The organism is Mesorhizobium sp. WSM4806, assembly GCF_055811635.1.
In genome coordinates this window covers 202,544-258,875 of sequence record NZ_JBVVQZ010000004.1, presented here as the reverse complement: position 1 = coordinate 258,875, position 56,332 = coordinate 202,544, and the positions used below count along the sequence as shown (strand labels likewise).

The window sequence follows — 56,332 nt, the reverse complement described above, 5'->3', positions numbered from 1 at the left end:
GTTACCTCCGTTGATGGTGTTGCACGGAGATAGATAGTTGTGTTTCGCCTATTTTATATTTTGGGCAAAAAATATGGTGCCATCATCTGCCCCCGATCGCGTCGGCGATCTTGCCCGCGATGGCGTCAGCCGCCGCCCTCACCGGATCGACATGCAGGTGCGCGTAGCGTTGAGTGGTGCCTGCGTCCGCGTGGCCCAGCAGCTTTCCAATGATCGGTAGCGACATGCCGTCGCCAGCGCCGACCGAGGCGAACGTGTGGCGCAGGTCGTGTAGATGAACATCGGCTAAGCCAGCGCGGGCAGCAATGGCGGCCCAAGGTTTTTTCAGATCAGCGCGAGGCGCCTCATTTTCGGTAGCGGCAGAGTGTCCTGCGATCACAAACTTGCCGACGCGCGGCAATCCATCGAGCACGGCTTGTGCTGCCGCGGACAGCACCACGGTCTTGCGACCGGTCTTCGAATCCGGCAGCAGTAGCAGGCCGCGCTTGCCATCGTATTCGGCCCACCGCAAGTTCAGGATCTCCCGCAGCCGGCAACCTGTAAGCATCAGCAATCGGATGGCTCCCGTCACGTGCGGGCCGTACACGGTGCGGTTCTTATCTTTCGGCGCGTGCTTGCTGTCAGACGGCTTATGCGGAATGCCGATCGTTTCAGCCTCGCGTAGCGCATCGCCAAGCCGCGCCATCTCCTCTGTCGTCAGGTAGCGCTCGCGCGCCTCCTCCTTATTGCGGTCTATCCTGGCGGCGGGGTTCATGCCCTCCGGCACATAACCGCGTTTGGCACCCCACACAAAGGCAGCAGACAACAGTGCCATTGCTCTATTCGCGGAATATTTCGCCTGCTTCGACATGGCGGAATGCGCGCGCTGGACGTCTACGCGAGTCAGGGCAACGGCCTTCGTCGTGCCAAGATGCGGTTCGATATGTTTGGTAAGCGTGATGTTGTAAAAGTCTCGTGTCGACGCCTTCATGTCCTTGCCAGTGATATAGTCCTCGACCAGCTTCTTGACTGTGCAACCGGCTCGTTCGTCTGACCGCTCCTTGACCAGATCCTTGCCAAGTGCAGCGTTCGCAATCGCCCTGCGCGCCGCCTCCCGCGCCTCGTTGGCCTTCAGTGTACCGACGCGGCCGAGCTTCAATCGTTTTTTGGCGCCACCAGCCACCGGCCGATATTCGGCGAAATACGTTCCTGTTCCGCCCGTCGTCCGGTAGAGACCGAACCCGGTTAGGTCATCGTCAAAATAGTACGTCGTCCGGTTCGGCCTGGCGCCTTCCATGATGCCTGAAACTGTCGCCGCCGTGATCTTGATTGTAGCCACGCCCATCCCCCTTTATAGCCACTATGTAGCCAGCATTTAGGCCTTGGGGGTAATATAGTCAAGCGGGCTCAGGTTAGACAGTGTTGGATTTATGCGCCAAATCAGCCATATATCTGGCTTATCTCAACGTCCGTGCAACGCTGGGAATGGCTATAAAACCTAGTATTTAAAACTGGGGGTCAAGGGGTCGTCGGTTCGAATCCGGCCACTCCGACCAAATAAGCCCTTAGAACCCTAAGGCTTATTTGAAATCCGGGGAAACTAGCTGAGCCGCGAAAACGAGAAATTGGGGCCTTTCTGGGCCCTTTCCTTTTCTGGGCCGTGCCAGTCTGGGCCATGCCGCCCGCAAATCCGTTCCCCGCGACAATTGCCGGCCTCGAATCGCGCGGTCTGAGTCGCGCCGTCAACGGGCCGACGATCGGCGGCGTACAATGTGCCCGGCGGCGATTCGCTGCCGGCAAGGGCAAGTGCACATGCTTTTCAATGTAAGCGGGGTCGAGGCGCAGCACCGGCCATTGATCCAGAACGGCAATTTTGGCGACGCCTACCGCGTCGGCGCAATGGGATGCGTCCGGCTGATCGAGGAGGTTGTTCGCGGCGGAAGCTGGAATGACGAGCGCGCCACTTTCGTCGTCATCGATCTTGGCGTGCGGATCATCAACAATTGCGGGGCCGCCGGCCAGTTGGCCTTGTCCGGTTTCTGGTCCGCAGCGGGCCACCAAGTTCGTGATATGGTGGAATGCCACCAACTGATCGAGTATTTCCGCTATCAACCATCTGAGGCTCAGCGGTGGTTCGATTGCGAGGGTATGGAGCGCTACCAGCAATTCGGGTTTGGCCGGGTCTTTCGGGAGCTCGAAAAGCTGCGGGGAAAAGCGCCGCTCGATCTCAAGCAGAGTTTCGATTTCTTTCGTTTCCGTCATGCCGTTGTGGCCGGCGGAAGGAAATTGCTTGGGAGGATCTCTGCCGACGAGGCATTAGCTTGCTGGAAATAGCTGGGGCTCGCATCGACGCCGGCCGCCAGCACCGCTGATCACCTCGAAACGTCGAGGCTGGCGCTGAAGATTAAACGTAAGGTCAAGTGCAGACACGAGCCGATCTCCGATTCCAATGCAGAACCGGAAACTTCACAGATCGCGACCACTCTCGAAAGGCGGACCCGAAACACCGCTTACACATCCAAGCGCTGATCGACAGGCTCGGATCAGATCGCGGATCGATGCATCAGGATCTGGTCGGGCTGTTTGGCTGCTCAAATGCAAGGCCGAAGGCCGCGACCGCCGCCCGGTGTTCTTCACGTTCATTCCCGACGACAAATGCCAGCAGCGAGAGCGGAACCGCACCTGGAAGCCGACCTTCGAAAGTGAAGGGCTCGAAACGCGGGAACCTTTCATCCGCGAGCCGCTTTGTGTGCATGTCCCAAGCCGTGCAACCACCCATCTTGCCAAAGGGTAGCCCAGATCGGGACGTCAACTGTGAAGTCGCCTTGGAAGCCGCATTTGCAGCCTTGGTGACTACCTCGGAAGCGAAGGGGTGGACGCCGCGCGAAACGGCTGCAGCCCTACTGAAAATCGCGACGGAGCATGCTCAGCGGTTCAGGCTTGTGCCGGCTGAGCCGCCAAGGTGGCGAAGGCGAAGAGGTATGTTCATCGCGTGTGCCATGCTCGTGTTTTTGCTGTGTGCAGCCATCGTTTGGTGGGGTGCTTAGATGACGATCAACGTTTCGCCCCCGGATACGGCCGTTGCCGCGGTCGTAGTGATGGCGTTGCCGGCTATACGTTAGATTGCGCAACGCTCGCCTAAGTTCATCCGGCCAGCGCCATGCCGACGGCTATGCCTATGCCCATCGCCAGCCCTGCAGCGAGTTCCCGCCATATTCGACGGCAATGGCTAAGACCACCACTCGCTACCCCACGTGCTGGACTCCGACCATTTTCAAGGGACTTAGACTGCCCCAGAAATCCATCATGCTCCAGCCGCCGGCGAACACAGCGCCGCCGGCCGCAACTGCCGCTGCTGGCGATATTCGAGAGCGATCGCGCCCCAGATCAGCCCGAGCAGCAGATAGACGTGGCGCCAGTGATCGATGTCGATGAAGGTGCCCAGCGCGATATTGCCGATGAAGGCGACATAGGCGCACAGAAGGTAGGGCTGCCACGGCCTGTCGCGCAGGAGAATGCGGAAGCCGGCTGCCATCGTCCAGCAGGTCAGCGTCAGGAACGAGACGAAGCCGAGCCAGCCATAGTCCAGCAGCATTTTCAGCCAGATGTTGTGCGTGTCCTCGCCGAAAATCGTGCCGAAGACGAGCGGGCCGATGCCGAGCGGATGCTCCAGCGCCATCTGGAAACCGAAGATATAGCGGGCGAAACGGCCGAGGCGGGCGGTATCGTAGCTCTGTTCCAGCTGGGCGCGGCTGGAGAACATTTCCGAGACGCCCGGCAGCTGCAGGATGACGAGCATCGCGATGACCAGCAGCGAAATGGCGGCGATGGTCATGACGACGACACGCAGCCGGAATTTTCCGCTGGCGCTCTGCAGGAACAGGGCGCCGGTGAGCAGGATCGCCGAAACGCCGAACATGCCCCAGGCGCCGCGCGAGAACGAGAAGAAAATCCCGGCGGTGATGATCAGCAGCGGCATCGCCAGCAACGGCATGCGTGAGACGGGGCCGGTCAGCAGGAGATGGAGCAGGTAGATGCCGGGCAGCACCAGGAACGGCCCGAACACGTTCGGATCCTGGAAGGCGCCGGTGGCGCGGTCGTATCTGGTGAAGATCTCCGCCCCCGGGAAAGCATGGAAATAGCCGGCGATCCCGAGCAGCGAGGTCAGCACCGCCGACATCACATAGCCCCGGAAGATCACCCGGTAGAGATTTGGCTGGACCGATGTCACCGAGGCGAAGAACACCGCGGTAAGCGCCAGGAACAGCGACACGGCGAGATAGAGCGGGGTGCCGGCAATATCCGACATCTGGGTCATCGCGATCATGCCGCCGATGTTCATGACCACCAGCAGCACCAGCAGCGGCGCCGCCGCGCGCGATATGCGCAGGCCGAACAGGGCCCACACCGCCATCAGCGCGACCATATAGAGGTCGTATGGCGCCGGCTCGGCGATGACGAAGCCGGACAGGAAGACGCCGAGGAAAACCGCGCCCGACGCAATCAGCGCGATCAGCTTGGCGTTGACCGCGGCCGGCGACAGTTCATGCGCGACTGCGCTCAATAGGCATTTTCCGTATTGAGCAGCCGGATCGGTGTCAGGAACAGGATCCTCAGATCGAACAGCAGCGACCAGTTCTCGATATAATAGAGGTCGTACTCCGTCCGCATGCGGATCTTCTCGTTGGTATCCATCTCGCCGCGCCAGCCATTGATCTGCGCCCAGCCGGTGACGCCGGGCTTGACCTTATGGCGTGCGAAATAGCCGTCGACCACCTCATTGTAGAGAAGGTTATGCGACTGGGCGGCAATGGCGTGCGGGCGCGGGCCAACCAGCGACAGCGAACCGAAAAGCGAATTGAAGAACTGCGGCAACTCGTCGATTGAGGTCTTGCGGATGAAGCGGCCGACGCGGGTGACGCGCGGGTCGTTCCTGGTCACCGTCTGCTTGGCCGTCGGGTCGGCCTTGTCGGTGTACATCGAACGGAACTTGTAGACCTCGATGATCTCGTTGTTGAAGCCATGCCGCTTCTGGTGGAACAGCACCGGTCCCTTGCTGTCGAGCTTGATGGCGATCGCGGTCGCCAGCATGACCGGCGAGAACACGATGATGCCGATGATCGAGAAGACGATGTCGAAGGCGCGCTTGGCGACCGAATCCCAGTCGTTGATCGGCCTGTCGAAGATGTCGAGCATCGGCACCGAGCCGATGTAGGAATAGGCGCGCGGCCGGAATTGCAGCGCGTTCGAATGCGCCGAGAGCCGGATGTCGACAGGCAGTACCCACAGCTTCTTCAAAAGCTGCAGGACGCGCGTTTCGGCGGTCAGCGGCAGCGATACGATCAGCATGTCGATACGGGCGATGCGGGCGAACTCGATGAGCTCGGAAACGGTCCCGAGTTTTGGATAGCCGGCGACGATGGGCGGCGAGCGCTTGTCGCCGCGGTCGTCGAAGATGCCGCAGATGCGGATGTCGTTGTAGGGCTGCTTTTCGACGGAGCGGATCAGGACTTCCGCCGTCGTGCCGCCGCCCACGATGACGGCGCGGCGCTCCATGCGCCCGTCGCGCGCCCAGCGCCGGATCAGCTTCGACATCAGCAGCCTTAGGCCGAAGATCAGCATGAAGCCGACGACGAACCAGGTGCCGAAAACCAGGCGCGAATAATCTTGCGACATCTTCACGGCGAATGCCGTCAGCGCCATCAGGGCGAAGGTGCCGGCCCAGACCATCAGCAGTCGGCCGAAATTGGCGAGCGGCCGCATAAACGAGACGATCTGGTAGCAGTCGGTGACATCGAGCAGCACCACGGCGAGCGACGAAGCGGCGGCGATCGCCAGCGGATATTGCCAGGCGAGATGGTTGAAGAAGCCGACATAGTAAAAATAGATGCACAGGCCCGACAGGAACAGCAGTGCGAATTCGACCATCCGCAAGACGCCGCTGACCATGATCGGTGACATGGTGTCGCGCCGGTATTGCGACGCCACCTGACGGGCGACGTCGTTCATGCCGCCGGGGCTATCGTCGCCGGCCGGGCCGTTGAAATTGCGCACCGCGTCTTTCGAAAAGCGGCGTTTGGGATCGAAGTCGCTCATGATGCATCCGCAAAGCTTCACGCAAGTGAATAGCGAAATAGAGCTAAGAAACCCTTGAAACAACAAATAGGTTTTGGGGAAGCTTTGAAGTCAGCGCCGTTTTGGGGTTAGCGCCCATTTCGGGTTAGCGCTTGAGCGCCGCGAAATAGGCCGTCTCGATCGCGGCGGCCATCACGTCGGCGCCGAATCGCGCCTTGAGGTCGGCGGTATCGGGCATCAGCCTGCCATAGGCATCGGGGTCGGCCAGCGCCGAGCTCATCTTGTCGGCAAGCTCGCGCGGATCGGGCCGGATCAGGGCAGGGGAGCCGGCGCCAAGAATTTCCGGGATGCCGCCGACACCGGTGGCGATCATCGATTTGCCGGCGGCGAGCGTCTCCAGCACGATGTAGGGCATGGCTTCCGCGCGCGAGGGCACGACAACCAGTTCGGCCAACTCGAAGGCCTTGCGCGCCGGCATCGGCGGCAGGAAGCGCATATGCCCTTCGAGCCCGAGCCGCTTCACTTGCGCATGGTAGCGCGGCAGGTCGTCGCCGTCGCCGACCATCACCGCATTCACCGGGCGGCCGAGCCGCGTTCCGGCGAGAACCAGCGCATCGATGAAGATGTCCGGTCCCTTGAGGTCGCGCATCATGCCGATATAGAGGGCATCGGCCGCATTCGGTTCGGTTCGCACCGGCTCGAACTCGGCGGCGCTCAGTCCATTGTAGACAAGGTTGTTCGGGATCGGCGGTTCGCCGACCTTCCTGCGATAGGTCCGCCTTTCATAGTCGGAGACAAACAGAAGATAGTCGGTGAAGCGCGCCATGAACCGCTCGAGCGCGAAGAACAGCTTCCCCGTGCCGGTGGTCTCGTCATAGTGAAGAGAGCCGCCGTGCGGCGAATAAAGGCGGGCTACGCGAAACCTTGATATCCGCAACAATGAGCCGAACAGGCGGGCATAGGCGCCACCCTTGGCGCCGTGCCCGTGGAGCACGTCCGGCCGCAATTCCTTGATGATCTCAAATGTGCGCCAGGCCGAGGCGAGGTCGCCCGGTCCGACATGCCGCTGCATCGGCGTGCGATGGATGCCGAGCGCCATTATGCCCTTCATCTGTTCGAACAGATGTTCCTCGAAGTCGCCGCCCGTCGTCGAATCGCAGACGATGCCGACGGCATGCCCGGCGGCGACCTGCGCCTCGGTCAGGTCGCGCACGTGACGAAAAATCCCCCCGACAGGTGAGCGAAAGCAGTGGACGATCCTGAGTGTGTCCGCCACGTGGTCTAGAACAGGCGTTCGCGAACATAGACCGTGTCGCCGGGCAGAAGCGGGTCGGAGGTGGCAACGCGACCGGTCATGACCTTGCCGTTGATGTCGCGGGTGATGTCGACGCTTCCCTGGTTGGCACGCGGGCTGAAACCGCCGGCGATGGCAATAGCCTTTTGCACGGTCAGGCCGGGAACATAGGAGTACTGGCCCGCAGCACCGACTTCGCCCATGATGAAGATCGGCCGGTAGCGGTCGATCTCGACCGAAACGTCCGGATCACGGAGATAACCCTGGCGTAATTTATCGGCGATTTCGCCTTCGAGTTGCTGTGCGGTGTGGCCGCGCGCCGGCACGGCGCCGACCAGCGGGATGGACAGATAGCCGGATTGGTCGACACTGTAGACGTTGGTCAATCCTTCCTGCTCGAACACGGTCACGCGGACCCGGTCGCCGGCGCCGAGGCGATAGGGCTGATCGAGCATTTTATGAAAGGCGGCCGGCGCCGGCCGGTAGCTGGAGCAACCGGCAAGCAATGACACGGCGAGCAGCGCACGGAACAGGGAAGCAGTGCTTTTCATGACCGGACATGTACCTTCGACTGGCCGCCGCTGCACCGCGGCAAACGCTGGAGATCGAGGCCCGTTATCATCCGGTTAGGGTTAATGGCCGGTAAAGGCGGGCGGCCGAAGCGACGGCAACTGACAACAGGCGGCCGGTTCCGGTGCTTTTAGCTGCCCGCGTGCGCGTAAAACCTGACAGGTGCTTACCGCAATATTAACGGCTGAGTTACCATATTTGTTTACGGTGTATACTGACTAAAATACCGGAGCAGGATGCATGTCCGTTCAATCCGCGGCCGCAGATGTCGACGTCGATCTCAGGCAGCTCTTCGCCAGCCTTGCGAGGAATTGGCTGCGCATTCTTGTCGTCGCGCTTGTCGTAACCGGCCTGGCGTTCGCGCTCACCTGGCTCGCCACGCCGCATTACCGGGCCGAAACCCGGCTTTTGATCGAAACGCGCGAATCGGTCTACACGCGCCCCGACGGCACCAATGACAACGACAAGCCTATACTCGACGAGGAAGGCGTGACCAGCCAGGTTGAGGTCATTTCCTCGACCGACATCCTCAAGCAGGTGGCGCAGAAGCTTGATTTGTCGCGGCTGCCCGAGTTCGACGAGACGGCGGATATGCCGGCGTTGAGCCGTCTGCTTGTCGTCGCCGGCCTGAAAAGCGACCCCAACGAGATTCCGCCGGAAGAACGCGTGCTGACGAAGATGCGTGAGAAGCTCAACGTCTATCGCGTTGAAAAATCTCGCGTTATCGTCATCGAATTCTCCTCGGAAGACCCCCGGCTCGCCGCCGCAATCCCGAACGCCATCGCCGACGCCTACATCTCCGTCCAGGGCAATGCCAACATCGAATCGAATTCCGCCGCAACCGACTGGCTGGCGCCGGAGATCGCCGACCTGTCGAAGCGGGTGAAGGATGCCGAGGCCAAGGTGGCAAGCTACCGCGCCCAGTCCGATCTTCTGATGGGCGGCAACAATTCGGTGCTCGCCACGCAACAGCTTTCCGAACTGTCCAGCGAATTGTCGCGGGTGCGGGCCAATCGCGCCTCGGCGGCAGCGACTGCCGACAGCGTGCGCAGGGCGCTGCAGAATGGCGGCTCGCTGGATGCGGTGCCGGAGGTGCTGTCGTCCGGACTGATCCAGCGGCTGCGCGAGCGGCAGGTCGAGCTCAAGACCAACATCGCCGACCTTTCCACCTCCTTGCTCGACAATCATCCGCGAATCCGGGCGCTGAGGTCGCAGCTTGCCGATCTCGACCGCCAGATCCGCAACGAGGCGGAAAAGATCATGACAGGGCTGATGACGCAGGCGCAGACCGCCCAGGCCCGCGAAAACCAGCTTGTCGCCGACGTCAACACGCTGAAGGCCGCATCGGCGCGCGCCGGCGACCAGCAGGTCGAACTGGACGCGCTGCAGCGCGAAGCGACCGCCCAGCGCCAGCTGCTCGAATCCTACCTGACCCGTTATCGTGAGGCGTCCTCGCGCAAGGACAGCAACTATCCGCCGGTCGACGCCCGTGTCTTTTCCCGCGCGGTGGCGCCGTCCCAACCCTATTATCCAAAAATCCTGCCGATCATCGGTGCGGCCTTCGTCGGCTCGCTGCTGGTCATGGCGATCGTGACGCTTCTGCAAGAGCTGTTTTCGGGTCGCGCCATGCGGCCGGCCGCCGGCGCCCGCTTCGAGCGGATCGAACAGGTCGCGATGCCAGTTGCCCGCGAACCGCCCAATCACGAACCGTCCGATCACGAACCGCCCGATCACGAGCCACCCAATCAGGAATCGGCCGATATCGAAGACCTTGGGGATCGGATGGCGGAAGTCCAGGCAGAGCCGCAAGCGGCTGCCGCGGCGCCAGCAACTGGCCCGGCAACTGGTGAGGACGTCGGGCCGGCGCGCCGCAGCCTTGGCGAGGTCGAAATCGACAAGGCGGTGGAGAAACTGATCACAAGCGGTGCGGCACGCGCCATATTCGTGTCGCCGGAAGGCGACGAGGCGGCCGCCTCGGCGGTGCTGGTGGCGCGTGAGGTTTCCGACACCGGCCTGCGCGTGCTCCTGCTCGATCTCACCGCTTCGGGCGCCGCTTCGCGGCCGACGCTGGACAGCAGGCTTTTCCCGGGCATCACCGATCTGCTCGCCTCCGAAGCGCAGTTCAGCGACGTGATCCATGCCGATCTCTATTCGGACTGCCACGTCATTCCCGTCGGCAACGCCGATCCGGTTCGCGCCATGCGCGCCGCCGACCGGCTGCCGATCATCATGCAGTCGCTGACCACCGCCTACGATCTGGTCGTGGTCGAATGCGGACCCACCGACGCGCAAGGCATCAGCCGCCTTGTCGGCGAGGGCACAGAAGTCTTCCTGTCGCTGCTGGAGCCGAACGACGAGGTGGCGCAGGCCGCGGTCGAACTGATCGAGAGCGGCTATCCCGACCTGACGCTGGTGACGCCGGTCGGCCATCAGACGCCAGGGACGCCGCTACCCGGACGGCGCTCCGCCGCCTGAGACAGTTCGATAATTCTCTTGAACGTTGTCGACCAGAGTTTGCAGCCGTGGCGGCAATAGCGTGCTCTTGCCTTCTCCCCTTGTGGGAGAACGTGGATCGGCGCGCAGCGCCGAGACGGTTGAGGGGTGTTGGCCGGATCGCTGTTGGTGCCAAGCTGGAACACCCCTCATCCGACCGAGCTTCGCTCGGCCACCTTCTCCCACAAGGAGGGGGAGCCAATCGCGAACGTCAGCGATTTGCGTGACGATGGTGCTGGACGGAGCGCCAACGCCGGGTAATCTCGCCCGATGCCGCATCAGCCCGTCGCCCCGACCAAACGTCGTTTCGCCCGCTCGATGCGCCGCGAGTCAACGGAGGCGGAAGACCGCCTGTGGCACGAGCTGCGCGGACACAGGCTCGACCGCATCAAATTCCGGCGTCAGGTTCCTATCGGCAGATTCATCGCCGATTTCGTTTGCGCCGAGGCCAGGCTGATCGTCGAGATCGACGGCAGCCAGCATGCGGATTCAAACTATGATCGGGAGCGAGACGCCGAATTGAAGGCGAGGGGCTTTCGTGTGCTGCGCTTCTGGAACGACGACGTGCTGCGCGATTTGAACGCCGTCTGCGATACCATCATCGCTTATGTCGGCGACCAGAGTTTGCAGCCGTGGCGGTAATAGGGGAGCTAAATCACTTACGTCCCGGAATCTCGGCAGCGTTCAGCTGTCGTCCTCTGCTGGCACAGCCTGTCCGGCCGTCTTGCGGCGCAGCATCTTGGTCAGCTTCCAGATCGTCGGGCTGTTCTTGACGAAGGCTTTCAGGCGCGCGCCCTGCCGCAGGACAAACACCAGCGCGCGGCCTTTTGCCGTCAGCGGAATCAGGACCTCGAAATGCCGGGTTTCGATATCGCACCACAGCCGCTTGTAGGGTTCGTCGCCGACCGAGAAATCATAGACATCGAACCCCTTCTCGCAGGCTTCCTCGATGTTGTCGAAGAACAGGAAGTCGCCGGGGCTGGCATGGGCGAGGTCGTCGTCGGCGATCGCTCCGAATTCGCAGATCAGGCGTTTTCCCGAGCGGCTCGATCCGGTGACAGCGCGAAGCTTGCCGGCGACTTCGAGCCCATGCAGCACGAAGGACGGCGTGTCGTCGGAGAGCGCTTCGACGAACAAGGCGCGGAAGAAAGCACGAACCTGTGGCTCGCCGAAGACGTTGGCGATGCCCATCTTGCGGAAGCGGAACTCCTTCATCTCGAAAAACGCATCGAGCAACCTGTTCACCTCGTCCGCCGTCCGGGCCTCGATGCGGCGGTGGCTGCCGACGGCCCCAAACTTGCGCGCCTGCGAGCGGTGCCTCTTGCGCCTGCGCTTGCCGCTGGCGCGGGAGAGCAGGGCATCAAAACCTCCCGCCAGGTCGACGGCCAGCGACAGGTTGGGGCTGGGAAAATGCGGGAGGGACAGAAGCGGATTGGCAACGCGGTCGAGATCGGGCAGCAGCCGTTCCAGCGAGACGAGGTCGATGTCCGGCCGCGCCCTGGCGATCGCCGCCAGCATCGAGCGGATCGCCGCGCCATCCGCCCTGGTCAGCCAGGACGGGTCGGCGGCGGCGAAATTGCCGTTGGCATGGCGGCCGCCCATGAAACGGGCGACGCGTAACGGACCGCGGCTGGTGACTTCCAGCGCCAACCAAAAAACCGGCCGGCCGTCAGCGCTCAGCGTCGCCAAGACGGTGTCCGCTTCGGCATGTCTGGCCCAGTTCAGGATCCAGGCCGGGCTCTGCGCCGGCGCGAACAGCGCTGAACCGCAGAACTCGGCATAGGCCGCAAGTGCCGCACCGTCGGCGACCGACACCGACAGGCCGCCATGATCCGCAGGTACCGCGCGCGGCGCCGCCTGCATGGCCTCGAGCCGATTGCCGTCAAATGACGCGGTGGCGTCAACCATACCTCAATCCTTTAGGGCGTATTCACCGCGATTGGGGGCGCACATAGGCGCATTCCGTGCTTGGATGAGCCTAGGCGCAAAAGGTGAATGAATGATCGACGGGGGCGAGGCAATCCGGAAACTGGCGCTCAACGTCGTGCGCTATACCGGTCTTGCCCCGCTGGCCAAGCCGTTCGTCGGCGGCATCGGCGCCATCCTGATGCTGCACCGGGTCACCGCCACGCCGGAAAAGCCTGATAGCGTCAACCGGCATCTCAACATCGCGCCTGAGTTCCTCGACGCTGTCATCGCCGACATGAAGGCGCACGGCTATGCATTCGTCACCCTGGACGAGGCGATCGAGCGCATCAAGGCCGGCGGCAAGGGTGGCCAGTTCGCGGCGATCACCGCCGACGACGCCTATCGCGACAACAAGACCGAGGCGCTGCCGGTGCTGGAAAAGCACGGCGCGCCAATCACCATCTATGTCGCGCCGGGGCTGATAAACGGCGCCGCCGATCTATGGTGGGAGGTGGTCGAGGACATCGTCAGCGCGCGCAACCGGCTGGTTTTGACGACACCGAACGGTCCGGTGACGATCGACTGCTCGACCCCGGGCAAGAAAATCCAGGCCTTTGCGCGCCTGCACGATTATCTGACGCTGGAGGTCCGCGAGGAGGACCAGCGCGCGGTGCTGCGCGAATTGGCGCGGTCGAACGGTATCGAGTTGGGCGACCGCCAGAGCCTGTTGATGAACTGGGACGAGATCCGCGCCATGGCAGGGCATCCGCTGGTGACGATCGGCGCGCACACCGTCAATCATCGCAATCTGAAGCGGCTTTCCGAAGCCGATGCGCGGCACGAGGTCGACGGCGTCAGCGGCATATTGCAGGCCGAGCTTGGCGAGGCGCCGCGCCATTTCGCCTATCCCTATGGCTATGCCAGCGCCGTTGGTGACCGCGAAGTCGGCTTTGCCCGCGACGCCGGCTATGTCTCGGCGGTGACGACACGCCACGGCGTGCTGCGCGCCAAACATGCCGGCTTCCTGCACGCGCTGCCGCGTATTTCGGTCAACGGTCGCTATCAGAGCGTTGCCCATATCCGCACGATGCTGTCGGGCGTGACGACGCCGCTGGCCAACGCCGGCAAGATGCTCGTCACCATCTAGCGGTGAGACACTCCGGTGGAGGGCAAACCCTTTGCGGACCATCCCTGATGGGAGGTCAAGGGAACGTCGTGACCCAAGGCGGTCATTCCCGAACCGTCCGCCCAAGGTCTGAATCGACTATCAGGGCGGACGTTCAACGCCCTATTGTCGAAGGTCTCTTTGCAAGAAGAGACTGTGCCAGCGCGAGGTCGCGACCGGTAGGCTGACAGATGGGCTAGTCTGGCGGAGCTGCGGCAGCGTAAAGGATAATCGTTTGAGGCTGAGTGAGCTTTACCCTCGCTACGCGGGCCAATCGGGAGTATAGTTGCGTATCGCTGGCTGGGACCTCACGGGGCCGGCGACTGAGAGCGCAAGACTCCCGCATCAGACTAGGCGCGCTCCAACCTGCAGCTGTTCGGCGCGCCCACGAGACTATCTGCCTCTGCCGGAACCTCTTTTTGCTCGGTTCCGACCGGAATTGTCGTTTGCAGTTCGGGAGAGGGAGCGATCCCATGCAGATCATTCAAAATCGCCGCACGTTCCTGGCCGGCTTGACGGCGGCCGGCGGAGCCCAACTCTTCAACATTCGTCCATCCAAAGCTGCGGGGGAGCCACCGCCGGAAACGACTTCCGTCCGTCTGGGGCGGTGGATCGATGGCTCCTATTGCTGGGCGTCGCTCTATCTCGCGGGCGAGTTGATGCGCGCCGACGGATTGACCGATGTCCGCTACGTGCAAGGCGACACCAACGTCGACAACACCGAGTGGCTTACCGCCGGCGTCACGGATTTCGATTTCAACATGCCGTCGATGCACATCCGGAGCATCGAATCAGGGGCAAGTATCAAAATCCTGACCGGCGTGCACACAGGCTGCTGGGAACTGCGGGGCAATGACAGCGTCAACGGCATTGCCGACCTAAAGGGCAAACGGGTCGGGATTTGGGCGTTCAACGACCACCCGCATGTCTTTCTCAGCTTGATGATCAACTATGTTGGGCTTGATCCCGTTCACGAGATCGAATGGGTGTTGGGCATCTCTCCGATGCAGGATTTCATCGAAGGCAAGGTCGACGCCTTCCTCGCCGGCATCACCGAGTTGCCCGGCCTGCGCGCGAAGAAGATCGGCCACACGATCATCAGCAACGCCGTCGACCGGCCCTGGTCACAATATTACTGCTGCATGGTCGCCGGCAGGACTGATTACGTGGACAAGTACCCTGCTGCGACCAAGCGCATATTGCGCGCCATCCTGAAGTCCATCGATTTCTGCGCGTCGGATCCGGCATCGGCTGCGCGCGAACTCGTCGATCGAGGCTTTCTGCCCAGCTATGACCTCGCTCTGATAACGCTGAAAGAGGCCCAGCACGACAGGTGGCGAGGTTACGATTCCGAGGATTCGGTCCGCTTCTATGCGCTGCGAATGCAGGAGACGGGCATGATCAAGTCGAGCCCGCAACAGATTATCGCCCAGGGAACAGACTGGCGCTTCCTCGACGAGTTGAAGCACGAGCTGAAACTGTGAGCGTGTGGCCGGCACGCAGTGCCGTATCCACGGAAGGGAGCGTCCAAATGCAGGTCATCCAGAACCGCCGCCGCTTCTTAGCCGGTATGAGTGCAATCGGCGCCGTTGGACTTGCCGGCGGTCGCAATTCATCCGCCGAGAATGCCCTGCTCGATACGACCACCGTCCGCTTCACCCATACCCCCGCCACCTGCAACGCACCTCTCTACCTCGCCGAGGAACTGTTGCGCGCCGACGGCTTTACCGGCCTCACCTATGTGGACGTGGATGCGGGCGTCAATACGCCGATGAAAATGACAAACGGCGAAGCGGATTTCGGGTTTGAGTTCGCCAGTGCCATCGTCATCGCAATCGATGCCGGCACAGCAACTCGCTCCAACAACAGCGTCCAACTGAAGGGGCGGCCGAGTGGATGCGCGTTCAGTGATTCAGTCCGACATCAGATTTGACCCGCGGATGACTCGACTGCCCGTTGGCCGAAGCTAACGATGGAGATATCCATGCAGAAGGTCCAAAGCAGACGCCGCTTCTTGGCCAATATGGCGGCGGCAGGAGTCGCCGGAGTTGTCGGCACCCGAAATTCACGTGCCGAAGAGGGCGGTCTCGAAACGACCACGGTCCGGCTCGCAAAACTCCCTGCCATCTGCATGGCGCCACAGTACGCCGCCAAGGAGTTGCTGCACGCAGAGGGCTTTACCGAAGTTCGCTATGTTGCAGTTGAGCTAGGTGACGCAACGACGAAGAGTATTGCAGCAGGCGAGGTGGATTTTAGCCTGAACTACGCGGGAAATCTCATCGTGCCGATGGATCTTGGAATACCGATCACGGTGGTTTCCGGCGTGCACACGGGATGCTTCGAGCTCTTCGGGAGCGAAGGGATCCACCGCATCACAGACCTGAAGGGCAGGACCGTAGGCGTGCCAAGTATAGGATCAGGGCCCCACCTGTTCTTGGCAAGTATGGCCACTTATGTCGGGCTTGACCCTGTGAGGGACATCAACTGGGTTGCCAGTCCATCCATCAAGCCAAAGGAGCTCTTTGTTGAGGGCAAAATCGATGCATTCCTTGGCCTTCCACCCGATCCGCAGGAGTTGCGCGACCGCAAAATCGGTCACGTCATCGTCAATAGCGCTGTGGACCGTCCATGGTCGCAGTACTTCTGCTGCTTGTTGGCTGGCAATGCGGAGTTCGTTCGGAACAACCCTGTCGCCACCAAGCGCGTCTTGCGCGCCATTCTCAAGGCGGCAGACCTCTGCGTCGCAGAGCCGCAGCGCGTCGCGCAACAGATCGTCGATAACGGGTTCACCGCCAACTATGACTATGCCCTGCAGACGATGAATGAAGTGCCTTATGGCAAGTGGCGCGAATACGAGCCCGAGGACACCGTACGGTTTTACGCCTTGCGCCTGCATGAGGCCGGCATGATCAAGACGAGCCCCCACCAGATTATCGCCAACGGAACGGACTGGCGCTTCCTCAACGAGGTGAAACGTGAGCTGAAGACGTGAGCGGGGGGCGGGCACTCAGTGCCTTTCCAGGGAAGGAGAGCACCATGCAAATCATCCAGAACCGCCGTCGCTTCTTGGCGGGCGCGGCTGCAGCCAGCGCCGCGGGGCTCATCGGGACCGCGACACAGGCATGGGCCGAGCCACCCCCGGAAACGACCTCCGTCCGCTTGCCGCGGTGGATCGATGGCGCCTACTGCTGGGCCGGCTTGTATATCGCCGGAGAGCTGCTGCGCGCGGAGGGCTTCACCGACGTCCGTTATGTGCAAGGCGACAAGAGCGTCGACCAGTGGAAGTGGATTGCGCGCGGCGAGACGGATTTCAGTGTGAACTACGCGCCGATCCATATCGCCTCGATCGAGGCCGGCGTGCCGATCAAGGTCCTTACCGGACTGCATTCCGGATGCCTCGAACTGATCGCCAACGACAGGATCAAAGACATCACGGACCTGCGCGGCAAACGGGTGGGCACGAAGACCTTCGATACGCCGTCATACGTCTATGTTGCCCTGATGGCCGCCTATGTCGGGCTCGATCCCGTCAACGATATCGAGTGGGTCATCGAGCAAGGCGATCCGGCGAAGAGCTTCGCCGAAGGAAAGTTCGACGCGTACCTCTTCACGCCGCCGCAGCCGCAGAAACTGCGCGCCAAGAAGATTGGCCACACGATCCTCAACACGACCCTCGACCGCCCCTGGTCGCAGCATTTCTGCTGCATGGTTTCCGGCACTGACGATTATGTGAACAGGTACCCGGTGGCAACCAAGCGTGTGCTGCGGGCCATCTTGAAGGGCGCCGATCTTTGCGCGTCCGATCCGTCATGGAGTGCCAGTCAGCTAGTCGATCGAGGTTTCCTGCCCAGTTATGACTACGCGCTGCAAACGCTGAGCGACACCCGGTACGACACTTGGCGGGACTACGATGCCGAAGCGTCAATCCGCTTCTTCGCGCTCCGCATGCAGGAGACGGGCATGATCAAGTCAAATCCGCAGAGGATCATCGCCGCAGGCACGGACTGGCGCTTCCTTGACGAGCTGAAGCGCGAGTTGAAGATGTAAGGGCGTGGCCCGCATGCAGTGCCGTTTTCCAAGGGAAGGAGAGCCCCATGCAAATCATCCAAAACCGCCGCCGCTTCCTGGCCGGCGCCGCGGCGGTCGGCGCCGCGGGCCTTATCGGCACCGCGACGCGAGCCCAGGCCGAGCCGCCACCCGAGACGACCACTATCCGCCTCGCGATGCCTGCTGCCGCCTGTATCGCTCCGCTAGTGATGGCCGAGGAGTTTCTTCACGAGGAGGGTTTCAGGGAAGTTCAGTATGTGCCGATGCCCCTCACTGGGGCTGCCATGCTGACGGACGGCGAGGTCGATTTCGACATGCCTGCCTGGTCCGACTACCTGCCCCTGGCGGACGCTGGAAGGCCATTGACGGTGCTCTCCGGCGTCCAGGTGGGATGCTACGAACTGCGTGCCAATCAGAGCATCCAGAGTGTTGCGGATTTGCGCGGGAAGAGGGTAGCCATAAACGACTTCGGTACTACCGATCATATGCTGGTCAGCATGATGGCAGCCTATGTCGGGCTCAAACCTGCCTCCGACATCAACTGGGTCGTGAACGCGTCGGTCAGCCAGGCCGAGCTCTTCATCGCCGGTGAGGTCGATGCATTCATCGGCTTTCCGCTCGGGCCCGAGAAGCCGTGCCCGCGAAATGTCGGTCATGTCGTCGTCAACATCGCCCATGATCGCCCGTGGTCGAATTATTTCTGCTGCATGGCTGCCGCCAATGCCGATTTCATGCGGGCTAATCCGGTGGCGACGAAGCGCGCTTTGCGTGCCATCCTCAAGGCGACCGACATCTGTCACCAGCAGCCTGAACAGGTGGCGCAGCGGATGGCTGCCCTCGGTTTCTCGCACGAGTGCGTGCTGATGACTTTGAACGATAGCCGCTATGGGCTTTGGCGAGAGTACGACCCGGAAGACTCGGTCCGCTTCTTTGCGCTTCGGCTGAACGAGCTGGGCATGATCAAGAAGACCCCAAAGGAAGTCATCTCCGGATTCACCGACTGGCGCTTCCTCGAGGAGATCAAGCGCGAGTTGAAGACGTGAGCGCGTGGCCGGCGGGTGTCCTGGTGCTGGCCGTGCTCGTCTTTCCAACGCAGGGGCTTTCACACGACTCGATGCACAACGAACGGTTGCCGGTGATCGGCCCCGCGCCCGACTTCGTGCTCACCTCTCAGGACAATCGGCCAGTAGCGCTTGCCGATTATCGCAGTAGGGTCGTCGCCGTCACCTTCATCTTTGCCTCCTGCACAGATACCTGCCCGATCCTGACCGCCTTGATGGTGCGGGTTCAGGACGAGCTGGGATCTGCGTTCGGCAACAAGATCGCTTTCGTTTCCATTACCGTCGATCCGGAGCGGGACACACCCGAGGTCTTGAGGCAGTATGCCGAAAATTTCGGCGCCGATCTCAAGGGCTGGGCGTTCCTTACCGGAGAGCCCGCCGCCATCCGCGAAGTGGTTCGCAAATATGGCGTTTTCGCGAGGAAGACGACGGGGGGAGACGTCGACCACACCTTCCTGACGTCACTCGTAGACCCGGATGGCATCTTGCGTGTACAGTATCTTGGCGTTCGGTTCGACCTGGAGGAGTTCCGGGGTGACCTTCTCAGCCTCTTGGACGAATCCAAATAAAATCACGAACCGGCTGGTCGGCTGGGTTGCGCGGCTGCCGGCGCGCGTCCAGACCAAGCTGCTGATCGCATTCCTGTCGATCGTCGGGCTGCTGATCGTGCTCGGGGCTGTCGGGTTACAGGTGCTGAGTGGGGTGAACGATCAGACGACCGAGCTGATCAAGCTGCAGCGCAGGATCGCAGCCTATCGCCAGGTGCAGCACGATACGACGAACCAACTCTATGGCATCTCGACCGCACTTTTGCTTCAGGACGACCGGATGCTGGATGCGGCGCTGCGCCAGCTCAATCAGTTTGGCTACGACCTCGACCGCATGGAGTTCGTCGCCGAAAGTGAGGCGGAAGTACTCGGCGAAGTCCGGCAGGAGTACGAACGGGTTACGGCCGGCGTGACACATGTCGCGGAGCTCTTCCGTGCCGGCCGCACGGAGGAGGCGCGTACGGTTCAGCAGGCTGAGATCATGCCCTCGGCCGACCGCCTGGAGCGGCTGACCAATCAACTGGTCAATATGGCCGAAGCCGACATGGTGGCGGCAATCGAAACGACCGAGGGGGCGTACGGGACCTCCCGACTGATTGTGCTCTCCTTTGCGGTGGGCAGCATCCTGCTGGCGCTGGGGCTGGGCTACATCATCTCCTGGTCGTTGATCGAGCCGGTCAAGAAGATTGAGACGCGTCTGCGCCAGATAGCGGCCGGCGACTTTGCCCAACAGGTTGCCGTCACCAACCGGGACGAGCTCGGAGTGCTTGCCGGCAATGTCAACCAGACGTCCGAACAGCTGGGGCGGCTTTATCAAGAGGTGCAGGCGCGCACGGCCGAGCTTGCGCGCTCGGTCGGCGAACTGGAGGCGCTCGGGGAAGTCAGCAAGGCGGTCAATTCGACGCTCGATCTCGACACGGTGCTACAGACGATCGTTGCGAAGGCGGTTCAATTGTCGGACACGGATGCGGGCACCATCTATGTGTTCAGCAGCACCAGGCAACAATTTCGCCCGCGCGCAACCTATGGGATGAGCGACGAACTCATCGCCGCGATTTCCGACCAGGCCATCGGGCTGAACGATCCCGGAATTGGCGACGCGGCACGGCGCTGTGCACCTGTCCAGGTACCGGATCTCAGCGAAGGAACGCCGTCTCCCGCTCAGAAGATCGTCCTCGACGCCGGATATCGCAGCGTTTTGGTGGTTCCGCTGCTCAGGCCGAACAAGCTCGTCGGCGCGCTCGTCGTCAGGCGCCGCAAGCCAGGTGAATTCGACCAGCAAATCATTCATCTGCTGGAGACGTTCGCAGCGCAATCGGTGCTCGCAATCCAGAATGCCAAGCTGTTCCGCGAGATCGAGGAAAAAGGCCGGGAGCTGGAGACGGCCAGCCGCCACAAGTCTCAGTTCCTCGCGAATATGAGCCACGAACTCAGGACGCCGCTCAATTCAGTTCTGGGCTTCACCGAATTGCTGGTCGACGGGATTTACGGCGAGCTCCCGGACAAGGCCAAGACGACTATTGCGCGCGTGCAAGCAAACGGCCGTCATCTCTTGGGGCTCATCAACGACGTGCTCGATCTTTCAAAGATCGAAGCGGGCCAGCTCACGCTGGCGCTGGAGGATTATTCCGTTGGGCAAATTGTTCGATCGACCGTTACAGCTGTGGAGCCGCTGGCGCGTTCAAAAGGGCTTTCGCTCGCTGCGACCGTCGCCGAAAATCTTCCGCTGGGTCGCGGGGACGAACGCCGCCTGACCCAAGTCCTGCTCAATCTTGCCGGCAATGCCGTCAAGTTCACCGAGAGGGGCGCGATCGACATTCTTGCCGATGCGGTCGACGGGCACTTTGAGATCATCGTGCGCGACACGGGTCCCGGCATTGCACCCACAGACCAGGCGCTCATCTTCGACGAATTCCAACAGGTCGACAGCAGCAGCACCAGGCAGAAGGGTGGCACGGGCCTCGGCCTAGCGATCTCGAAGCGTATCGTGGAAATGCACGGTGGAACCATAGGCGTCGAATCCGTGCCCGGTTCAGGCTCGACATTCCGCATGGCGATACCGATCCGGGTGGGAGAGGATGTGAAGGCAACATGAGCAAGAGAATCCTGATGGTGGAAGACACCGAGGACAACCGGCAGATCGTACGCGATCTCATCGCCACCACCGAATACGAACTGATCGAGGCCGCGGACGGTGCTGCCGGTGTCGCTGCCGCTGCAGCTGAGAAGCCAGACCTGATCCTGATGGACATTCAGCTTCCGGTGATCGACGGATATGAAGCTGCCCGCCGCATAAAGGCTGACCCGGCGCTCCGGCACATTCCGATAGTCGCCGTCACCTCCTACGCATTGTCGGGCGATGAGGCGAAAGCCCTTGCTGCCGGGTGCGATGGCTACATTGCCAAGCCATTCAGTCCGCGCCAGCTGCTTGCCAAGATCCGGGAGTTGCTTTCCTAGAGGAGACAGGGCCTTGCACGATCCGCCTCGCATTCTCGCCGTCGACGATACCCCGGAAAACCTCGAAATCCTGCGTATGCGCCTCGAGGCGAATGGCTACGAAGTGGTAACAGCAGCCGACGGCGAAGAGGGGCTTGCGAAGGTGCGCAGCCTCAGGCCGGACCTCATCCTCCTCGACATCATGATGCCGAAGCTCGACGGGATAAGCGTCGTGCGGATGCTCAAGGCAGACGTTTCGCTGCGATCGATCCCGGTTATCCTTGTCACCGCAAAAGCCGATACGCGGGATGTAGTCGAGGGATTGGATGCCGGCGGCGACGACTATCTAACCAAGCCGTTCGAGCACAGAGCGCTAGTGGCGCGCGTGCGGTCGATGCTACGCCAGAAGGCGCTTTACGACACCGTGGAGAGCCAGACGCGGCTCCTCGAGGGTCAGGCAGCACAATTGGCTGCATGGAATCGCTCTCTTGAACAAACAGTGGCGGAGCAGGTTACGGAGATCGAGCGAATGGGCCGGCTCCGACGGTTTCTTCCCGCGCAGGTCGCCGACCTTGTCGTTGCGGCAGGCAATGGCGACGCGCTTCTTCAAAGCCATCGTCGCGAGGTGACCGTCGTTTTCTGCGATTTGCGCGGCTTTACAGCCTTCGCCGAGACTGCCGAGCCCGAGGAGGTAATGACGGTTCTTGGCGAGTACCATTCCTGTCTCGGCGAACAGATCGTCCGTCACGAGGGGACTTTGGAGCGGTTCGTGGGCGACGGTATCGTTGTTGTTTTCAACGATCCGCTGCCCTGTGCCGATCACACCGAGAGGGCTGTCTCAATGGCTGCGGCGATGCGTGACGCAATTGACGAGCATTCAGAGCGATGGCGTAAACGGGACTACTTGCTTGGCTTCGGCATCGGTATCGCCCGGGGACACGCCACCATCGGGCGGATCGGTTTCGATCAGCGCGCGGACTACGCGGTCATCGGCACTGTGTCGAACCATGCGGCCCGATTGTGCGAGGAGGCCAAGTCTCGCCAGATTCTCGTCAGCCAACGGGTTCTTGGCGCCGTCGAATCATTGGTCGAATCCGTTCCAGTTGGCGAACTGACACTGAAGGGGTTTCGCCGCCCTATGCTGGCTTACGAAATTGTCCGGTGGCTTGGCCGGTCAAGTTTATGAACGCAGCCCAATGAGTGACCCGCGGGCGGACCAAGCCGTCGGCATGAATGACCGCAACGGTGGAAAGCGGTCGTTCCGTGGGCAGCAAGCGAACGACAACAATTGGTGCCGCCGGCGCGTTCCGATCGGCGACACGGAAGGCAGAAAACCACCCTGAGCTGCCCTACACCTCGGGTAGCAAGCGTCAGGCTTTCACCGCGGCGGCGAGCGAGCTTCAATTCTTCGGCCGCGGCGGCTCCAGGATCAGCCATTTGATGATGCCCATGGCCGGCAGCACCCAGAGCATGCCGCTGAGCAGGAAGAACAGGAAATGCGCCCACGGTCCCGATTCCGCCAGTTGCGCAACCGCCACGATCGATGCGACCAGCGCATAGACGATGACCAGCGCCACCAGCAGGATTGTTCCGATCAGCTTTTTCAGGCGAATGGGCATTTCGCGATCCGGTTGATCCCTATCGCTTAGGCCCAACGGAAGAGGCACGCAACAGCCAAGAAGCGGCGCGACGGCGTGCCGCGCTGTCCGGTCTTGCCAGTTGGATTGCGATGGTTCACCAATCCGCGACTGCAACCTGCCGGGACAAGACCATGGCTGCCATAGCTGCCGCGCCTTTCGTGACCCGCGACCGCGACCTGCGCAACCGGGTGCTGGTGCGCGGCTGGCTCTACGTCGTGCTCCTGGTGCTGTTTGTGCTGGTGCTGGTCGGCGGCGCCACCAGGCTCACCGAATCCGGCCTTTCGATCACCGAATGGAAGCCGATCCACGGCATCATCCCGCCGCTCAACGACGCCGAATGGCAGGAGGAATTCCAGCGCTACCAGCAGATCCCGCAATATGCCGAGCTCAACAAGGGCATGAGCCTCGAAGCGTTCAAGTCGATCTTCTGGTGGGAATGGTTGCACCGGATCCTGGCGCGCGGTGTCGGCGTGGTTTTCGCCGTGCCGCTGGTGTTTTTCTGGGCGACGCGCCGCATCGAACGCGGTCTTGGTCCGAAATTATTGGGCATTCTTCTTCTCGGCGGCCTGCAGGGCGCGATCGGCTGGTGGATGGTGGCGTCCGGGCTGGTCGACCGCGTCTCCGTCAGCCAATACCGGCTGGCGACGCATCTGACGCTGGCGGCGCTGATCTTCACCGCGACCATGGTGGTCGCGCGTGGATTGGCCCCGCATTCCGAGCCCGCGGCCGACCGCTCGACCCAGCGTCTGGCCGGCTTTCTGGTGCTGCTGGCGCTGATCCAGATCTATTTCGGCGGGCTGGTCGCCGGGCTCGATGCCGGCCTGAGCTACAACACTTGGCCGCTGATGGACGGCAAGCTCATCCCCGGCGACCTGTTGATCCTCGAGCCGGCATGGCGCAACTTCTTCGAGAGCCCGAAGACGGTCCAGTTCATCCACCGGCTCGGCGCCTACGCTATTTTCGTCGCAGCACTTTGGCACATGATCGCCACGCACCGGCGCCAGCCCGGCACCACCCATGCGCGCCGCGCGACGCTGCTGTTTGTGCTGGTGCTGCTGCAGGCCCTGATCGGCATCGGCACGCTGCTGATGCAGGTGCCGCTGCACATGGCGCTGACGCATCAGGTTTTCGCGCTTGTCCTGTTGGGCTTTGCCGCAGCGCATTGGCGCGGCACCAAGGGCGCTTATCCCATGCCCAACCAGATCGCCGTCAGAGGCTGAGCCGCACCGTCCTGATCGCCGTGGCAATGGACAATTCGCGGCTTTCCTCGACCGCATTGCCGTCTTCATGATGCCATGACGCCGACAGGCAGCCATAGGCGATGGCGTGATCCAGAATGGCTGGCGGCGTCTGGCCGAGCGTTCTGGCGAAAATCTCGGCCATGTCGGCAATCCGCCGGGGATCACGGCAAAGCTCGTCGCGGCCGAGCGGATTGTAGAACATGTTCGCCGCGTCGAAGCCGGGATCGCCGAGAACGCCCTTCGGGTCGATCGCCAGCCAGCCGCGCGCTCCCAGCATGATGTTGTCGTGATGCAGGTCGCCATGCAGCGGCAGCACCTCGACAGGATTGGCCAACAGCCGTTCCGCGGTCGCAGCCGCTTCGACGTAAAAGCTCTTTTCGCCGGCGTCGCGATCGATCTTCGCCTTGTTGAACAGACTGGAAAACCGCACCCGCAACGGCTGAAGGTCTGGTGGGGCAGGGTGGTCGGATGGCGAGAACAGTCTTGCCATCACTTCGGCCGCGATTGCTGTGGCGGCATTGTCGCCCTGCTCGGCGAGAACCTGTGACAGCAAGGTTTCACCGGCATATTCGAGCAGCATGCAGTGGCCGTCGCGGCCGAGCAGCCGTACCGCGCCTTCGCCGCGCCGCCAGGCGAGGAAATGCTCGCCGCGCAACTCGTCCTCGACGTCGTCGAAAGCTTTGAGCGCCTTGACGATCGCCGGCGAGCCGTCCTCGCGAACAACTTTCCAGATGCGGCTGCTGAACGTCTCGGCAATCAGTTCTGGCGCGTCGACCTTCCAGCGGCCTGGGAATGCCGGCGCGTCCATTCAGTTCTTGAGGCCGAGCATCAGATCCATGTTCTGCACGGCAGCGCCCGAGGCGCCCTTGCCGAGATTGTCGTAGACGGCGAACAGCAGCGCCTGGGCCCTGTCGTCGTTGGCGAAGACATGGAGCATCATCCGGTTGGTGCCGTTGTAGACTTCGGGATCGATCTCCGGCACGCGCTCCAGATGCGCATAGGGCGCCACCTCGACCACGCCGCCATCGATGGCGGCGAAATGGTCGGCGATCGCCGCATGAAGCTCGGCGCCGGTCGGCACATAGTCGAGGCCGCCGAGCTGCAGCGGCACCACGGTGATCATGCCTTGCGCGAAATTGCCGACCGCCGGCTGCATGATCGGATCATGCGACAGCTTCGCATAGGTCCTGAGCTCCGGCACATGCTTGTGCTGCAGGGTCAGCCCGTAGGGCAGGAATTCCGAGGCATCCTCGCCCTTGGCGACATAGTCCTCGATCATCGGCCGGCCGCCGCCCGAATAGCCAGTAATACCGTTGACGGTGACCGGAAAATCCGCCGGCAACAGCCCGGCCGCCACCAGCGGCCTCAGCGTCGCGATCGGCCCTTGCGGCCAGCAGCCTGGATTGGTGACGCGCTTCGCCGAAGCGATCTTGCGACCCTGAGCCTTGTCCATTTCGGCAAAACCATATTCCCAACCTTCTGCCACGCGATGCGCCGTCGAGGCGTCGATAACCCTTGTCGTGTCGTTGCTGATCAGCGAGACGCTTTCCTTCGCGGCTGCGTCCGGCAGGCACAGGATCGCGACATCGGCGGCGTTGAGGAACTCGGCTCTGGCTGCCGGTTCCTTGCGGCGCTCGGTCGGAATCGAGATGATCTCCAGGTCGCCGCGCTCGGCAAGCAGCGCCCTGATCTGGAGACCGGTGGTGCCGTGCTCGCCGTCGATGAAGATTTTCGGTTTCATTTGCCTGCCTGAACTCCCTGATAGTTCGAAATTATATGCCACTTGCCTGGTTCAATCCGGCAACAATGTGATTGCCATTGTTCAGCTCTTCGAGCCGGGCCTTTCGTTCCGCCAGCAGCCCGAGATAGTGCATGGCCACCGTCGACCCGGCAATTGCCGTTATATCGGCGTGATCATAGGCCGGCGCAACCTCCACGACATCGGCGCCGACGATATCGAGCTGATTGATCTGGCGCAGCACCGACAGGATCTTTGCCGAGGACGGCCCGCCGGCGACCGGTGTGCCGGTGCCGGGCGCGAAGGCCGGGTCGAGGCAATCGATGTCGAACGTGACGTAGGCCTTCTTGCCGCCGGTGCGGTCGACGATGGCATAGGCGATATCGGACGCGCGCATGTCCTCGATTTCGTGGCCGTACAGGATCTTGATGCCGAAGGTGTCAGGCGCATGGGTGCGGATGCCGATCTGGATCGAACGGTCGGGATCGATAATCCCCTCCTTGACCGCACGGCCGACGAAGGAGCCGTGATCGATGCGCTTGCCGTCGTCCGGCCAGGTGTCCTGGTGGGCGTCGAACTGCACCAGGGCCAGCGGACCGTGGATGGCGGCATGCGCCTTGAGCAGCGGCCAGGTGACGAAATGGTCGCCGCCGAGCGATAGCAGGAAGGCGCCGGATTTCAGGATCTTTGCCGCCTCGCGCTCGATCGTCCCCGGCGTCTTCTGGTGGTTTCCGCTGTCGAGCAGGCAATCGCCATAGTCGACCACGGCGAGATATTCGAACAGATCGCGCGAAAATGGGTATTGCGGGTCGTTGTCGAGGATGGTCGAGGCGCGGCGAATCGCCTGCGGTCCGAAACGCGCGCCCGGCCGGTTGGTGACGGCGGCGTCGAATGGGATGCCCCACACCACCGCGTCCGCGCCCTTCACGTCCTTCGAGTATTTGCGTCGCATGAACGACAGCGCGCCGGCATAGGTCGGCTCGAAGGACGCACCCGTCCTGGCCCGGGCGGTGAAGGCGTGGTCGATGTTGGTGTTCGGCATGAAGCGATCTCCTGTGCGTCGAGGCGCAACCTTATTGGATATAATTCCAGGAAATGCGACCCCTTCCGAGGGCCATGGCCGTTCGAGCTCGGTCACAACTTCTTGCTTGCCAGGTGAGCCCGCATGGCCAACCCGGAATTTGCGTAGATATGCATGAATACAACCGAAAGTAGCCAGCCGTCCTTACGCGGGATGGTTGTCAGCCGGGGAACGCAGCAGATTTCAGCGCGCCAGGCCGGCCACCGACCGCCAGGACGGCGGCATCGATCTCGGCAAGTCGAGATTGAAGAACAGCCGCTTCAGCCGGCATTGACCTGACTTTCCGGCATTTGCGAAGCCGGCTTCGTTCACTGGGCTGTCACGCGCGTCGCTTATCCGGGTTTGCATCCGGTAGGAGCGATTCTCATGCGAACGACTTGGCTGAACCTTGTGCTTGCCGCCGCCTCGGTGCTGTTCACTGGCTCGGCATTGGCTGGCGAAACACGCGCCAGGCAGATTCTCGACCGTTTCGAACACGCCAACCAATGGCGCGACCATGTCATGGTGGCGGCGCACCGCGCCGGCAGCCTGCAGGCCCGCAAGACGCTGTTTGCGGAGAACTCGATCGCCGCCCTCGAGGCATCGATCGCGCTTGGCGCCGAAATCGTCGAGGTCGATGTCAGGCGCTCGAAGGACGGCCAGTTCGTCGTCATGCATGACAGCTGGCTCGACCGCACGACGAACTGCAAGGGCGAGGTGGTCAAGCGCACGCTGGCCGAACTCAAAACCTGCAGGCTGGTGATCGAAGGCACCGGCGCCGTCACCGACGAGTCGGTTCCGACGCTGCGCGAGATGCTGATGGCGACCAGGGACAGAATCCTCGTCAACATCGACAACAAGCTCGACGTCGACAGCCTGGCCGGCATGATCGCGGTGGCGCGTGACCTTGGCATGGCCGAACAGGTGATCGTCAAGGAGAACCTGTGGAACCCGGCCAGGATCACCACTGTCAAGGCAGCCATGGGCGCGATCGGCAGCGGTTTCCAATTCATGCCGATCATTGCCGACGACGCGGTTCGCGACGCCGGTTTTGCCGAGAAGGTCAGCGGCGCCTTTTCGCCGCGCGCGGTCGAGATGATCAACTGGCGGGACGGCGCCGAGACGCTGACCGAGACCGGCGGTCCGCTGTTCAGCCCGCGCATGCGCGCCGCGGCGATAAGGGGCGACTGGCACATCTGGGCCAATACCTACGCCATCGTCAACAAGCCGGGCGGCTTCCTTGCCGGCGGTCGCGGCGATGAACTGGCGGTGTTCGCCAGCCTGCCGCGCGAGACCTACGGCTTCTGGGCCGAGCGCGGCGCCACCATCATCCAGACCGACGAGCCGAAAGCGGCGATCGACTGGCTGGCGGCAAACGGCTACCGCGTGCCCTATTCGGATGCGGCGCGGCCGGCGGAGCCGGCGAATACGGCGAGCATCAACTAGTTCCTCTGCACCGTGGATTTGGTTCTTTGACCGGCGGTCGCGCTGCCGGCCGGCCTGCAGCCACCATCTCTGACGCTGGGGATTAGCCACAGGCCACCATGCCTTCGTCATCCCAGGGCGGAGCAAGGAGCGAAGCGACGCGCTGCAGACCCTGGGATCCATTCCGTGACATCCGCCGAAGAATGCAGCGGCTCAGAATAAAAGCGCTCTGTAGCGATCCTTCGCGCCCCCCTCTGCCCTGCCGGGCATCTCCCCCACTTGGGGGGAGATTTGGCCTTCATCACTGATTTCGCCAACCACCAACCTTGCAAAAAGGGCGCTGTCCGCGAAGCTGCCAATCTCCCCCCAAGTGGGGGAGATGCCCGGCAGGGCAGAGGGGGGCGCTGTCCCGCCAGCCTGTCGATCATGGCGAGATTGGCTCGTTGCCGCTTTCGCCAATCCTCATGCCGCCATCGCCACGCCGTCCAACTCCCTCACGGCATCCTCCGGCAGTTCAAGTTCGGCCGCGGCAAGATTCTCCCGCAAATGCGCAACGGAAGACGTGCCGGGGATGAGCAGGATATTGGGCGCGCGACCGAGCAGCCAGGCGAGCGCGACCTGCATCGGTGTGGCGCCCAGGCGCTGAGCGACGCCGGACAGGGTAGACGACTGCAGCGGGTTGAAGCCGCCGAGCGGAAAGAACGGCACATAGGCGATGCTGTCGCGGGCGAGTTTGCCGATCAAGGCGTCATCGCCCCTGTGGGCCAGATTGTATTGGTTCTGCACGCAGACGATCCTGGCGATCCGTCGCGCCTCTTCGATCTGTGCAGATGTGACATTGCTGAGCCCGATATGACGCACCAGGCCCTGTCGCTGAAGCTCGGCCAGCACAGTGAACGGCGCCTCGATCGACCCTTCGGCGGGGCCATGCGCGTCGAACATGATCCTGAGATTGACGACGTCCAGCACGTCGAGCCCGAGATTGCGCAGATTTTCGTGCACCGCCTCCGTCAGCGCTTCGGGCGAGAAGGCCGGGAGCCACGAGCCATCCGCGCCGCGACGGGCGCCGATCTTGGTGACGATCGTCAGATCGTCGGAATAGGGCGCGAGCGCTTCACGGATGAGTAGATTGGTGACGTGCGGGCCGTAGAAATCGCTGGTGTCTATGTGATTGACCCCAAGCGCAACAGCTTCGCGCAGCACGGCCAATGCTGCGCCATGGTTCTTGGGCGGACCAAAGACGCCGAGTCCTGCGAGCTGCATGGCGCCGTAGCCGAGCCGCTTCACGGTGCGGTCGCCGAGAGTGAACGTGCCGGAAAGGTCAATGCTGGACATGGTCTATCTCCGTTCAGGATGAGGTTGAGATAGGCGCTGTCCGATCTCACGATAATTGGGTACATTCCGCACGGGCTGTACGGAATGTCGAACAATGAAGGTCGATCTCGGAGATCTGAACGCCTTCGTCGCCGTGGCGCGGGCCAAGGGTTTTCGAGATGGCGCCCGCGCCAGCGGCGGCAGTGCGTCGGGCTTGAGCGAGGCGGTGCGCCGCCTCGAGACGCAGCTCGGTGTCAGGCTGCTCAACCGGACGACCCGCAGCGTCGTCCCGACCGAAGCCGGCGCGAGCTTGCTGGCCCGGCTCGGCCCAGCCTTGACCGAGGTGGAATCGGCCCTCGACGTTGTGAATGGCTTCCGCGACAGGCCGGCAGGCACGTTGCGCCTCAACGTGCCGGTCAGCGCGGCGCGGCTGGTGCTGCCCAGCATCGTCCCTGGGTTTCTCGCTGCCTATCCCGGCATCCGGCTGGAGGTGATCGCCGAGGAGAGCTTTGTCGACGTACTGGCGGCAGGCTGCGATGCCGGGATCCGTTACGACGAGCGGCTGGAACAGGACATGATCGCGGTGCCGATCGGACCGCGCCTTCAGCTCTTTGCCACCGCCGCCAGCCCTGCCTACCTTGACCGCCATGGCCGGCCGCAACACCCGCGCGACCTGCTCGGTCACGCCTGCCTGCGCGGCCGCTTCGCCAGCGGGGCGATGCCGCCATGGGAATTCGAGCGCGACGGCGAGGTGGTGCGGGTCGATCCGACGGGGCCGCTTCTCGTGACCCTGGGCGGAGCGGCCGATCTCGCCGTCGATGCAGCCATCGCCGGTACCGGCATTGTCAGCCTGTTCGAGGATTGGCTTCGCCCTTACTTCGAGAGCGGTGCGCTCGAACCCGTCCTCGAACCTTGGTGCAGAGCTTCCCCGGGCCGTTCCTCTATTATCCCGGCCGGCGTCTCGTGCCGGCGCCGTTGCGGGCGTTTATCGATTTCATCAGGGACAGCCGGACCTGAGGCCTGCGTCGGGCATGAACTGCGCCCGGCGCCGTCACCCCACCCGGCGTTGCGCACCGACCTCCCCATCGAGGGGAGGTAGGGCGTCGCGCTTTACACTCAGACCATCGTCCGGCGCCCGGCCGGCTTTTGCAGACCGTTCGGCGAGCGGGAAGCTGTCCCGACCTTCTACCTCCCCTTGATGGCTCTTGATGGGGATGTCGCGCCGCAGGCGCGGGTGGGCTCGGCACCAAAAGAAAAGGCCGCCCGGAGGCGGCCTTTTCGACTGTCTGAAGCAGAAGCAGTGCTTAGCGCTTCGAGAACTGGAACGAGCGGCGGGCCTTCGCCTTGCCGTATTTCTTGCGCTCGACGACGCGGCTGTCGCGGGTCAGGAAGCCGCCCTTCTTGAGCACGCCGCGCAGCGCCGGCTCGTAATAGGTCAGCGCCTTGGAGATGCCGTGACGCACGGCACCGGCCTGGCCGGAAAGGCCGCCGCCGATGACGGTGGCGACGATGTCGTACTGGCCGGCGCGGTTGGCGGCGATGATCGGCTGGTTGAGGATCATCTGCAGGACCGGGCGCGCGAAATATTCGGCGAACACCTTGTCGTTGACGACGATCTTGCCGGAGCCGGGCTTCACCCAGACACGGGCGATGGCGTTCTTGCGCTTGCCGGTGGCATAGGCGCGGCCCGACTTGTCGAGCTTCTGGACGTGGACGGGTGCAGCCGGCTGCGTGTTGGTGTTGCCGGTGGCAGTTCCGAGTTCTGCGAGCGAGGAAAGCTCAGCCATTTTACGAAACCTTCTTGTTCTTGGCGTTCAGCTTGGCCACGTCGAGCGTGACGGGCTGCTGGGCGACATGCGGATGTTCCGTGCCTGCATAGACGCGGAGATTCTTCATCTGGCGACGGCCGAGCGGACCACGCGGGATCATGCGTTCGACGGCCTTCTCGACGACACGCTCGGGGAAACGGCCCTCGAGCAGCTGGCGCGCGGTGCGCTCCTTGATGCCGCCGGGGTGGCCAGTGTGCCAGTAATAGACCTTGTCGGTGAATTTCTTGCCGGTGAACACCACCTTGTCGGCATTGATGACGATGACGTTGTCGCCGTCGTCGACATGCGGGGTGAAGGTGGGCTTGTGTTTGCCGCGAAGATGATTGGCGATGACAGTGGCGAGACGGCCGACGACGAGACCCTCGGCGTCGATCAGCACCCACTTCTTCACCACATCCGCAGGCTTCTGCGAAAAGGTTGCCATGGATTGTTGCTTTCGGTTCGGACCTTCCCCATCGACGAACGACAAGGAAAGGCGTTTCTTGTTGCTTGGATTGACGCCGAGAGCTCGCCCGCCGCCAATAACAAAACGGCGGCCTTCGCGGGCCGCTGTTCCGTGAGGGCTTATAGGCGAGGGGGAGGTATCACGTCAAGGCTGATGAAAACCAACAGGGCGGACAAGACACAGTAAAAACAAAGGTTTGAGATAAAGGTATTATTTTACCACATGATCAAACCGCTTCGGCGGGATTGAATAGGTTCCCGTGGCGTGCGCTACCGTGTGTCCGTCCGGTCCGGCGACGATGTCGATTTCGAACACCATCAGGCTCTTGCCAAGCTTCAGGATGCGGCAATGACCATCGATCGGTCCGGCCTCGGCCTTGCGGACAAAATTGATGGTGAGATTGGTGGTGACCGAAAGCGCGTCCGGCCCGGCATGCGAAAGCACGCAGACATAGCCGCCTATGTCGGCCAGCGTGAACAGCGACGGGCCCGACACGGTTCCGCCGGGGCGCAAATGCCGCTCGTCGGCATTCAGGCGTACCGTGCAGCCGCCCGCAAACACCTCGATCGCTTCGTAGAAGGTGAACTGGTCGTTGAGCTGCGGATAGACGGTCTCCATCAGCGCATTGACCTGCGCCGCGGTCAGCACCGGCTTGAGATTTTTTTGCGCAGGCATAGGCGGTTTCCTATATGTGCCGTGGCCTGAGAAAACACGCCTTAAGCCTGTTCTTCAATCGGCAGCGTGCTAGTTCTTTTGTTCCATGGCCCCGCGAACCCGATGCCGCTGGCCAATAATGAGGTTGGAGACATGGGAAGAGGTTTGAAAAATGGTTGAAATCGTCGCCATCAAGCCTGCTGTTGCCGAAGGTCCTGTTGTCACGAGGCTGGACAAGGGCGTGCTCCGCCTGACGCTCGCCAATCCGCCGGCCAATGCGCTGTCGCTGGCGGTGATGGCGGCGCTGACGGCGGAACTCGACCGTGCCAAATCCGACAGATCCGTCCGCGTCATCGTCCTGGCGGCGGCCGGAAAAATGTTCTGCGCCGGACACGACCTCAAGGAAATGACCGCGCGCCGCACCGATGCCGATCGCGGCAAGGCGTTCTTCGAGGAGACGTTTTCCGCCTGCGCGGCACTGATGCAGGCGATCGTGCGCCATCCGAGGCCGGTGATCGCCGAGGTCGATGGCCTGGCGACGGCGGCCGGGGCACAACTGGTCGCGAGCTGCGATCTGGCGATCGCCTCGCACGAGGCGACCTTTTGCACGCCGGGCGTCAATATCGGGCTGTTCTGCTCGACGCCGATGGTGGCGCTGTCGCGCAACGTTTCGCGCAAGCACGCGATGGAGATGCTTTTGACCGGCGAGACCATCGATGCGGCGACGGCCAAGGAATTCGGCCTCATCAACCGCGTCGTGCCGCGCGAATATCTCAATCAGATTGTCACCAAATACGCGCAAACCATTGCTGCAAAATCGGCCTTGGTCGTCAAGACCGGAAAGGAAGCTTTTTACGCGCAGGCCGAATTGGGGCTGGTCGACGCCTATGCCTACACCGGCCGCGTCATGGTCGACAACATGCTGGCGCGCGACGCGGAAGAGGGCATCGGCGCCTTCATCGGCAAGCGCAAGCCGGAATGGACGGAGGAATAGGGACGGAGAATAGACATGGAGCCTCGCATCTCCATCATCACCATTGCCGTCGATGATCTCGAGCGCGCCACACGCTTCTACGAGGCGATGGGCCTCACCCGCCATGCCGGGATCACCGAGGGCGTCGCCTTCTTCCAGATGGGCGGCGTCATTCTCGGGCTGTTCCCGCGCCAAAGCGCCGAAACGGATTCAGGCATTACTTTCGGTGCGGCGCCGTCGGCGATCTACCTCGCCTACAACACCCGCTCCGACGCGGAGGTCGATGACGTGCTGACGATGGCCGAGAAGGCCGGCGGCCGCATCGTCAAGCCGGCCGGCCGCGCCTTCTGGGGCGGCTGGTATGGCTATTTCGCCGACACCGAAGGGCATGTCTGGGAAGTGGCGCACAATCCGGCTTTTCCGATCGCGGAAGACGGCAGCATCTCGCTGCCGGGTTGACCGCGTTTCCCACCGCTTTCGACGATACCGATCATTTCCGCATGATGCGCAGTTTCTGCAACAATCCGGATGGTTTTCTCGCCGAGGCTCTGTATGAGGACGAGGCATGAACCATGACGCCTACGACAATGCCTATATCGCCGGCATCCTCAATTCGGTGAAGACCATCGCCATGGTCGGTGCGTCCGCCAACGATGTGCGGCCGAGCTATTTCGTGCTGAAATACCTGCTGGGCAAGGGCTTTTCGGTGTTCCCGATCAATCCCGGCCAGGCCGGCAAGGAAATCCTTGGCCGGATGACCTATGCCAGGCTCGCCGATGTTCCCGAGCCGATCGACATGGTCGACGTGTTTCGCGGCTCGGCGGCGGTGCCGGGCGTTGTCGACGACGTCTTGCGGCTCGATCCGTTGCCGAAAGTCATCTGGATGCAGCTTGGCGTGCGCCATGACGAGGCAGCCGCACGCGCCAAGGCCGCCGGCATCAATGTGGTGATGAACCGCTGCCCCAAGATCGAATATGGCAAGCTGTCGGGCGAAATCGGCTGGACCGGCGTCAACTCAGGCGTGTTGTCGTCGAAGAAGCCGCTGATGCGGCCGGGATTCCAGAGTTTTGGCGTCCGTCGGAAGTAGGTGGTGCATGGTGAATAGTGAATGGTGAATAGAAGGATTTTTCCGGAAGGCGGCCACAGCGGCATATGAGCCGCTTGCAATCACGATGGGGCTGGCCGACGTTGCCTTCACCATTCACCATTCACCATTCACCATTCACCATTCACCACTCAGCATTCAGCATTCAGCATTCAGGGGAGGTAATCCATGACCCGCACGCCCGGTTTCAACACGCTCGCCGTCCATGCCGGCGCCAAGCCCGATCCGGCGACCGGCGCGCGTGCCACGCCGATTTATCAGACGACCTCCTTTGTCTTCGATGATGCCGACCATGCCGCTTCGCTGTTCGGGCTAAAAGCCTTCGGCAACATCTACACCCGGATCATGAACCCGACGCAGGCGGTGCTGGAAGAGCGTATCGCGGCACTCGAAGGCGGCACCGCGGGGCTGGCCGTGGCGTCGGGCCATGCCGCGCAGGTGCTCGTGTTCCACAATTTGATGCAGCCCGGCGACAATTTCGTCGCCGCGACAAGGCTTTACGGTGGCTCGATCAACCAGTTCGGCCACGCCTTCAAGAATTTCGGCTGGCAGGTGCGCTGGGCCGACACCAACGACATCTCGACCTTCGAAAGCCAGATCGACGAAAAGACCAAGGCGATCTTCATCGAGAGCCTGGCCAATCCGGGCGGCGTCTTCGTCGACATCGAAAAGATCGGCGACATCGCCCGCAAACATGGTCTGCCGCTGATCGTCGACAACACGCTGGCCTCGCCCTATCTGGTGCGGCCGATCGAGCATGGCGCCGACATCGTCGTGCATTCGCTGACCAAGTTCATCGGCGGCCACGGCAATTCGATCGGCGGCGCCATTGTCGATGGCGGTACCTTCGACTGGTCGAAATCCGGCAAATATCCGATGCTGTCTGAGCCGCGCCCTGAATATGGCGGCCTCGTCCTACACGAAACATTTGGCAATTTCGCTTTCGCCATTGCCGCGCGCGTGCTCGGCCTGCGCGACATGGGCCTGGCGATCTCGCCCTTCAATGCGTTCCTGATCCTGACCGGGCTGGAAACCCTGCCGCTCAGGATGCAGCGCCATTGCGACAATGCGGTCACCGTCGCCGCGTGGCTGTCCAACCACCCAAAGATCGCCTGGGTGTCCTATCCCGGCCTGCCCAGCGACAACAACAACGCGCTGCAGAAGAAGTATTCGCCGCTTGGCGCCGGTGCGGTGTTCACCTTCGGCCTGAAGGGCGGCTATGCGGCGGGCATCGCATTCGTCGAGGCACTCGAACTGTTCTCGCACCTCGCCAATGTCGGCGACACCAAGTCGCTGGTCATCCATCCAGCGTCGACCACGCATCGGCAATTGTCCGACGAACAGAAGGTCGCCGCCGGCGCTGGGCCGGATACGGTCAGGCTCTCGGTCGGCATCGAGGATGTCAACGACATCGTCGCCGATCTGGAACAGGCTCTCGCCAAGGTCTGACCCCTGCTGCAAGGAGTTTCCATGACCGCGCCAAAATTCCTCTCCGTCGATATTGAAAGCGTTGACCCGGAACCTGGCGCGCCGGCGCCGGATCGCCTGATTTCAGGCGATCCAAAGTTCCGCACCTGGAATGTCGAGGAACGCGACGGCGGCCTCTATGCCGGCATCTGGGAGGCGACGCCAGGCAAATGGCGCATCGAGTATGACGAGTGGGAGTTCTGCCACATCCTGTCGGGCGTCTCGGTGATTTCAGAGGCGGGCGGCGAGGCGCGCACCGTCAGGGCTGGCGACAGTTTCGTGCTCAGGCCGGGGTTTAAGGGAAGCTGGGAAGTGCTTGAAACGACACGCAAGGAGTATGTGATCAAGCTTTGATCATTGTCCGCTGTGCACGGCGAGCCTTTCCAGCCCGTTGAAATGATAGCTGTCGCGAAAACGCGGCTGTTCGGCCAGATGCAGCCGCGGCAGCCGCTCGAACAAGGTTTTCAGCGATACCTGCAATTCGAGCCGGGCGAGCGGCGCGCCGATGCAGAAGTGGATGCCGGCGCTGAACGAGACGTTCTTCTGGTCGGTGCGATCCGGCCTGAAGGCGAAGGGTTCGGCAAAGGCCGCCGGGTCGTGATTGGCCATGCCGAGCAGCAGGCCGATCGTCTCGCCCGGCCGCACCAGAATGCCTGGAACGACCTCGATCTCTTCATAGGCATAGCGCGTGAACATGTGCAGCGGCGCGTCGAAGCGCAGGCATTCCTCGACCGTGGCGGTGGTCGTTTGCGGCGAGGTGAAGAAGCGGCGCGGGTCGCCGCCTTGCGCGAGGATCGCGCGCACCGCATTGCCGGTCTGGTGGACGGTCGCCTCGTGGCCGGCATTGAGCAGCAGGATCGCCGAGGACACCAGTTCGTCCTCCGAGAGTTTTTGGCCATCATCTTGCGCCGAGATCAGCAGCGACAGCAGATCGTCGCCGGGTTTCTTCCGTCGTTCAGCGACATAGCCGCGCAGAAAATTCGAAAAATCATGTGCTGCGCGATTGGCCGTCTCTTCCGTTTCGCGTGTGCGGCCGTGCATGTACATGGCGACCATCTGATGCGACCAGTCGAGGAGTTGCGGTCCCATCTCGACCGGCACGCCGAGCATCTCGGCAATGATGGTGATCGGCAAAGGCGATGCGAAGGCTGGCAGCAGGTCGACCTGCCCCGGTTCGAAACGGTCGATCAGCTCGTTGGCCAACGCCTCGACGCGCGGCCTCAGCCGCTCGACCTGACGCGAGACGAAGGCGCGGTTGACCAGCGTTCTGAGTCTGGTGTGAACGGGCGGTTCCAGCTCCAGCATCGAATTGGCCTCGATGCCGTCGAAGCTGCCGAGATGGGTGCGGTCCTCGCCGACGCCGCTTCTGTCAGGGATGCCGGCCGGGTTGTGGCGGCCGAAGCGCCGGTCGCGCAGCAGCCGGCTGACGTCGTCGAAGCCGCCAAAGCACCAGAAGCCGAACTCTTCCCAGAAGAAGACATTCGATGCGCCATGCATGAAAGCATAGGCCGCGTACGGGTTCTGGAAGAAAGCCGCCTCGTGTGGATCGAGCCGCACATGACGGGTGGCCGGATCGAAGGCCAGGTAAGTTGGTGGCACCAAATCGGTCATTGTGGATCATTAGCGCATGACCCCAAAAACCGGAATCGGTTTTCGGAAAGGATCATGCGCAGATTCAAAAGTGTTGGAGCGTCCTTTGCGCGCCCCAACGACACGCGGCGCTCCAAGGCTTGCCAGCCTGGCGCCAGACATGCACAAAAGCGCATTTAGCCAGCCGGCGCGGCTGCGGAAAGACTGACTTGATGAATGTGATCGTGGTTGGCGCAGGCATTGCGGGGCTGTCGACGGCCTGGTCGCTGGTCAAGGCCGGGCACCGGGTCTCGATTGTCGAGCAGGGACCGATTCCCAATCCGCTTGCCGCCTCGGGCGACCATCACCGCATCATCCGCCGCGCCTATGGCGCAGCCTCGGGTTATGGCCGGCTGATAACCGAAGCCTACGAGGCCTGGGACGAGATGTGGGCCGATCTCGGCGAGAACCATCTCGACCCGCGCGGCTTCATCTGCATTTCACGCGAGCCGGGAGACGAAGCCGAGGAATACCGCGAGGGCATGGAGGCCGGGAACTACCCGATCGAGCTGTTCGAGCCGGACGCCGCGGCCAAGCGCTGGCGGTTCCTGCAGCCCGGCTCGTTCCGCTACGCGTATTTTTCGCCGGAGGGTGGTGCGCTGCATTGTCGCAAGATTGCCTCCCGCCTCGCCGAATGGCTGCGGAGAACCGGCGCCAATGTCTACGACAACAGCAAGGTGGTGGAGGTCGACGCCGAGGCTGGCCGCCTTGTGCTTGAAAGCGGCGAGACGATGCAGGCCGACCGCATCGTCGTCACCGCTGGCGCCTGGGTGCTGAAACTGTTTCCGGAGCTGGGCGGCGAGCTGAAGACCTGGCGCACCGCGCTCGCCTATGTCGAACCGCCGGCGGATCTGAAAGCGGCGTGGCATTCGGCCCCGGTCATCCTCGATGTCGGCGGCGCCGTCGACGGCTACGTGATCCCGCCGTCCGGCGGCGCCGGCATGAAATTCGGCTCAGGGCTGCACAGGGTGCCGACCAGCGATGCCGACTGGAACCGCCAGCCGGTGGCGCGCGAGGGCGAGGCGATCCGCGACCTGTTTTCGCCGCCGATCGCCCGTGTCGAAGAATACAAGGTCACCGAGGTCGTCACCTGCGCCTACACCTTCACCGCCGACGAAAAGTTCCTGGCGCATGAGAAGGGCAAATGCCTTGTCGTTTCGGCCTGCTCCGGCCACGGCTACAAGTTCGGCGCGGCGGTCGGCAGGCGTGTCGCAGCGACCGTCGGCAATGGCGATGTCGGCGGCTTGAAAGCGTGGCTGCGGGCCGAAGCGGTCTGACCTAATACCGGCAGTGCCGCGGAATTCGCACCTGCCGCCAGCGCGACGAGCCCTCGCGGACCAGAATCCGGCGCGCCACTGTCTGGTAGGTGGCGGGAAAATTGACGATCCGCCGCTGCTCCGGCTGCACCAGAACCTCTTCGGCGACGCTCTCGTACTCGGCGGGACTGACGATGCGCCGCTGGCGCTCCGGCTGCACCACCACGGTTTCGGCCACCCGTTGATAGCGCGCCTTGTGCCTGATCTTGCACAGCACCTTGCGGCCGTTGATGACGCGCCATTCCCAGGAGTAGCCGCCATCGACCTTCACCGTGCGGTAGATGATGCGGGTAATGGCAGGCACCATCTCGTAGCTGACACGCGCCGGTGCGATCTGCACCACCCGCTCGCGCGTCCCGTAGATCGCCGGAACGGATTCCACCTGCTGACCGGCCGGGCTGACGAGCACGTTTTCGTAGACCGTCTCGTAGACGGACGGCCTGTTGACCTGCTCGTAGCATTCGACGGCGCGCCCGCCGGCAGCCGTTTCGGACACCATGCCGAGGACGGCGAGGCTGGCGATGGCCGAGGAAGCAGTTTTCCCGATCATTGCACTCCCCCCAGTTTGAACTTTCCACGCAAGCTCAACGTTGAATTGTAGGGGAAGCCGTGTCCCGGGAAAGCGGTTTCGGCACATTTCGTTAAGCGACGCGGTTAAGAAACTGTTACCCGGCAGCGCAGCCGCGCCGCTTCAACAGCAGCCGGCGCAGCTTCGGGCGAATTCTGTGCAGAAACCTTGATTCGACTTAACCGGATGGCTAGGAGGGGCGGCCTTGCGCTAGGGTGAGCCGACATCCTATTTACAGGGATAACGATCCAGAACCGATTCTGCCCGACTTGCTCATCTCCGGCGCCGGAATCCCATCTTCAATAAGGGATAGTCCATGAAGAACCCCGTCGAAACCTACATGAACCTCGTTCCGATGGTGGTCGAGCAGACCAATCGCGGCGAGCGGGCCTACGACATTTTCTCGCGGCTCCTGAAAGAGCGCATCATTTTCATCACCGGTCCGGTCGAGGACGGCATGGCGACGCTGGTCTGCGCGCAGCTCCTATTCCTCGAAGCGGAGAATCCGAAGAAGGAAATCAACCTCTACATCAATTCGCCCGGCGGCGTCGTCACCTCGGGCATGGCGATCTACGACACCATGCAGTTCATCAAGCCGGCGGTGGCGACGCTGTGCATCGGCCAGGCCGCCTCGATGGGCTCGCTGCTTCTCACCGCCGGCGAGAAGGGCATGCGCTTCGCCACGCCGAACGCCCGCATCATGGTCCACCAGCCTTCCGGTGGTTTTCAGGGCCAGGCTTCCGACATCGAGCGCCACGCCCAGGACATCATCAAGCTGAAGCGCCGTCTCAACGAGGTCTATGTCAAGCACACCGGCAAGAGCTACGACGAGATTGAAAGGACGCTCGACCGCGACCATTTCATGACCTCCGACGAGGCTAGGGAATTCGGCCTCATCGACAAGGTCATTTCGTCGCGTGAGCCGATCGAGGGTCTTGCCACATAAGCCCGGTGGCAGCTGGATGGTGCGAAAACACGCTTTTGATGCCGCTTGCGGCATTTCGGCCACAATTGGCTGTTCCCTCGACGGGAGCGATTGCCTACGTTAAGCCTATGTTGATTTTCGACGGCTTAGCTTTGTGCGGGGTTGATGCGAATCATTGCGACGTTTTCTGATATGTGTTTCGTATGGAATGCGTTGCGGGAGCCGGACTACTGGCGGCGGCGATTTCCCGCGATAGATTGAGATATGCGCCCTTTCAACCAGACCATCGGCGGGCGGCTATGAAAGGACATGAAAATGAGCAAGGTCGGCAACAGCGGCGGTGATTCCAAGAACACGCTTTATTGCTCGTTTTGCGGCAAAAGCCAGCACGAAGTGCGCAAGCTGATCGCCGGCCCGACGGTGTTCATCTGCGACGAATGCGTCGAGCTCTGCATGGACATCATCCGCGAGGAGAACAAGACCTCGATGGTGAAGTCACGCGAGGGCGTGCCGACCCCGCAGGAGATCCTCAAGGTTCTCGACGATTACGTCATCGGCCAGCCCTACGCCAAGCGCGTGCTGTCGGTGGCCGTCCACAACCACTACAAGCGCCTCGCGCATGCCGGCAAGAACAACGACGTCGAGCTGGCGAAGTCCAACATCTTGCTGATCGGCCCGACCGGCTGCGGCAAGACGCTGCTTGCGCAGACGCTGGCCCGCATCATCGACGTGCCGTTCACCATGGCCGATGCGACGACGCTGACCGAGGCGGGCTATGTCGGCGAGGATGTCGAGAACATCATCCTCAAGCTGTTGCAGTCGGCCGACTACAATGTCGAGCGCGCGCAGCGCGGCATCGTCTACATCGACGAGATCGACAAGATCTCGCGCAAGTCGGACAATCCCTCGATCACCCGCGACGTGTCGGGCGAGGGCGTCCAGCAGGCGCTGTTGAAGATCATGGAAGGCACGGTCGCTTCCGTGCCGCCGCAGGGCGGCAGGAAGCATCCGCAGCAGGAATTCCTGCAGGTCGACACCGCCAACATCCTGTTCATCTGCGGCGGCGCCTTCGCCGGGCTGGACAAGATCATCTCGGATCGCGGCCGCAAGACCTCGATCGGCTTCGGCGCCACCGTCGCGTCGCCCGAGGATCGACGCACCGGCGACGTTTTCCGCCTGGTCGAGCCTGAGGATCTGTTGAAGTTCGGCCTCATTCCCGAGTTCGTCGGCCGTCTGCCGGTCCTGGCGACGCTGGAGGACCTGGATGAGCCGGCGCTGATCCAGATCCTGACCGAGCCGAAGAACGCGCTGGTCAAGCAGTACCAGCGGCTGTTCGAGATGGAGAATGTCGACCTGACCTTCCACGAGAATGCGCTGTCGGCGATCGCCAAGCGCGCCATCGAGCGCAAGACCGGCGCGCGCGGCCTGCGCTCGATCATGGAGGCGATCCTGCTCGACACGATGTTCGAGCTGCCGGCGCTGGAAGGCGTGCGCGAAGTGGTTATTTCGGAAGAGGTGGTGTCGGGCAACGCCAGGCCGCTCTACATCTATTCCGAGCAGAAGGAAAAGAAGGGCAACGTCAGCGCCTGACGTCCAGCCCTGTAGTGGAGTTCTTAAAACGGCGCCGCAAGGCGCCGTTTTGCTGTTTGCGGCTGGGCAGGCTATGATGAACGGCCCGACTTGTGATGAACAGCCCGACTTGATGAACGGATTATGACGGATTGGATGAACGGTTTCGTGACGACCCTTGATCTTTGCCTCGCTTGCCTCCAACTAACGGTGGAAGGCCGTGGCGCCGAATTCTGTGCTGTAAAACTCCCGTCACAAACGGTGGTAGGCGGAACCATCCCCGGTCGTTAATATGAGAATCGCGGTTGGCCGATTGGCGGTCGCGACATGAAAGGTTGGACAATGGCCAAAATATCCAAGGCTCCCAGCGACGGCGTCTTCGCAGTCCTCCCACTGCGCGACATCGTGGTGTTCCCGCACATGATCGTTCCGCTCTTTGTCGGGCGTGAAAAGTCGATCAAGGCGCTGGAAGAGGTGATGGGTCAGGAAAAGCAGATCCTGCTTGCGACCCAGATGAATGCCGCCGATGACGATCCCGAGTCCGATGCGATCTTCGACATCGGCACGCTCGCCAATGTGCTGCAGTTGCTGAAGCTGCCGGACGGCACCGTCAAGGTGCTGGTCGAAGGCGCCTCGCGCGCGAAAATCGTTTCGTTCACCGACCGTCCCGATTTTCACGAGGCTCGTGCCGCAGCACTGGTCGAACCGGATGAGGAAGAGGTCGAGGTCGAGGCGCTGGCCCGTTCCGTCGTCACCGACTTCGAGAACTACGTCAAGCTGAACAAGAAGATCTCGCCCGAAGTGGTGGGTGCCGCCAGCCAGATCGACGACTATTCCAAGCTCGCCGATACGGTTGCCTCGCATCTTGCGATCAAGATCCCCGAGAAGCAGGAGATGCTGGCCACGCTTTCGGTCAAGGAGCGGCTGGAAAAGGCGATGGGCTTCATGGAAGCCGAAATCTCCGTCCTGCAGGTCGAGAAGCGCATCCGCTCGCGCGTCAAGCGCCAGATGGAGAAGACCCAGCGCGAATACTACCTCAACGAGCAGATGAAGGCGATCCAGAAGGAACTCGGCGAGGGCGAGGACGGCCGCGACGAGGCCGCCGAGATCGAGGCGCGCATCAAGAAGACCAAGCTCTCCAAGGAGGCCCGCGAAAAGGCGGAAGCCGAACTGAAGAAGCTGCGGACGATGTCGCCGATGTCGGCTGAATCGACCGTCGTGCGCAACTATCTCGACTGGATCCTGTCGATACCGTGGGGCAAGAACTCCAAGGTCAAGCAGGATCTGGCCTTCGCGCAGAACGTGCTCGACACCGACCATTTCGGCCTCGACAAGGTCAAGGACCGCATCGTCGAATATCTCGCCGTGCAGAGCCGCCAGAAGAAGCTGAAGGGGCCGATCCTGTGCCTCGTCGGCCCTCCCGGCGTCGGCAAGACCTCGCTCGGCAAGTCGATCGCCAAGGCGACCGGCCGCGAGTTCATCCGCATGGCGCTGGGCGGCGTGCGCGACGAGGCCGAGATCCGCGGTCACCGGCGCACCTATATCGGCTCGATGCCCGGCAAGGTCATCCAGTCGATGAAGAAGGCGAAGAAATCCAACCCGCTCTTCCTGCTCGACGAGATCGATAAGATGGGCCAGGATTTCCGCGGCGACCCGTCGTCGGCGTTGCTCGAGGTGCTCGATCCGGAGCAGAACTCGACGTTCATGGACCACTATCTCGAGGTCGAATACGACCTGTCGAGCGTGATGTTCGTGACGACGGCGAACACGTTGAACATCCCGGCACCGTTGATGGACCGCATGGAGATCATCCGTATCGCCGGCTACACCGAGGACGAGAAGATCGAGATCGCCAAGCGCCACCTGATGCCCAAGGTGATCCGCGACCACGCGCTGCAGCCGAAGGAGTTCTCCGTCGGCGAGGACGCGATCCGCGGCATCATCCAGACCTACACCCGTGAAGCGGGCGTCAGGAGCCTGGAGCGCGAGCTGATGAAGCTCGGCCGCAAGGCGGTGACCGAGATCCTGAAGACGAAGAAGAAGACGGTCGACATCACGGCGGACAATCTCGCCGACTACCTTGGTGTTCCGCGCTTCCGCTTCGGTCAGGTCGAGGCCGACGATCAGGTCGGCGTTGTCACCGGGCTCGCCTGGACGGAAGTCGGCGGCGAGTTGCTGACGATCGAAGGCGTCATGATGCCCGGCAAGGGCCGCATGACGGTGACCGGCAATCTGCGCGACGTGATGAAGGAATCGATCTCGGCGGCGGCCTCCTACGTCCGCTCGCGGGCTCTCGATTTCGGCGTCGAGCCGCCGCTGTTCGACAAGCGCGACATCCACGTCCACGTGCCCGAGGGCGCAACGCCCAAGGACGGACCGTCGGCGGGCGTGGCGATGGCGACGGCGATCGTCTCGGTGCTGACCGGCATCCCGGTCAGGGCCGACGTGGCGATGACCGGCGAGATCACGCTGCGCGGCAGAGTGCTGCCGATCGGCGGGCTCAAGGAGAAGCTGCTTGCAGCACTGCGCGGCGGCATCAAGAAGGTGCTGATCCCGGAAGACAACGCCAAGGATCTGGCCGAGATTCCGGACAACGTGAAGAACGGCATGGAGATCGTTCCGGTCGCGCGGGTCGGTGAAGTCTTGCGCCATGCGCTGGTGCGTATGCCGGAGGCGATCGAGTGGGTCGAACCGGTCAATGCGCCGGCTGCGGCGGATGCCGGAGACGACGCCGGCAAGCTGTTAGCGCATTAGATCGTGCTAAAGTTGCAATGCACAAGAGAGAGCCGGGCCCCAGCGCCCGGCTTTTTCATGAAAAAACCCCGGAATTCCGGGGTTTTTTCGACTCTTTTGACGCTTTTCGACTTGGTTGCGGAAGCGCTTCTTTCTAAAGTCCGTTTCCTGCCGGATGAGTCGTACGTTCCGGTTTCTCATGGAAGGGAATTTTTATGAACAAGAACGAACTGGTGTCCGCTGTCGCCGATGCCGCGAGTATTTCGAAGGGTGACGCGCAGTCGGCAGTCGATGCGGTGTTCTCCGTCATCACTGGCGAACTGAAGAAGGGCGGCGATGTCCGGCTTGTCGGCTTCGGAAATTTCACAGTGTCAAAACGCGCTGCCTCGACCGGCCGCAATCCGCAGACCGGCGCCGAAGTGCAGATTCCGGCGCGCACCGTGCCGAAGTTTTCGGCCGGCAAGGGCCTCAAGGACGCAGTCAACTAAGAGACCGTTTGGAAACTCTACTCTGGCGGCCATCTGATGGCGTTTTCTGCGCTTCCGGTGCTCACGGACCCAAATGTCCGCTGCGCGCCGGTTCTCGAAACCGCCACCATATGACTCGCCAGAGCGAATTTCGAAACAGTCTCTAAGCGCCTTCGTACCCTTTTCAGAGATCAGAAAAGCCGGACATGCCCGGCTTTTCTTTTGCGCCTACCTTTATCTTGTCGGCCAGCAGCAGGCGGCTTTATGCCGTCGGCGCATCGGCGCGCATCAGCCCTTCCTGCTTGAGATCGGCCCAGAGTGCCGATGGCAGCTCCGCGTCGAGCAGCGACCGGTTGCTTTCGACCTCGCTCGGCCGCTGGCCGCCGGGGATCACCGACACGACCGAAGGGTGCAGCAGCGGAAATTGCAGTGCCGCCTCGATCAGGCGCACGCCGTGGCGTTTGCAGATGGCCTCGATGCGCGCGACGCGGTCGAGGATGTCCTGCGGCGCCTCGGTATAATCGTAATAGGCGCCGGGCTTCGGACCGGTTGCCAGGATGCCGGAATTATACGGCCCGCCGAGAACGATGCCGATGCCGCACTTCTGGCATAGCGGCAGGAAGGATTGCAGCGCCTCCTGCTCCAGCAGCGTATAGCGCCCGGCAAGCAGGAAAAGGTCGAAGTCGCCGCGCTCGGCAAGCGTCTGGGCAACCTGCCATTCGTTGATGCCGCCGCCGAACGCCTTGATGACGTCCTGGTCACGCAGGGACAGCAGCCCGTAATAGCCCGAGCGCATGAACTCCTCGATGCGCTGGTCCGAGGCCTGCTTGCTGCCATGGGTGAAGACGTCGACGTCATGCACGAAAAGAATGTCGATGCGGTCGACGCCGAGGCGTTCCAGCGAGGCTTCGAAGGAGCGCATGACGCCGTCATAGCTGTAGTCGTAGACCTCGCGGCGCGACGGCGTGTCGAAGAACTTGCCGATGCCAGTGCGCTGGTCCGGCGGGCAGGCGCGCATGATGCGGCCGACCTTGCTCGACAGCACATACTCGTCGCGCTTTTTCGAGCGCAGGAACGGATTGAGCCGCGTTTCCGACAGGCCAAGCCCGTAGAGCGGCGCGGTGTCGTAGTAGCGGCAGCCGACCCGCCATGCAGCCTCCAGGGTGGCGTTGGCATCCTCATCGGAGACGGCGCGATAGAGGTTGCCGAGCGGCGCCGTGCCGAAGCCAAGTTCCGTGAACGCGATGCCGCCATTGCCGATGCGGTCGAAATGCCGTGTCTTCATATGCTGCCGTTTCCTCACCTACGCAATTGCCACGACACTATCACGCCTGGGGCGCTGCAAAAGCACTCCGAGCCGTTGGACACGAACTTTCACGGTGATAGCATGAGCAAAAACAAGCTGTTCGGGGAAAAAAATGGCTCAAACATTCAGGCAAGTTTCGGGTTCCGGGAAATTGGTCGAACCATCGTGACCAATGCCGGCACAGATCTGGTCAGAATTGCGCTCGACGAGCTTGGCACTGTGCTGGCTCGGATCGGCGAAAGCCGTATCGACGCCGCCCGCCACACCAACATGGAGTAATGGGCATGCGTTACGAGCTGATGCTGCCGCACCAGATCCGCAAGGCGATCGCCGAGAACTGGCCGATCGCGCTCCCGCTCGGCGTGCTCGAATACCACGGTGAGCACATGGCCGTCGGCATGGACACGCTGGCGGTGGTCAAGATGCTGGAGCTGTTCGAAAAGGAAGCCGACATCGTCATCCTGCCAGCCTTCTACTATGGCGCGGCGAGCTACGCGGTGGCGCCGCCAGAGGGCAATGGCTCGGTTCAGGTCGGCGGCAGGGCGCTGGCTCCGTTCGCGGAGGAACTGTTCTACAGCCTATTGCGCATCGGTTTTCGCAACATCCACGCCATCATCCACCACCAGACCGAGAACTTTGTTGCCGGCATGCCGACCGATCTCGCCTTCAAGACCGCCGGCCGCCAGGCGATCTTCCGTTTTCTGGAGAAGGAGCGCGGCGAGGGCTGGTGGGGCTCCGAGACGATGGCCGGCTACTATGCCGAGCACGCCAAGGGCGGCAATTTCTTCAACTGGATACAAGTGCATCCGCTGATGCCGACGATGCCGACGGTGACGGACGGCCAGTATCCCTTCGATCATGCCGGCATCGGCGAGACGTCGCTGATGCTGGCGCTGTGCCCGGAAGCGGTGGACGCCGGCCACTTCGCCGACAATACGGGATGGTATACGCAGACCGCCCCTGAGGCCTCGATGGAACTGGGGCAAAAGGGCGTCGCGATGATCCTCGATCATTTGAGGGCGACACTGGCGCGCTAGGCTGTGCGCAGACGCTCTATTCGGGCGTTGCAGTGGTGCAGGATGAAAGCCGTAGCGATCCTTCGCGCCCCCCTCTGTCCTGCCGGCATCAAAGAAGCAACCGCTACTTCACCGCGCCTGCGGTCATGCCCATGATCAGGTAGCGCTCCAGCGCGATGCCGATGACGGCGAGCGGCGTTATCGCGGCGGTGGCGAGTGCGGCCATCGACCACCAGTTGATGCCCTGCGAGCCGGTCTGGCTCGCCACCATGACGGGAATGGTTTTTGCGTCGGTCGAGGTCAGCAGTGCGGCGAAGAAATACTCGTTCCAGCACAGCACCATCGCCAGGATGAAGGCCGCGACCATGCCCGGCAGCGCGATCGGCATGACGATGCGGAAGAAGGCGCCCCAGATCGACAGGCCGTCGACGAGGGCTGCTTCCTCCAGTTCGACCGGGATGGAGTTGAACTGGTCGCGCATGATCCAGATGACGATCGGCAGCACCATCAGCGTGTAGAGCAGGATCAGCCCGATGCGCGTGTCGAGCATGCCGACTTCCCGGTACAGCACGAGAAAGGGCAGGGCGAGCACCACCGGCGGCAGGATCAGCTGCGACAGGAAGAAGAAGGAGATGTCCTCGTTCTTGAACCAGGCGAAGTGATAGCGGAAGCGGGTGAGGCCGTAGGCGGCGAGGCTGCCGATGACGATGGCGAGGCTCGATGCACCGACCGAGGTGATGACCGAATTCATGAAGCGCTTGATGAACTCGTCGCGCACCGTCGAGGTCCGGAAGATCGCATCCGGCGACAGGCCGAGCGAGCGCCAGCCCTTCCAGTCCGGCTGGAAGTCGACGAACGGGATGAGATGGCCCTGGGTGACGTCGACCGCGGTCTTGAACGAGGTGGTTATCGTCCAGTAGATCGGGAACAGGCAGATGAAGGCCCAGAACACCAGCGCGCCATAGATGAAGACGCGGTTGGCGAAAAAGCTCGCCGGCGAGCGGATTTCGGAAGCGGCATAGTCGGTGGTCTGGACGCTCATCTGGCCGCCTGTCAATTGACGTTGCGCACGAAGCGATTGGCGACTTTCAACAGCCACGTCACGAACACGATGATGATGATGAGGTAGGCCATCGCCAGCATGGTGCCGTAGCCGACATTCGAGCGGTCGCGATACTCGCGGTAGATGAAGCTCGACACCGAATCGGTCGCGCCGCCCGGGCCGCCCGAGGTGACGGTGATGATGATGTCGGCAAGCTTCAGCTTGAAGATGATGCGCAGGATGATCGCCGTCACCGATACCGGCAGCATCAGCGGGAAGGTGACCTGCCAGAACGTCTGCCAGGCATTGGCGCCGTCGACCCTGGCCGCCTCAAGCACCTCGCGTGACATCGCCTGAAGGCCGGCGAGCAGCATGATCATCATGAACGGGATGAACGTCCAGGCATCCAGCACCATGATCGAGATGCGGGCGGTGATCGGGTTTGAGAAGAAGGCGGGGTTTTCCCAGCCGAGCTGGCGCGCCAGCGCCGCGGCCGGCCCGAAGCGGTATTCCATCAGCGATTTGCCGATCATCCACGACACCGCGACCGGCGACAGCATCAACGGCATGAGGAAGACGACGCGGAAGAATTTACGCGCGCGGATCTGTGCGTTGAGCAGCAGGGCCAGGCCAAAGGCGATGACGTATTCGACCAGCACCGCCAGCACATAGAGCACCATGTTGAACAGCGCGTTGCGGTAATAGGGATCGGCCAGCATCTGCCAGAAATTGTCGAGCCCGTTGAACTTGCGGCCGGAGAAGGAACTGAGGTTCCAGTCGGTCAGCGCAATGTAGAAGCCGAACAGCGTCGGGAAGATCACCATGGCGATGGTGAACAGCAGCGCCGGCAGCAGGAACAGCGCGCGCTGGCCGTCTTCGCCGCGTGTCAGCACCTGGCCGACGCCGAGTGCAACACCCCACAGCACATAGGCATAGACGACCGGCCGCCAGGTCTCGAAGCCGAGCGTGTTGACCTCTGACTTGTAAAGGATCTGGACTGCGATCACGGCCAGCAGGCCGAGCGTCGCAGCGGCCATCAACGCCCGGCCGAGCCGCTTGCCGCCCGGCGATATCAGATCGGATGGAGCGGCGTTTGCCGGCCACGCATTGGTGGGCAAGGTCTGGTCAGCCACGCTTCTCGTCCATTCGCTGAAGGCTGCTATGACCGGCTCGCCGGTCAAGCTGTTATGACCGGCTGGCCGATCAAGCTGCAGTCCGGCGGCTTTGCGTCGCCGGACCGCGGTTTCACGACAGTCTCAGCCTACATGCCGAGCGAGGCCTTGTAGAGCTTGACCTGGTTTTCGCGACCGATCTGGTCGGTCAGCTTCTCCCAGGCGGCGGCAATGGCGTCGGCGCCTTCCTGCGCCGTCATCTTGCCGGCAAATGTATTGGCCAGGATGTCCTCGGCGGCGCTGTAATATTGGAAGATGCCGGGGATGCGCGGCTCGATCGCGGCGTTCGGATGGTTGTAGCTGTCGGCCTCCGACTTCAGATACGAGGTGATGAACGCCTCGTCGTAACCGGCCGCCACCCATTCCGGAACGTCGAAATGCGAGTTGCGGTAAGGCTGGAAGCCGGACGGATACGCCGCGCACCAGAGCGACAGGTCCTTGCCACCGAGATGGGCGGCGGCAGACCAGGCCGCCTTCTTCTTCTTTTCATCCGAATCGACACGAGCCATGACGTAGACGCCCCAGCCGAGATAGGCGCAATTCGGCGCATGGTTCGGGCCGCTGGCCAGTTTGTCCCACTGGCCGGTCTTGGAATTGTAGACGTCGTCCGAGCCCGGCAGGATCGAGAAGCCGGTGACGTCGCCGACGACAGAACTGTCGTTGGTCTTGACGTTGGAGCCGACGTCGCCCCACCAGGTGACCATCGAACCGGTGCCGGCCAGGAACTGCTGGAAGGCGGTGGTGTTCGGGTCGGCGTTGATCTGGTCGGCAGGCTCGGAAGGCAGCGCGTCGATCACGTCCTGGATCGCCCGCACCCAGGCTGGATTGTTGATGCGCGGCTTCATCGTATCGGCATCGAACAGCCAGGCCTTGTCGTCGGGATGCTTGGCATAGGCGCTGGCGCGGCTGCCGAGGAAATAGAAGCCGAAGCCGCCCCAGGCCTTGGGCGCGTCGAGATAGCCGAAAACGTCCTGGCCCTGGAACTGCTTGCCCTTGAGGAATTTTGTCACCGCCTGCACCTGCTGCCAGGTCTTGGGCACGCCCCATTCACCGCCACCGCCGCCGTCCTTCCACGCCTTGGCGAGGTCGGCATCGGCAAACACGTCGGTGCGGTAGTTGAAGTTGTGCGCGTCGCCATCGACGGTCACGCGGTACTGCTTGCCGTCCCAGGTGCCGACCGGTGGCTGCAGATAGGCCACGACGTCCTTCATGTCGATCTGGTCCTTGACCCAGTCCGGCATTTCGGACGTGAGACCCTTGCCGCAGACGTCGCCTTCGAACGGCGCGCCCATCTCGATGATGTCGAAATCGACGGTGCCGGTGGCGATCGACTGCTGCAGGCGGGCGTTGTAGTCCGCCTGCGCCAGGTCGATCCAGTTGATCTTGGCGCCGGTATAGGTCTCCCACGGCTTCAGGAAGCCGCGAAACAGCACATTGTGCAGGTTCTGGTTGTTGAGCCCCATGAAGGTGAGCTGGACGCCGGCGAATTCGCCTTCCTTGACGCTGGCCTTGGTCGCCTCCAGGCAAAGCTCGCCGACCTGCTGGAAGTCGGCATCGGTCGGCTGGCCCTTGCCGACACCGGGGATCTGCAGGATCTGCGCGCGCAATTCGCTTGCCGCGGAAGCCGGGCGCGTCAGCGCGCCAAGCCCGGCGCCGGATGCCGCTGCGACGGCGGCGATGCTGGCCGCGCCCTTGAGGACATCGCGGCGCGTGGCACCCGCGCGCATGAATTGGTTGTAAAGGCTGACTTTCATTTCGTTCCTCCCAGAATCTCGTGATGATTGAGAATCTCAATGGCGATTCTCAATGGTGATTGTTCGGGTGTTTGGAGCGCTGGAAATGTTCCCCAACAACAGCGCGTCCTCAATTTTTCCTCCCGCAACGCTTCGATTTCCGTGGTCCGGACCAGCGTGCCGGCGCGCCCGGAACAGGGTCAAAACCCGAGCCCGTTCACTATTCTCACAACCAGGTGCCGTGTCAAACGAGAACAGGGTTTTTTATCTATAAAAGACTGACTTGCCCTCGCCGTTTGCCTTGTTTAGCTTCACCGCAACGAAAGGGGGGCCGATGGCTCAAGTCGCGATCAGCAATGTGGCCAAGGCGTTCGGAACCGTCAAGGTCCTGCACGGTGTCAGCGTCGACATCGCCGACGGGCAGTTCGTGGTGCTGGTCGGCCCTTCGGGGTGCGGCAAGTCCACGCTGCTCAGGATGGTGGCGGGGCTGGAGACCGTTTCCGGCGGCACGATCGCCATCGGCGACCGTGTCGTCAACCATCTGCCGCCGGCCAAGCGCGACATCGCCATGGTGTTCCAGAACTACGCGCTCTATCCGCACAAGACGGTCGAGCAGAACATGGCCTTTGCGCTAAAACTGCGCAAGACCGATCCGGCCGATGTCGCCGAGCGGGTCAAGCGCGCCGCCGATATCCTCGATCTCAACCCCTATCTCAAGCGCTATCCGCGCCAGCTCTCCGGCGGCCAGCGCCAGCGCGTCGCCATGGGTCGCGCCATCGTGCGCAACCCGCAGGTGTTTTTGTTCGACGAGCCGCTGTCCAACCTCGACGCCAAGCTGCGCGTCCAGATGCGCACCGAGATCAAGGAACTGCACCAGCGGCTGAAGACCACCACCATCTACGTCACGCACGACCAGATCGAGGCCATGACCATGGCCGACAAGATCGTCGTGATGCGCGACGGCCGCATCGAGCAGGTCGGCGCGCCGCTGGAACTGTTCGACCGGCCGGCCAACCTGTTCGTCGCCGGCTTCATCGGCTCGCCGTCGATGAACCTGCTCAAGGGCGTGGTACGCAAGGGCGACAAGTCCATCGTCGAGATCGCCGGGACGCCGTTCCCGATGGCTGCGAGCAGCAAGGTGGAGGACGGCCGCAATGTCGTCTACGGCGTCCGGCCCGAGCATCTCGAAATCCACCCCGACGGCGTGCCGGCGAAGATTTCCGTCGTCGAGCCGACCGGTTCCGAAACGCTGGTGTTTCTGCGTTTCGGCGAGGGCGAGATGGTGGCGCTGTTCCGTGAGCGCCACGACTTCAAGCCGGGCGACACGCTGCATCTGAAACCGCGGCTCGACCAGGTCCATCTGTTCGACGCAGAGACCGGCAATCGTCTCTAAAACACTTTGAATTGCGCATGATCTTGTCCGAAAACCGACAACACTTCGGGATCATGCGCCAGGCTTCGCATCAAAAAAGCCCGTTCGGGAGGGAACTATGCTCAAAGGGATCAATCCGCTGCTCAATGCCGACGTGCTCCAGGCGTTGCGGGCGATGGGCCATGGTGACGATCTGATCATCGCCGACACCAACTTCCCCTCCGATTCGGTGGCCCGCCAGACGGTGCTCGGTCGGCTGCTGCGCATCGATGCACCGGCGGCTGACGTGGTCAAGGCGGTGCTGTCGCTCTATCCGCTGGACACTTTCGTCGACGATGCCGCCGCCCGCATGGAGATCGTCGGCAAGCCGGACGAGATTCCCGCCGTGCAGCAGGAAGTGCAAGGCGAGATCGATGCTGCGGAGGGCAAGGCCTGGCCGATGATTTCGGTCGAGCGCTACGCCTTCTACGAACGTGCCAAAAAGGCCTATTGCGTCATCCAGACCGGCGAGCGCCGCTTCTATGGCTGTTTTGCCTTCCGCAAGGGCGTCGTTCCGCCGGACGCGGAGTAGCGGGATGCCAGGCAAGCCTGTGGTCATCAAGCCTGTCGTCATATTGGGCGTCTTCGTCGCCGACACCGCCTACCGCGCCGCCCGCCAGCCGCGCATGGGCGAGACGATCCTTGGAACATCCTTCACCCTCGGCCCGGGCGGCAAGGGCTCCAACCAGGCGGTCGCGGCCGGCCGTCTCGGCGCCGACATCACTTTTTTGACGCGCCTTGGCGTCGATCCCTTTGCCGATATGGCGAGGCAAACCTGGACGCAGGCCGGGGTGAAGAGCGCCGTCATCGACACGCCGGAGAGTTATACGGGTGCGGCCTATATCTTCGTCGAGGAGACGAGCGGCAACAACGCCATCATCGTCAGCCCGGGTGCGGCCATGCTGATTTCGCCCGACGACATCGAGGCTAACGCTGGCCTGATCCGCTCGGCCGGCGTCTTCGTCACCCAGCTCGAGCAGCCGATCGAGGCGGCGATGCGGGCGCTGGAGATCGCGCGCGGGGCAGGGGTGACGACCATCCTCAACCCGGCGCCCGCGGCAAGCCTGCCCGAGCGCATCTACACGCTCTGCGACTATGTCACGCCCAACGAGACCGAGGCCGAGGAACTGACCGGCATCAAGGTGTCGTCCATCGACGGCGCCCGCCGCGCCGCCGATCGTTTGCTTGGAAAAGGCGCCGGCGCGGTTATCGTGACGCTCGGCGAACAGGGCGCGCTGCTGCACACGGCCAGCCGATCCGACCATGTCGGCGCGATCAAAGCCGGTCCCGTGGTCGAGACCACCGGCGCGGGCGACGCCTTCAATGGCGGTCTGGCCGCAGCACTTGCGAGAGGCGTGGACCCGCTGCAAGCGGTCCGCTTCGCCTGCGCCGTCGCCGGCATCTCGGTCACCCGGCCGGGCACGGCGCCGTCGATGCCGACGCTGCAAGAGGTCGAGGCGCTGCTCGCCGAGGCCGAAGCTGCTGATCTCCCCCCTTGAGGGGGAGATGTCGCCGAAGGCGACAGAGGGGGTCGTCTGACGTAATGCGCCAACCTCCTCTGTCGCAAGAGAGAAGGCCGCGCCCAGTCGAACCGACCCCCTCTGTCCTGCCGGACATCTCCCCCTCAAGGGGGGAGATTGGCCGTCATCTCCGACCACGGTGACATATTAGCCACAGTGAATATGAATCGCCAAACCCGTCTTGCGTCTTTGGCATAGGTGTCCCGTAATGGGTCACTGGGTCTGGCGCCGCAATTGCACGGTCAGCGAAGCGGGGGGCAATCTTGACCTGGCAATCGAGGGGGTATTGGGGGACCCGCCGCTTCGCAAATGAAGCGGCGGGCTCTTTCATGGCACCCATCACAAGCCGCCGACGGTGTTTTGCAATGCTCGCGGAGGCGCTCTAGCCGCGAACGCCGGTCAATTCGCGGACCTCCGCCCGCAGCGCTTGCAACTCCGCCAGGATCATCGCCTGATCGCTGTGCAGCGTCGCCCTGTCGGCCGATTCAACCGCTTCATGCTCGGCCTCCATCGCCGAAACGATCACGCCGATGAACAGGTTGAGCACGGTGAACGAGGTCGCGATGATGAACGGGATGAAGAACAGCCAGGCCGCCGGATAGACCTCCATGACCGGGCGCACCACGCCGTCCGACCAGCCTTCGAGGGTCATGACCTGGAAAAGCGTGAACAGCGATGCCGGTATGCCGCCGAACAATTCGGGAAACGACGAGCCGTAGAGCTTCGTCGCCATCACCGCAAAGACGTAGAACACCAGCCCGAGCAACAGCATGATCGAGCCCATGCCGGGCAAGGCGGTGATGAAGCCGGTGACGACGCGGCGCAACGACGGAACGATGCTGATCAGGCGCAGCACCCGCAGGATGCGCAGCGCCCGCAGTACCGAGAGCGACCCGGTCGTGGGGATAAGCGCAAAACCGACGACGAAGAGGTCGAAGATGCGCCATGGATCGCGGAAGAAATGCGTCCTGTAGACGACCAGCCGGATCGCGAGTTCGAGCACGAAGACGCCGAGGATCGCGCGGTCGATGGCCGTCAGAAGCGGGCCAAAGGCCGCAATCGCGTCGGGCGAGGTTTCGAGGCCGAGCGTGACGGCGTTGATCAGGATCAGGACCATGATCGCGAGGTCGAAGCGGCGCGATTCGATGAGCGATTTCAGGGCATCCAAGGCTTGTTCTCCGTTAGAGCATCGGACCCGAAAATGGGAACCGGGCCTGGGAAATCCAATGCTCAAACGCATATGGCCGGCTTGTGACGCACCGGATACAAAAAAGTTGAAACTCCCAAGAAACTGAGAGCTTTTGTATTAGTAGCTCGGCACGGTGATACCTTTGATCGCGGAGCGAGGCGCCCCCCCCCAGGGGGGGGGGGGGGGGGGGGCGGGGCGGGGGGGGGGGCGCGCCCCCCCCCCCCCCCCCGTAGGGGCCGCGGGGTGCGGGGGAGTGAGGGCTAATGGGG

At 62.5% G+C, this 56,332-nt stretch carries 52 protein-coding genes and 1 pseudogene; 31 read left to right on the top strand and 22 right to left on the bottom strand.

Features of this window, described 5'->3' with window-relative positions:
* Positions 1-82 precede the first annotated feature (82 nt).
* Positions 83-1,318, bottom strand: a complete 1,236-nt coding sequence (locus tag AC0L2M_RS08890) for a tyrosine-type recombinase/integrase (protein ID WP_473534605.1) — start codon at positions 1,316-1,318, stop codon at positions 83-85.
* 431 nt (positions 1,319-1,749) lie between these two features.
* On the opposite strand from AC0L2M_RS08890, the gene AC0L2M_RS08885 reads away from it, so the two are divergent.
* Entirely contained in the window at positions 1,750-2,313 is a 564-nt protein-coding gene (locus AC0L2M_RS08885; protein ID WP_473534604.1) for a hypothetical protein, read from the top strand.
* Positions 2,314-3,283: 970 nt separating this feature from the next.
* Here the strand turns inward: AC0L2M_RS08885 and AC0L2M_RS08880 are convergent.
* From AC0L2M_RS08880 to AC0L2M_RS08865, 4 genes are all read right to left on the bottom strand, one after another.
* Complete coding sequence (locus AC0L2M_RS08880) at positions 3,284-4,543, bottom strand: O-antigen ligase family protein (protein WP_473534603.1); 1,260 nt, start codon at positions 4,541-4,543, stop codon at positions 3,284-3,286.
* Positions 4,540-6,075, bottom strand: a complete 1,536-nt coding sequence (locus tag AC0L2M_RS08875) for an undecaprenyl-phosphate glucose phosphotransferase (protein ID WP_023798379.1) — start codon at positions 6,073-6,075, stop codon at positions 4,540-4,542. The genes AC0L2M_RS08880 and AC0L2M_RS08875 overlap by 4 nt, the downstream gene beginning before the upstream one ends.
* Before the next feature lie 124 nt (positions 6,076-6,199).
* The gene (locus AC0L2M_RS08870) at positions 6,200-7,330 is read right to left on the bottom strand and encodes a glycosyltransferase family 4 protein (RefSeq protein ID WP_473534602.1); all 1,131 of its coding nucleotides are present in this window, start codon (positions 7,328-7,330) and stop codon (positions 6,200-6,202) included.
* Positions 7,331-7,335: 5 nt separating this feature from the next.
* Entirely contained in the window at positions 7,336-7,899 is a 564-nt protein-coding gene (locus tag AC0L2M_RS08865; protein ID WP_287077118.1) for a polysaccharide biosynthesis/export family protein, read from the bottom strand.
* Positions 7,900-8,158: 259 nt separating this feature from the next.
* Here AC0L2M_RS08865 and AC0L2M_RS08860 point away from each other — a divergent pair, with 259 nt between their 5' ends.
* Together AC0L2M_RS08860 and AC0L2M_RS08855 are read left to right on the top strand one after the other, a co-directional pair.
* Positions 8,159-10,393, top strand: a complete 2,235-nt coding sequence (locus AC0L2M_RS08860; RefSeq protein WP_473534601.1) for a GumC family protein — start codon at positions 8,159-8,161, stop codon at positions 10,391-10,393.
* Between the two features lie 288 nt (positions 10,394-10,681).
* The gene (locus AC0L2M_RS08855) at positions 10,682-11,053 is read left to right on the top strand and encodes an endonuclease domain-containing protein (protein WP_287229679.1); all 372 of its coding nucleotides are present in this window, start codon (positions 10,682-10,684) and stop codon (positions 11,051-11,053) included.
* 42 nt (positions 11,054-11,095) lie between these two features.
* On the opposite strand, the gene AC0L2M_RS08850 is transcribed toward AC0L2M_RS08855, so the two are convergent.
* A complete protein-coding gene (locus tag AC0L2M_RS08850; RefSeq protein ID WP_473534600.1) occupies positions 11,096-12,319 on the bottom strand; it encodes a GNAT family N-acetyltransferase in 1,224 nt (407 codons plus the stop codon).
* A gap of 91 nt (positions 12,320-12,410) precedes the next feature.
* Here AC0L2M_RS08850 and AC0L2M_RS08845 point away from each other — a divergent pair, with 91 nt between their 5' ends.
* The 10 genes from AC0L2M_RS08845 to AC0L2M_RS08800 all read left to right on the top strand — a co-directional run bounded on the left by AC0L2M_RS08845 (position 12,411) and on the right by AC0L2M_RS08800 (position 22,762).
* Positions 12,411-13,466 (top strand): polysaccharide deacetylase family protein, encoded by a 1,056-nt coding sequence (locus AC0L2M_RS08845; RefSeq protein ID WP_023798372.1) that lies wholly within the window; start codon positions 12,411-12,413, stop codon positions 13,464-13,466.
* Between the two features lie 437 nt (positions 13,467-13,903).
* Complete coding sequence (locus AC0L2M_RS08840; protein WP_287254633.1) at positions 13,904-14,968, top strand: ABC transporter substrate-binding protein; 1,065 nt, start codon at positions 13,904-13,906, stop codon at positions 14,966-14,968.
* A gap of 47 nt (positions 14,969-15,015) precedes the next feature.
* Positions 15,016-15,417 carry a substrate-binding domain-containing protein gene (locus tag AC0L2M_RS08835; protein WP_023798370.1) on the top strand — a complete coding sequence of 134 codons (402 nt, stop codon included), beginning with the start codon at positions 15,016-15,018 and terminating at the stop codon, positions 15,415-15,417.
* Positions 15,418-15,468: 51 nt separating this feature from the next.
* Positions 15,469-16,476 (top strand): ABC transporter substrate-binding protein, encoded by a 1,008-nt coding sequence (locus AC0L2M_RS08830; RefSeq protein WP_023798369.1) that lies wholly within the window; start codon positions 15,469-15,471, stop codon positions 16,474-16,476.
* A 44-nt stretch (positions 16,477-16,520) separates the two neighbouring features.
* A complete protein-coding gene (locus tag AC0L2M_RS08825; RefSeq protein ID WP_023798368.1) occupies positions 16,521-17,531 on the top strand; it encodes an ABC transporter substrate-binding protein in 1,011 nt (336 codons plus the stop codon).
* A 47-nt stretch (positions 17,532-17,578) separates the two neighbouring features.
* Positions 17,579-18,574 (top strand): ABC transporter substrate-binding protein, encoded by a 996-nt coding sequence (locus AC0L2M_RS08820; RefSeq protein ID WP_023798367.1) that lies wholly within the window; start codon positions 17,579-17,581, stop codon positions 18,572-18,574.
* A 23-nt stretch (positions 18,575-18,597) separates the two neighbouring features.
* Positions 18,598-19,161: an SCO family protein gene (locus AC0L2M_RS08815; protein ID WP_287193719.1), complete on the top strand. Its 564-nt coding sequence runs from the start codon at positions 18,598-18,600 to the stop codon at positions 19,159-19,161.
* Complete coding sequence (locus AC0L2M_RS08810) at positions 19,127-21,235, top strand: ATP-binding protein (protein ID WP_023798365.1); 2,109 nt, start codon at positions 19,127-19,129, stop codon at positions 21,233-21,235. The genes AC0L2M_RS08815 and AC0L2M_RS08810 overlap by 35 nt, the downstream gene beginning before the upstream one ends.
* A complete protein-coding gene (locus AC0L2M_RS08805; protein ID WP_023798364.1) occupies positions 21,232-21,597 on the top strand; it encodes a response regulator in 366 nt (121 codons plus the stop codon). Before AC0L2M_RS08810 ends, AC0L2M_RS08805 begins: the two co-directional genes overlap by 4 nt.
* A gap of 13 nt (positions 21,598-21,610) precedes the next feature.
* Positions 21,611-22,762 (top strand): adenylate/guanylate cyclase domain-containing protein, encoded by a 1,152-nt coding sequence (locus tag AC0L2M_RS08800; RefSeq protein WP_023798363.1) that lies wholly within the window; start codon positions 21,611-21,613, stop codon positions 22,760-22,762.
* Positions 22,763-22,976: 214 nt separating this feature from the next.
* Here the strand turns inward: AC0L2M_RS08800 and AC0L2M_RS08795 are convergent, their stop codons facing one another.
* Complete coding sequence (locus AC0L2M_RS08795; RefSeq protein ID WP_023798362.1) at positions 22,977-23,195, bottom strand: DUF2842 domain-containing protein; 219 nt, start codon at positions 23,193-23,195, stop codon at positions 22,977-22,979.
* Between the two features lie 152 nt (positions 23,196-23,347).
* Between AC0L2M_RS08795 and AC0L2M_RS08790 the strand changes: the two genes are divergently transcribed.
* Complete coding sequence (locus tag AC0L2M_RS08790) at positions 23,348-24,436, top strand: COX15/CtaA family protein (RefSeq protein ID WP_473534599.1); 1,089 nt, start codon at positions 23,348-23,350, stop codon at positions 24,434-24,436.
* On the opposite strand, the gene AC0L2M_RS08785 is transcribed toward AC0L2M_RS08790, so the two are convergent.
* The 4 genes from AC0L2M_RS08785 to AC0L2M_RS08770 all read right to left on the bottom strand — a co-directional run bounded on the left by AC0L2M_RS08785 (position 24,426) and on the right by AC0L2M_RS08770 (position 27,588).
* Positions 24,426-25,265: an aminoglycoside phosphotransferase family protein gene (locus AC0L2M_RS08785; RefSeq protein WP_473482382.1), complete on the bottom strand. Its 840-nt coding sequence runs from the start codon at positions 25,263-25,265 to the stop codon at positions 24,426-24,428. The genes AC0L2M_RS08790 and AC0L2M_RS08785 overlap by 11 nt on opposite strands.
* Positions 25,266-26,198, bottom strand: a complete 933-nt coding sequence (gene argC, locus AC0L2M_RS08780) for an N-acetyl-gamma-glutamyl-phosphate reductase (protein WP_287120408.1) — start codon at positions 26,196-26,198, stop codon at positions 25,266-25,268.
* A 31-nt stretch (positions 26,199-26,229) separates the two neighbouring features.
* A complete protein-coding gene (speB, locus tag AC0L2M_RS08775) occupies positions 26,230-27,237 on the bottom strand; it encodes an agmatinase (protein WP_287175255.1) in 1,008 nt (335 codons plus the stop codon).
* 222 nt (positions 27,238-27,459) lie between these two features.
* A complete protein-coding gene (locus tag AC0L2M_RS08770; protein WP_287175253.1) occupies positions 27,460-27,588 on the bottom strand; it encodes a hypothetical protein in 129 nt (42 codons plus the stop codon).
* A 54-nt stretch (positions 27,589-27,642) separates the two neighbouring features.
* Here AC0L2M_RS08770 and AC0L2M_RS08765 point away from each other — a divergent pair, with 54 nt between their 5' ends.
* Complete coding sequence (locus AC0L2M_RS08765; protein ID WP_473534598.1) at positions 27,643-28,701, top strand: glycerophosphodiester phosphodiesterase family protein; 1,059 nt, start codon at positions 27,643-27,645, stop codon at positions 28,699-28,701.
* Positions 28,702-29,142: 441 nt separating this feature from the next.
* On the opposite strand, the gene AC0L2M_RS08760 is transcribed toward AC0L2M_RS08765, so the two are convergent.
* Positions 29,143-30,015 carry an aldo/keto reductase family oxidoreductase gene (locus AC0L2M_RS08760; RefSeq protein ID WP_473534597.1) on the bottom strand — a complete coding sequence of 291 codons (873 nt, stop codon included), beginning with the start codon at positions 30,013-30,015 and terminating at the stop codon, positions 29,143-29,145.
* A 94-nt stretch (positions 30,016-30,109) separates the two neighbouring features.
* Here AC0L2M_RS08760 and AC0L2M_RS08755 point away from each other — a divergent pair.
* A pseudogene (locus AC0L2M_RS08755) lies at positions 30,110-31,011 on the top strand (LysR family transcriptional regulator).
* Positions 31,012-31,298: 287 nt separating this feature from the next.
* On the opposite strand, the gene rpsI reads toward AC0L2M_RS08755, so the two are convergent.
* From rpsI to AC0L2M_RS08740, 3 genes are all read right to left on the bottom strand, one after another.
* Entirely contained in the window at positions 31,299-31,781 is a 483-nt protein-coding gene (gene rpsI / locus AC0L2M_RS08750) for a 30S ribosomal protein S9 (RefSeq protein WP_027155304.1), read from the bottom strand.
* A 1-nt stretch (position 31,782) separates the two neighbouring features.
* A complete protein-coding gene (rplM, locus tag AC0L2M_RS08745; protein WP_023798353.1) occupies positions 31,783-32,247 on the bottom strand; it encodes a 50S ribosomal protein L13 in 465 nt (154 codons plus the stop codon).
* A 231-nt stretch (positions 32,248-32,478) separates the two neighbouring features.
* On the bottom strand, positions 32,479-32,943 hold the full coding sequence (locus AC0L2M_RS08740; RefSeq protein WP_023798352.1) for a PaaI family thioesterase: 465 nt from the start codon (positions 32,941-32,943) through the stop codon (positions 32,479-32,481).
* 151 nt (positions 32,944-33,094) lie between these two features.
* Between AC0L2M_RS08740 and AC0L2M_RS08735 the strand changes: the two genes are divergently transcribed.
* The 5 genes from AC0L2M_RS08735 (at position 33,095) to AC0L2M_RS08715 (ending at position 36,821) form a co-directional block, all read left to right on the top strand.
* Positions 33,095-33,916 carry an enoyl-CoA hydratase gene (locus AC0L2M_RS08735; protein ID WP_473534596.1) on the top strand — a complete coding sequence of 274 codons (822 nt, stop codon included), beginning with the start codon at positions 33,095-33,097 and terminating at the stop codon, positions 33,914-33,916.
* Positions 33,917-33,931: 15 nt separating this feature from the next.
* The gene (locus AC0L2M_RS08730; RefSeq protein WP_128170017.1) at positions 33,932-34,354 is read left to right on the top strand and encodes a VOC family protein; all 423 of its coding nucleotides are present in this window, start codon (positions 33,932-33,934) and stop codon (positions 34,352-34,354) included.
* 106 nt (positions 34,355-34,460) lie between these two features.
* Positions 34,461-34,982, top strand: a complete 522-nt coding sequence (locus AC0L2M_RS08725) for a CoA-binding protein (RefSeq protein ID WP_473534595.1) — start codon at positions 34,461-34,463, stop codon at positions 34,980-34,982.
* Positions 34,983-35,168: 186 nt separating this feature from the next.
* Complete coding sequence (locus tag AC0L2M_RS08720; protein ID WP_473534594.1) at positions 35,169-36,449, top strand: O-acetylhomoserine aminocarboxypropyltransferase; 1,281 nt, start codon at positions 35,169-35,171, stop codon at positions 36,447-36,449.
* A 21-nt stretch (positions 36,450-36,470) separates the two neighbouring features.
* Complete coding sequence (locus AC0L2M_RS08715) at positions 36,471-36,821, top strand: cupin domain-containing protein (protein WP_473534593.1); 351 nt, start codon at positions 36,471-36,473, stop codon at positions 36,819-36,821.
* Here AC0L2M_RS08715 and AC0L2M_RS08710 read toward each other — a convergent pair whose 3' ends face one another.
* Positions 36,822-38,078 (bottom strand): cytochrome P450, encoded by a 1,257-nt coding sequence (locus tag AC0L2M_RS08710; RefSeq protein ID WP_473534592.1) that lies wholly within the window; start codon positions 38,076-38,078, stop codon positions 36,822-36,824.
* A gap of 191 nt (positions 38,079-38,269) precedes the next feature.
* On the opposite strand from AC0L2M_RS08710, the gene AC0L2M_RS08705 reads away from it, so the two are divergent.
* Complete coding sequence (locus tag AC0L2M_RS08705) at positions 38,270-39,373, top strand: NAD(P)/FAD-dependent oxidoreductase (RefSeq protein WP_473534663.1); 1,104 nt, start codon at positions 38,270-38,272, stop codon at positions 39,371-39,373.
* A 1-nt stretch (position 39,374) separates the two neighbouring features.
* Here AC0L2M_RS08705 and AC0L2M_RS08700 read toward each other — a convergent pair whose 3' ends face one another.
* Entirely contained in the window at positions 39,375-39,962 is a 588-nt protein-coding gene (locus tag AC0L2M_RS08700) for a hypothetical protein (RefSeq protein ID WP_473534591.1), read from the bottom strand.
* A 334-nt stretch (positions 39,963-40,296) separates the two neighbouring features.
* Here AC0L2M_RS08700 and clpP point away from each other — a divergent pair, with 334 nt between their 5' ends.
* The 4 genes from clpP to AC0L2M_RS08680 all read left to right on the top strand — a co-directional run bounded on the left by clpP (position 40,297) and on the right by AC0L2M_RS08680 (position 45,695).
* A complete protein-coding gene (gene clpP / locus AC0L2M_RS08695) occupies positions 40,297-40,926 on the top strand; it encodes an ATP-dependent Clp endopeptidase proteolytic subunit ClpP (protein ID WP_128170025.1) in 630 nt (209 codons plus the stop codon).
* Positions 40,927-41,220: 294 nt separating this feature from the next.
* The gene (gene clpX / locus AC0L2M_RS08690) at positions 41,221-42,495 is read left to right on the top strand and encodes an ATP-dependent Clp protease ATP-binding subunit ClpX (protein WP_027155315.1); all 1,275 of its coding nucleotides are present in this window, start codon (positions 41,221-41,223) and stop codon (positions 42,493-42,495) included.
* Between the two features lie 321 nt (positions 42,496-42,816).
* Positions 42,817-45,228 (top strand): endopeptidase La, encoded by a 2,412-nt coding sequence (lon, locus tag AC0L2M_RS08685; protein WP_473534590.1) that lies wholly within the window; start codon positions 42,817-42,819, stop codon positions 45,226-45,228.
* Positions 45,229-45,422: 194 nt separating this feature from the next.
* A complete protein-coding gene (locus AC0L2M_RS08680) occupies positions 45,423-45,695 on the top strand; it encodes an HU family DNA-binding protein (RefSeq protein WP_023798342.1) in 273 nt (90 codons plus the stop codon).
* Between the two features lie 241 nt (positions 45,696-45,936).
* Here AC0L2M_RS08680 and AC0L2M_RS08675 read toward each other — a convergent pair whose 3' ends face one another.
* Positions 45,937-46,959, bottom strand: a complete 1,023-nt coding sequence (locus tag AC0L2M_RS08675) for an aldo/keto reductase (protein ID WP_473534589.1) — start codon at positions 46,957-46,959, stop codon at positions 45,937-45,939.
* A 102-nt stretch (positions 46,960-47,061) separates the two neighbouring features.
* Between AC0L2M_RS08675 and AC0L2M_RS08670 the strand changes: the two genes are divergently transcribed.
* Both AC0L2M_RS08670 and AC0L2M_RS08665 read left to right on the top strand, forming a co-directional pair.
* Positions 47,062-47,259, top strand: coding sequence for a hypothetical protein (locus AC0L2M_RS08670; protein ID WP_473534588.1), 198 nt, complete (start codon positions 47,062-47,064; stop codon positions 47,257-47,259).
* A gap of 5 nt (positions 47,260-47,264) precedes the next feature.
* Positions 47,265-48,017 (top strand): creatininase family protein, encoded by a 753-nt coding sequence (locus tag AC0L2M_RS08665; protein ID WP_473534587.1) that lies wholly within the window; start codon positions 47,265-47,267, stop codon positions 48,015-48,017.
* A 103-nt stretch (positions 48,018-48,120) separates the two neighbouring features.
* Here the strand turns inward: AC0L2M_RS08665 and AC0L2M_RS08660 are convergent, their stop codons facing one another.
* From AC0L2M_RS08660 to AC0L2M_RS08650, 3 genes are all read right to left on the bottom strand, one after another.
* On the bottom strand, positions 48,121-49,038 hold the full coding sequence (locus AC0L2M_RS08660; protein WP_027155318.1) for a carbohydrate ABC transporter permease: 918 nt from the start codon (positions 49,036-49,038) through the stop codon (positions 48,121-48,123).
* 11 nt (positions 49,039-49,049) lie between these two features.
* Positions 49,050-50,171: a carbohydrate ABC transporter permease gene (locus AC0L2M_RS08655; RefSeq protein WP_473534586.1), complete on the bottom strand. Its 1,122-nt coding sequence runs from the start codon at positions 50,169-50,171 to the stop codon at positions 49,050-49,052.
* Between the two features lie 128 nt (positions 50,172-50,299).
* Positions 50,300-51,964 (bottom strand): ABC transporter substrate-binding protein, encoded by a 1,665-nt coding sequence (locus AC0L2M_RS08650; protein ID WP_473534585.1) that lies wholly within the window; start codon positions 51,962-51,964, stop codon positions 50,300-50,302.
* Positions 51,965-52,277: 313 nt separating this feature from the next.
* Between AC0L2M_RS08650 and AC0L2M_RS08645 the strand changes: the two genes are divergently transcribed.
* From AC0L2M_RS08645 to rbsK, 3 genes are all read left to right on the top strand, one after another.
* Positions 52,278-53,336, top strand: a complete 1,059-nt coding sequence (locus AC0L2M_RS08645) for an ABC transporter ATP-binding protein (RefSeq protein ID WP_473534584.1) — start codon at positions 52,278-52,280, stop codon at positions 53,334-53,336.
* A gap of 97 nt (positions 53,337-53,433) precedes the next feature.
* Positions 53,434-53,886 carry an RbsD/FucU family protein gene (locus tag AC0L2M_RS08640; protein ID WP_023798333.1) on the top strand — a complete coding sequence of 151 codons (453 nt, stop codon included), beginning with the start codon at positions 53,434-53,436 and terminating at the stop codon, positions 53,884-53,886.
* 4 nt (positions 53,887-53,890) lie between these two features.
* Positions 53,891-54,853: a ribokinase gene (gene rbsK / locus AC0L2M_RS08635; protein WP_473534583.1), complete on the top strand. Its 963-nt coding sequence runs from the start codon at positions 53,891-53,893 to the stop codon at positions 54,851-54,853.
* A 403-nt stretch (positions 54,854-55,256) separates the two neighbouring features.
* On the opposite strand, the gene AC0L2M_RS08630 is transcribed toward rbsK, so the two are convergent.
* On the bottom strand, positions 55,257-56,042 hold the full coding sequence (locus AC0L2M_RS08630) for an ion transporter (protein ID WP_473534582.1): 786 nt from the start codon (positions 56,040-56,042) through the stop codon (positions 55,257-55,259).
* Positions 56,043-56,332 lie beyond the last annotated feature (290 nt).

Excerpts from the sequence above, each read along its gene's own strand:
- AC0L2M_RS08665 (WP_473534587.1), top strand. The coding sequence starts at position 47,265 with ATGCGTTACGAGCTGATGCTGCCGCACCAGATCCGCAAGGCGATCGCC.
- speB (WP_287175255.1), bottom strand. The coding sequence starts at position 27,237 with ATGCCGAACACCAACATCGACCACGCCTTCACCGCCCGGGCCAGGACG.
- lon (WP_473534590.1), top strand. The coding sequence starts at position 42,817 with ATGGCCAAAATATCCAAGGCTCCCAGCGACGGCGTCTTCGCAGTCCTC.
- AC0L2M_RS08680 (WP_023798342.1), top strand. The coding sequence starts at position 45,423 with ATGAACAAGAACGAACTGGTGTCCGCTGTCGCCGATGCCGCGAGTATT.
- AC0L2M_RS08645 (WP_473534584.1), top strand. The coding sequence starts at position 52,278 with ATGGCTCAAGTCGCGATCAGCAATGTGGCCAAGGCGTTCGGAACCGTC.
- argC (WP_287120408.1), bottom strand. The coding sequence starts at position 26,198 with ATGAAACCGAAAATCTTCATCGACGGCGAGCACGGCACCACCGGTCTC.
- AC0L2M_RS08835 (WP_023798370.1), top strand. The coding sequence starts at position 15,016 with ATGCAGGTCATCCAGAACCGCCGCCGCTTCTTAGCCGGTATGAGTGCA.
- AC0L2M_RS08675 (WP_473534589.1), bottom strand. The coding sequence starts at position 46,959 with ATGAAGACACGGCATTTCGACCGCATCGGCAATGGCGGCATCGCGTTC.
- AC0L2M_RS08650 (WP_473534585.1), bottom strand. The coding sequence starts at position 51,964 with ATGAAAGTCAGCCTTTACAACCAATTCATGCGCGCGGGTGCCACGCGC.
- AC0L2M_RS08830 (WP_023798369.1), top strand. The coding sequence starts at position 15,469 with ATGCAGAAGGTCCAAAGCAGACGCCGCTTCTTGGCCAATATGGCGGCG.
- AC0L2M_RS08825 (WP_023798368.1), top strand. The coding sequence starts at position 16,521 with ATGCAAATCATCCAGAACCGCCGTCGCTTCTTGGCGGGCGCGGCTGCA.
- AC0L2M_RS08790 (WP_473534599.1), top strand. The coding sequence starts at position 23,348 with ATGGCTGCCATAGCTGCCGCGCCTTTCGTGACCCGCGACCGCGACCTG.
- AC0L2M_RS08715 (WP_473534593.1), top strand. The coding sequence starts at position 36,471 with ATGACCGCGCCAAAATTCCTCTCCGTCGATATTGAAAGCGTTGACCCG.
- AC0L2M_RS08850 (WP_473534600.1), bottom strand. The coding sequence starts at position 12,319 with ATGGTTGACGCCACCGCGTCATTTGACGGCAATCGGCTCGAGGCCATG.
- AC0L2M_RS08735 (WP_473534596.1), top strand. The coding sequence starts at position 33,095 with ATGGTTGAAATCGTCGCCATCAAGCCTGCTGTTGCCGAAGGTCCTGTT.
- AC0L2M_RS08875 (WP_023798379.1), bottom strand. The coding sequence starts at position 6,075 with ATGAGCGACTTCGATCCCAAACGCCGCTTTTCGAAAGACGCGGTGCGC.
- AC0L2M_RS08720 (WP_473534594.1), top strand. The coding sequence starts at position 35,169 with ATGACCCGCACGCCCGGTTTCAACACGCTCGCCGTCCATGCCGGCGCC.
- AC0L2M_RS08740 (WP_023798352.1), bottom strand. The coding sequence starts at position 32,943 with ATGCCTGCGCAAAAAAATCTCAAGCCGGTGCTGACCGCGGCGCAGGTC.
- AC0L2M_RS08700 (WP_473534591.1), bottom strand. The coding sequence starts at position 39,962 with ATGATCGGGAAAACTGCTTCCTCGGCCATCGCCAGCCTCGCCGTCCTC.
- AC0L2M_RS08845 (WP_023798372.1), top strand. The coding sequence starts at position 12,411 with ATGATCGACGGGGGCGAGGCAATCCGGAAACTGGCGCTCAACGTCGTG.
- AC0L2M_RS08805 (WP_023798364.1), top strand. The coding sequence starts at position 21,232 with ATGAGCAAGAGAATCCTGATGGTGGAAGACACCGAGGACAACCGGCAG.
- AC0L2M_RS08765 (WP_473534598.1), top strand. The coding sequence starts at position 27,643 with ATGCGAACGACTTGGCTGAACCTTGTGCTTGCCGCCGCCTCGGTGCTG.
- AC0L2M_RS08730 (WP_128170017.1), top strand. The coding sequence starts at position 33,932 with ATGGAGCCTCGCATCTCCATCATCACCATTGCCGTCGATGATCTCGAG.
- AC0L2M_RS08725 (WP_473534595.1), top strand. The coding sequence starts at position 34,461 with ATGAACCATGACGCCTACGACAATGCCTATATCGCCGGCATCCTCAAT.
- AC0L2M_RS08705 (WP_473534663.1), top strand. The coding sequence starts at position 38,270 with ATGAATGTGATCGTGGTTGGCGCAGGCATTGCGGGGCTGTCGACGGCC.
- AC0L2M_RS08710 (WP_473534592.1), bottom strand. The coding sequence starts at position 38,078 with ATGACCGATTTGGTGCCACCAACTTACCTGGCCTTCGATCCGGCCACC.
- rplM (WP_023798353.1), bottom strand. The coding sequence starts at position 32,247 with ATGGCAACCTTTTCGCAGAAGCCTGCGGATGTGGTGAAGAAGTGGGTG.
- AC0L2M_RS08660 (WP_027155318.1), bottom strand. The coding sequence starts at position 49,038 with ATGAGCGTCCAGACCACCGACTATGCCGCTTCCGAAATCCGCTCGCCG.
- rpsI (WP_027155304.1), bottom strand. The coding sequence starts at position 31,781 with ATGGCTGAGCTTTCCTCGCTCGCAGAACTCGGAACTGCCACCGGCAAC.
- AC0L2M_RS08860 (WP_473534601.1), top strand. The coding sequence starts at position 8,159 with ATGTCCGTTCAATCCGCGGCCGCAGATGTCGACGTCGATCTCAGGCAG.
- AC0L2M_RS08865 (WP_287077118.1), bottom strand. The coding sequence starts at position 7,899 with ATGAAAAGCACTGCTTCCCTGTTCCGTGCGCTGCTCGCCGTGTCATTG.
- AC0L2M_RS08795 (WP_023798362.1), bottom strand. The coding sequence starts at position 23,195 with ATGCCCATTCGCCTGAAAAAGCTGATCGGAACAATCCTGCTGGTGGCG.
- AC0L2M_RS08670 (WP_473534588.1), top strand. The coding sequence starts at position 47,062 with ATGAGCAAAAACAAGCTGTTCGGGGAAAAAAATGGCTCAAACATTCAG.
- AC0L2M_RS08885 (WP_473534604.1), top strand. The coding sequence starts at position 1,750 with ATGTGCCCGGCGGCGATTCGCTGCCGGCAAGGGCAAGTGCACATGCTT.
- AC0L2M_RS08760 (WP_473534597.1), bottom strand. The coding sequence starts at position 30,015 with ATGTCCAGCATTGACCTTTCCGGCACGTTCACTCTCGGCGACCGCACC.
- AC0L2M_RS08855 (WP_287229679.1), top strand. The coding sequence starts at position 10,682 with ATGCCGCATCAGCCCGTCGCCCCGACCAAACGTCGTTTCGCCCGCTCG.
- rbsK (WP_473534583.1), top strand. The coding sequence starts at position 53,891 with ATGCCAGGCAAGCCTGTGGTCATCAAGCCTGTCGTCATATTGGGCGTC.
- clpX (WP_027155315.1), top strand. The coding sequence starts at position 41,221 with ATGAGCAAGGTCGGCAACAGCGGCGGTGATTCCAAGAACACGCTTTAT.
- AC0L2M_RS08785 (WP_473482382.1), bottom strand. The coding sequence starts at position 25,265 with ATGGACGCGCCGGCATTCCCAGGCCGCTGGAAGGTCGACGCGCCAGAA.
- AC0L2M_RS08640 (WP_023798333.1), top strand. The coding sequence starts at position 53,434 with ATGCTCAAAGGGATCAATCCGCTGCTCAATGCCGACGTGCTCCAGGCG.
- clpP (WP_128170025.1), top strand. The coding sequence starts at position 40,297 with ATGAAGAACCCCGTCGAAACCTACATGAACCTCGTTCCGATGGTGGTC.
- AC0L2M_RS08820 (WP_023798367.1), top strand. The coding sequence starts at position 17,579 with ATGCAAATCATCCAAAACCGCCGCCGCTTCCTGGCCGGCGCCGCGGCG.